The 43,285-nt window shown below is 74.2% G+C and carries 35 protein-coding genes (1 of these 35 only partly in view); 21 read left to right on the top strand and 14 right to left on the bottom strand.

Annotated features, from left to right (window positions below; translation table 11 throughout):
• Nucleotides 1-25: 25 nt before the first annotated feature.
• Entirely contained in the window at nucleotides 26-730 is a 705-nt protein-coding gene (recX, locus tag G339_RS35330) for a recombination regulator RecX (RefSeq protein ID WP_084693414.1), read from the top strand.
• A gap of 388 nt (nucleotides 731-1,118) precedes the next feature.
• Here recX and G339_RS0125915 read toward each other — a convergent pair whose 3' ends face one another.
• The 6 genes from G339_RS0125915 to G339_RS0125890 form a co-directional block, all read right to left on the bottom strand.
• Nucleotides 1,119-3,080: a S9 family peptidase gene (locus G339_RS0125915; protein ID WP_019633980.1), complete on the bottom strand. Its 1,962-nt coding sequence runs from the start codon at nucleotides 3,078-3,080 to the stop codon at nucleotides 1,119-1,121.
• A gap of 88 nt (nucleotides 3,081-3,168) precedes the next feature.
• Complete coding sequence (locus tag G339_RS35325) at nucleotides 3,169-4,287, bottom strand: NAD(P)-binding domain-containing protein (protein ID WP_033324356.1); 1,119 nt, start codon at nucleotides 4,285-4,287, stop codon at nucleotides 3,169-3,171.
• A gap of 120 nt (nucleotides 4,288-4,407) precedes the next feature.
• Nucleotides 4,408-5,400, bottom strand: coding sequence for an amino acid ABC transporter permease (locus G339_RS35320; protein WP_019633978.1), 993 nt, complete (start codon nucleotides 5,398-5,400; stop codon nucleotides 4,408-4,410).
• Nucleotides 5,397-6,095: an amino acid ABC transporter permease gene (locus G339_RS0125900; RefSeq protein ID WP_019633977.1), complete on the bottom strand. Its 699-nt coding sequence runs from the start codon at nucleotides 6,093-6,095 to the stop codon at nucleotides 5,397-5,399. Before G339_RS0125900 ends, G339_RS35320 begins: the two co-directional genes overlap by 4 nt.
• A gap of 83 nt (nucleotides 6,096-6,178) precedes the next feature.
• Nucleotides 6,179-7,048, bottom strand: coding sequence for a glutamate ABC transporter substrate-binding protein (locus G339_RS0125895; RefSeq protein ID WP_019633976.1), 870 nt, complete (start codon nucleotides 7,046-7,048; stop codon nucleotides 6,179-6,181).
• An 81-nt stretch (nucleotides 7,049-7,129) separates the two neighbouring features.
• Nucleotides 7,130-7,939: an amino acid ABC transporter ATP-binding protein gene (locus G339_RS0125890; protein WP_019633975.1), complete on the bottom strand. Its 810-nt coding sequence runs from the start codon at nucleotides 7,937-7,939 to the stop codon at nucleotides 7,130-7,132.
• 151 nt (nucleotides 7,940-8,090) lie between these two features.
• Here G339_RS0125890 and miaB point away from each other — a divergent pair, with 151 nt between their 5' ends.
• Nucleotides 8,091-9,620, top strand: a complete 1,530-nt coding sequence (gene miaB / locus G339_RS0125885) for a tRNA (N6-isopentenyl adenosine(37)-C2)-methylthiotransferase MiaB (protein ID WP_026341779.1) — start codon at nucleotides 8,091-8,093, stop codon at nucleotides 9,618-9,620.
• A 16-nt stretch (nucleotides 9,621-9,636) separates the two neighbouring features.
• Entirely contained in the window at nucleotides 9,637-10,314 is a 678-nt protein-coding gene (locus G339_RS0125880) for a class III extradiol ring-cleavage dioxygenase family protein (protein WP_019633973.1), read from the top strand.
• 7 nt (nucleotides 10,315-10,321) lie between these two features.
• Here the strand turns inward: G339_RS0125880 and G339_RS35315 are convergent, their stop codons facing one another.
• Nucleotides 10,322-10,537, bottom strand: coding sequence for an antitoxin (locus tag G339_RS35315; protein WP_019633972.1), 216 nt, complete (start codon nucleotides 10,535-10,537; stop codon nucleotides 10,322-10,324).
• A 98-nt stretch (nucleotides 10,538-10,635) separates the two neighbouring features.
• Here G339_RS35315 and miaA point away from each other — a divergent pair, with 98 nt between their 5' ends.
• Nucleotides 10,636-11,538 carry a tRNA (adenosine(37)-N6)-dimethylallyltransferase MiaA gene (gene miaA, locus G339_RS0125870; RefSeq protein WP_019633971.1) on the top strand — a complete coding sequence of 301 codons (903 nt, stop codon included), beginning with the start codon at nucleotides 10,636-10,638 and terminating at the stop codon, nucleotides 11,536-11,538.
• Between the two features lie 2 nt (nucleotides 11,539-11,540).
• Complete coding sequence (gene dapF / locus G339_RS0125865) at nucleotides 11,541-12,371, top strand: diaminopimelate epimerase (RefSeq protein ID WP_019633970.1); 831 nt, start codon at nucleotides 11,541-11,543, stop codon at nucleotides 12,369-12,371.
• 221 nt (nucleotides 12,372-12,592) lie between these two features.
• On the opposite strand, the gene G339_RS0125860 is transcribed toward dapF, so the two are convergent.
• Nucleotides 12,593-14,560 (bottom strand): sensor histidine kinase, encoded by a 1,968-nt coding sequence (locus G339_RS0125860; protein ID WP_019633969.1) that lies wholly within the window; start codon nucleotides 14,558-14,560, stop codon nucleotides 12,593-12,595.
• 274 nt (nucleotides 14,561-14,834) lie between these two features.
• On the opposite strand from G339_RS0125860, the gene G339_RS0125855 reads away from it, so the two are divergent.
• Genes G339_RS0125855 through G339_RS0125840 form a run of 4 tightly spaced genes read left to right on the top strand, consistent with a single transcriptional unit; the run spans nucleotide 14,835 to nucleotide 20,552 of the window.
• Nucleotides 14,835-15,836 (top strand): ABC transporter permease, encoded by a 1,002-nt coding sequence (locus G339_RS0125855; protein ID WP_019633968.1) that lies wholly within the window; start codon nucleotides 14,835-14,837, stop codon nucleotides 15,834-15,836.
• Nucleotides 15,833-16,756, top strand: a complete 924-nt coding sequence (locus G339_RS0125850) for an ABC transporter permease (RefSeq protein ID WP_019633967.1) — start codon at nucleotides 15,833-15,835, stop codon at nucleotides 16,754-16,756. Before G339_RS0125855 ends, G339_RS0125850 begins: the two co-directional genes overlap by 4 nt.
• On the top strand, nucleotides 16,753-18,831 hold the full coding sequence (locus tag G339_RS0125845) for a dipeptide ABC transporter ATP-binding protein (RefSeq protein ID WP_033324385.1): 2,079 nt from the start codon (nucleotides 16,753-16,755) through the stop codon (nucleotides 18,829-18,831). The genes G339_RS0125850 and G339_RS0125845 overlap by 4 nt, the downstream gene beginning before the upstream one ends.
• A gap of 20 nt (nucleotides 18,832-18,851) precedes the next feature.
• A complete protein-coding gene (locus tag G339_RS0125840; RefSeq protein ID WP_240489905.1) occupies nucleotides 18,852-20,552 on the top strand; it encodes an ABC transporter family substrate-binding protein in 1,701 nt (566 codons plus the stop codon).
• A 1-nt stretch (nucleotide 20,553) separates the two neighbouring features.
• Here the strand turns inward: G339_RS0125840 and G339_RS0125835 are convergent, their stop codons facing one another.
• The 5 genes from G339_RS0125835 to aceB all read right to left on the bottom strand — a co-directional run bounded on the left by G339_RS0125835 (nucleotide 20,554) and on the right by aceB (nucleotide 27,030).
• Nucleotides 20,554-21,288: a hypothetical protein gene (locus G339_RS0125835; protein ID WP_019633964.1), complete on the bottom strand. Its 735-nt coding sequence runs from the start codon at nucleotides 21,286-21,288 to the stop codon at nucleotides 20,554-20,556.
• Between the two features lie 106 nt (nucleotides 21,289-21,394).
• A complete protein-coding gene (locus tag G339_RS0125830; RefSeq protein WP_019633963.1) occupies nucleotides 21,395-22,702 on the bottom strand; it encodes a (Fe-S)-binding protein in 1,308 nt (435 codons plus the stop codon).
• 2 nt (nucleotides 22,703-22,704) lie between these two features.
• Nucleotides 22,705-23,886 carry an FAD-binding oxidoreductase gene (locus G339_RS0125825; protein ID WP_019633962.1) on the bottom strand — a complete coding sequence of 394 codons (1,182 nt, stop codon included), beginning with the start codon at nucleotides 23,884-23,886 and terminating at the stop codon, nucleotides 22,705-22,707.
• The gene (locus G339_RS0125820) at nucleotides 23,886-25,337 is read right to left on the bottom strand and encodes an FAD-linked oxidase C-terminal domain-containing protein (protein WP_019633961.1); all 1,452 of its coding nucleotides are present in this window, start codon (nucleotides 25,335-25,337) and stop codon (nucleotides 23,886-23,888) included. Before G339_RS0125820 ends, G339_RS0125825 begins: the two co-directional genes overlap by 1 nt.
• An 85-nt stretch (nucleotides 25,338-25,422) precedes the next feature.
• Nucleotides 25,423-27,030 carry a malate synthase A gene (gene aceB / locus G339_RS0125815; protein WP_019633960.1) on the bottom strand — a complete coding sequence of 536 codons (1,608 nt, stop codon included), beginning with the start codon at nucleotides 27,028-27,030 and terminating at the stop codon, nucleotides 25,423-25,425.
• Between the two features lie 223 nt (nucleotides 27,031-27,253).
• On the opposite strand from aceB, the gene hflX reads away from it, so the two are divergent.
• From hflX to G339_RS0125765, 10 genes are all read left to right on the top strand, one after another.
• Nucleotides 27,254-28,690: a GTPase HflX gene (gene hflX / locus G339_RS0125810; protein ID WP_019633959.1), complete on the top strand. Its 1,437-nt coding sequence runs from the start codon at nucleotides 27,254-27,256 to the stop codon at nucleotides 28,688-28,690.
• Nucleotides 28,691-29,120: 430 nt separating this feature from the next.
• Nucleotides 29,121-30,335: an imidazolonepropionase gene (hutI, locus tag G339_RS0125805; protein ID WP_019633958.1), complete on the top strand. Its 1,215-nt coding sequence runs from the start codon at nucleotides 29,121-29,123 to the stop codon at nucleotides 30,333-30,335.
• A 45-nt stretch (nucleotides 30,336-30,380) separates the two neighbouring features.
• Nucleotides 30,381-31,247 carry a DegV family protein gene (locus G339_RS0125800; RefSeq protein ID WP_019633957.1) on the top strand — a complete coding sequence of 289 codons (867 nt, stop codon included), beginning with the start codon at nucleotides 30,381-30,383 and terminating at the stop codon, nucleotides 31,245-31,247.
• A gap of 270 nt (nucleotides 31,248-31,517) precedes the next feature.
• The gene (locus tag G339_RS38180; RefSeq protein ID WP_240489904.1) at nucleotides 31,518-32,138 is read left to right on the top strand and encodes a ComEA family DNA-binding protein; all 621 of its coding nucleotides are present in this window, start codon (nucleotides 31,518-31,520) and stop codon (nucleotides 32,136-32,138) included.
• A gap of 785 nt (nucleotides 32,139-32,923) precedes the next feature.
• A complete protein-coding gene (locus tag G339_RS0125790) occupies nucleotides 32,924-35,032 on the top strand; it encodes a ComEC/Rec2 family competence protein (RefSeq protein WP_240489903.1) in 2,109 nt (702 codons plus the stop codon).
• Between the two features lie 61 nt (nucleotides 35,033-35,093).
• Complete coding sequence (gene holA, locus G339_RS0125785; protein WP_019633954.1) at nucleotides 35,094-36,053, top strand: DNA polymerase III subunit delta; 960 nt, start codon at nucleotides 35,094-35,096, stop codon at nucleotides 36,051-36,053.
• Between the two features lie 268 nt (nucleotides 36,054-36,321).
• Entirely contained in the window at nucleotides 36,322-37,116 is a 795-nt protein-coding gene (locus G339_RS0125780) for an IclR family transcriptional regulator (RefSeq protein WP_026341778.1), read from the top strand.
• Between the two features lie 210 nt (nucleotides 37,117-37,326).
• Nucleotides 37,327-38,454 (top strand): ABC transporter substrate-binding protein, encoded by a 1,128-nt coding sequence (locus tag G339_RS0125775; RefSeq protein ID WP_019633952.1) that lies wholly within the window; start codon nucleotides 37,327-37,329, stop codon nucleotides 38,452-38,454.
• Nucleotides 38,455-38,546: 92 nt separating this feature from the next.
• Nucleotides 38,547-40,214, top strand: coding sequence for an ABC transporter permease (locus tag G339_RS0125770; RefSeq protein WP_240489902.1), 1,668 nt, complete (start codon nucleotides 38,547-38,549; stop codon nucleotides 40,212-40,214).
• Nucleotides 40,211-41,290 carry an ABC transporter ATP-binding protein gene (locus tag G339_RS0125765; RefSeq protein WP_019633950.1) on the top strand — a complete coding sequence of 360 codons (1,080 nt, stop codon included), beginning with the start codon at nucleotides 40,211-40,213 and terminating at the stop codon, nucleotides 41,288-41,290. Before G339_RS0125770 ends, G339_RS0125765 begins: the two co-directional genes overlap by 4 nt.
• 63 nt (nucleotides 41,291-41,353) lie before the next feature.
• Here G339_RS0125765 and G339_RS0125760 read toward each other — a convergent pair whose 3' ends face one another.
• Nucleotides 41,354-41,848 (bottom strand): VOC family protein, encoded by a 495-nt coding sequence (locus tag G339_RS0125760; RefSeq protein ID WP_019633949.1) that lies wholly within the window; start codon nucleotides 41,846-41,848, stop codon nucleotides 41,354-41,356.
• Nucleotides 41,849-41,996: 148 nt separating this feature from the next.
• Here G339_RS0125760 and G339_RS0125755 point away from each other — a divergent pair, with 148 nt between their 5' ends.
• Nucleotides 41,997-42,833, top strand: a complete 837-nt coding sequence (locus G339_RS0125755; protein WP_026341777.1) for a fumarylacetoacetate hydrolase family protein — start codon at nucleotides 41,997-41,999, stop codon at nucleotides 42,831-42,833.
• Nucleotides 42,830-43,285, top strand: partial view of a class II aldolase/adducin family protein gene (locus G339_RS0125750; protein ID WP_019633947.1) — the 5' portion only. The gene runs 231 nt beyond the window's last position; 456 of the gene's 687 nt are visible here — the first part of the coding sequence; it begins with the start codon at nucleotides 42,830-42,832; its stop codon lies off the right edge, out of view. Before G339_RS0125755 ends, G339_RS0125750 begins: the two co-directional genes overlap by 4 nt.

The following is a 43,285-nucleotide window of genomic DNA, read 5'->3' as shown; positions in this document are numbered from 1 at the left end:
GTCGGGCTCGGGCGGGTCGAGTGGCGTGGGGTCGGGTCGGGTCGGGGCCGGTTGGAAGGGGGCGGGTCGGGCCGGTTCGAGCTGGGGTGATTCAAGCCGGTCGGGATCGGGCCGGGGCGGTTCACGCCGGAGCGGCCCAGGGAGCGAGCGACCGGGCCGACGCGAACCGGATGCGGCAGGCGAGGACGGCGAAGCAGGCCGTCAGAGTGCGCGGAGATCGGAGAACACCGACCCGGAAAGCCGCGCGCGGGAAATCTGTCTGCGAATGCTCGCCAGTGCTCCCCGGACCCGAGCCCAGCTCGCCGCCGCGCTGCAACGCAAGGGCGTCGATGAAACGGTGGCCGAACGCGTGCTGGGCCGCTTCACCGACGTCGGACTGATCGACGACGAGGCGTTCGCGCAGGCATGGGTGCGCTCCCGCCACGCGGGGCGCGGCCTCGCGCGCAGAGCACTGGCGGCGGAACTACGCCGACGCGGCGTGGACTCCGAGACAGTGAACGAGGCCGTCGAGGAACTGGCCCCCGAGCAGGAAGAGCAGACCGCCCGAGCCCTGGTGGAACGCAAACTCCGCTCGACCCGGGGCGTGGACTCGGTGAAGCGGACCCGCCGCCTGGTAGGAATGCTGGCCCGCAAGGGCTACTCCTCGGGCATCGCCTATCGCGTGGTCCGCGAAGCTCTGGAAGCCGAAGGCGCAGACCTTCCCCAAGGGCTCGACGCCCCGCCCGACTAACCCCCACCCGCAACCCGCAACCCCGTCAGCACCCGCCCAACCGCCGACCCTCCCGGCGGCCCACCCGCCGACCCGTGGACCCTTCCGGCGGTTCGCCCGCTCAACCGCCGACCCGCAGATCCTTCCAGCGGCGCACCCGCCGACCCGTAGATCCTTCCGGCGGTTCGCCCGCTCAACCGCCGACCCGCAGATCCTCTCAGCGGTTCGCCCGCTCAACCGCCGACCCGCAGATCCTCCTAGCGGCCCGCCCGCTCAACCGCCGACCCGCAGAACCTCTCAGCGGCGCACCCGCCAACCCGTGGACCCCTTGGCGGCGCACCCGCCCACTCCCGTGCTGCGTCCATCAGGGGCGGGGACGCGGTCAGCGGGGGTGAGGGGGCGGGCGGGGTCAGTTCAGGGTGAGGGTGGGGACGCCTCGGGGGGTGAAGTTCAGGGTCTGGCCGTAGAAGGAGAGCTCCGCTTCCAGGCAGGTCGTGACCGTTTCGGAGCGGCGGAAGCCGTGGGCCTCGCCCTCGAAGGTCAGGTGGGCGTGGGGGATCTTCTGGGCGGCGAGGGACTGGGCGAAGCGTTCCGACTGGTCCGGGGGGACGACCGGGTCGTCGGCGCCCTGCAGGAGCAGGACCGGGCAGGCCGTGGCGTCGGCGCGGTTCAGCGGGGAGCGCTCCTCGTAGGCGCGCTCGAAGCCGGGCAGCGGGCCGATCAGGCCGAAGAGGTACTGCGACTCGAAGTCGTGGGTGGCGGCGGCGAGGCTCTTGAGGTCGCTGATGCCGAAGTAGGACGTCGCGGCCTTGAACACGTCGGTGGACGTCACCGCGGCGAGCGTCGTCCAGCCGCCCGCGCTCGCGCCGCGGATCGCGAGGCGCTCGGGGTCGGCGAACCCGGCGTCGGCGAGGGCGCGGGCGGCGGACACGGCGTCCTCGACGTCCACGACGCCCCACTGCCGCCGCAGCCGCTCCCGGTAGCTGCGGCCGTAGCCGGTGGAGCCGCCGTAGTTGACGTCCACGACGCCGATGCCGCGGCTGGTGAAGTAGGCGCGCTCCAGGTCGAGCCGCTGGGACGCGCGGCTCGTCGGGCCGCCGTGGACGAACACCACGTACGGCGGCAGCTCGTCGGCGGGCCCTTCCGCGACGGGGTTCGCGGGCTCGTACACGTAGGCGTGGACGGCGCGGCCGAACGTGCCGTCGAGCCGGTCGGGGCGCGGCGTCGGCAGGTAGGCCGGGTCGGGCAGCTCGTCCAGCTCGCTGCGCAGGACCTCGGCCGCGCCGGTGGCGGTGTCGACGCGGACGACGGCGGTGGCGGTGTCCGGCCCGCCCGCGACGCCGACGACGACGGCGCCGTCCGCGGACAGCGACATCGACCAGTCGCTGTAGGGCAGGTCGAGGTCGACGAGGTCGAGGGTGTCGGGGTCGTAGACGCCGAGCCGCTGGTCGCCCTCGCCGTGCAGGACGGCGAGCCGCCCGTCCCCGAGCTGCGCGTACGGCATCCCGCCGAGCTGCCAGAGCGCGTCGGCGAACTCCTCCTCGGCCGGGTAGAGCGCCTGCGGCGACTCGCCGTACAGCCCGACCTGGTAGATGTTCCAGAATCCCGGCCAGTCCGACACGACGTACAGCGCCTGCTCACCGACCCACAGCGGCGCGAGCGCCGACTCGGTGAGACCGCCCTTGACGGTGCGCGGCGTGACGGCCCGCCCGTCCTCCAGCGCCGCGACGCGCACCTCGGTGCCGTCCCACGGCATCCGCGGGTGGCTCCACTGGACCCACGCCAGGTGCCCGCCGGTCGGGGACGGGGCGGGCGACGCGAAGAAGTGGTCCCCGGTGACGATCTCGCGGATCGCGGCGGGGTTGTCGGCGGCGGACCCGTCGAGCGGGACCGCGACGATCGCCCGCCGGATGCCGTCCGGCGTGTGCCCCTCGCAGACGCACCAGACCTCCGTGGCGTCGGGCGACAGCACGTAGTCGGCGTAGCGCAGCCCGCCGGGCCGGGCGGGCTCGGGCGTCAGCGGGCGCGGCTTGGCGTCGCCGGGGTCCAGGAGGTGGAGCCGCTGGTCCTCGTAGTTCGAGAACAGCAGGGTGTGGCCGGAGCCGGAGGGGATCGGCAGGTAGGACCGCCCGCCGTACTCGTGGACGCGGGTGCGCGCGTTCCACGGGGCGGGGAGCAGCTCGACGGGGTCGCCGCCGGCGTCGAGGAGCATGACCGTCGTCCGGCCGCCCTCGTCCGGGCGGGTCTCCTGCCACCACACGCGGGAACCCGAGACCAGGGGGAAACTGAGGCGCAGCCGGGCGCGGGCGACGTCGGCGGCGGAGATGGGGGAGGGCCAGGAGCCGTAGGGGAGGGTCGCACGAGCGGTCATATGCGAATCGTCCCGCATCGGAAGGTCGGTTGGGGCCATGACGGGGCAGTTGACCTCCAAAAGAAACAAGCCTCTCAGCGGGGAGGTCTCAGACTCCGGTGACGATCGTCGCCCCTGGTGCGGGGGCCCGTGCGGAGACCCGTGCGAGGGCTTCCGCCAGCGTCCGGGCGAGTTCGCGGACGGCGGCGCGCCCCGCCCGGTTCGCCCCGATCGTGCTCGCGGACGGGCCATAACCCAGAAGGTGGACGCGGTGGTCGGCGGCGACGCGCGTGGTGAGGGCCCCGTCGAGCGGGACGCCGCCGCCGGGGCCGCGCAGCCGCAGCGGCGCGAGGTGGTCGAGGGCGGCGCGGAACCCGGTCGCCCACAGGATGACGTCGGCGTCGGCGGTCGTGCCGTCGGCCCAGGCCACGCCGGTCGGGGTGACGCGCTCGAATATCGGCCGCCGCGCCAGGACGCCGCGCGTGATCCCGTCGCGGACCTCGGGCGTGAGCGCGAGGCCCGTCGCGCCGACGACGCTCTCCGGCGGCAGGCCGCGCCGGACGCGGTCCGCGACGCGGGCGACGACGGCGCGCCCCCAGTCCTCGTCGAACGGGACGTCGTTCCACAGCGGCGGGCGGCGGGTGACCCAGACGGTCGAGGCGGCGACGTCGGCGATCTCCAGCAGCGCCTGGACGGCCGACGCGCCGCCGCCGACCACGACGACGCGGCGACCCGCGAACGCGTCCGGCCCCCGGTAGTCGGCGGTGTGGAGCTGGCGGCCGGGGAACGTCTCCCGCCCCGGGTAGTACGGCCAGAAGGGCCGCTCCCAGGTGCCCGTCGCGTTGATCACCCCGCGGGCGCGGTACGTCCCGCCGGACGTGGCCAGCAGCAGGCGGCCGTGCGGGTCGTCGTCCTCGGCGGAGACGGACGAGACGTCCACGGGCCGCCGCACGTCGAGCCCGAACGTCCGCTCGTACCGTCCGAAGTACTCCGCGACGACCTCCGACGCGGGCCGCGCCGCGTCCGGCTCGCCCAGCGGCATCCCCGGCAGGTCGTGGACGTGGTGCGCCTTGCCGAGGGTGAGCGTCGGCCACCGGTGCCGCCACGCGCCGCCCGGCCCGTCCGCGTGGTCGAGCAGCACCGCCGACAGCCCCGCGCGGCGCAGGAAGTACCCCGCCGACAGGCCCGCCTGCCCGGCTCCGATGACGGCCACGTCCACGTCGTTCATGTCCGCACAAACCGGACGGGGCGCCGCCGGATTCCCGGCGGCGCCCCGTGCCTGGCGACTCGTGCCTGGCGACTCGTGCCTGGCGACTCGTGCTTGGCGACCCGTGCGCGCGTACGGGCGTCAGTCGTCGCCCGTGGCCGTCGCGGTCGCGGCCATCCCGGCGGCGGGCGGCGCGCCGCCCGCGCCCATCGTCCGCGCCGAGGTCTTGCGGCTGCGGCGGCTGCGCGCCTCCAGCCACACCGCGAACCGGCTGACCAGCAGGTTGATCGCGATGTAGATCGCGCCGACGACGATCCCCGCCTGGAGGATGTTGTTGTCGTAGTTGGGCGGGATGCCCTTGAACGCCTGGTTGAGCAGTTCGGGGTAGGCGATGATGAACCCGATCGCGGTGTCCTTCAGCAGGACGACGATCTGCGCCACGATCGACGGCATCATGACCGTCACCGCCTGCGGCAGCAGAATCCGCAGCAGCACGCCGCTCTTGCGCAGCCCGATCGAGTACCCGGCCTCCGACTGCCCCTTGGGCACCGAGTTGATCCCCGCGCGGACGATCTCGGCGAACACTGAGCCGTTGTAGAGCACGAGCCCGAACACCACGGCCGCGAACGCGGGCACGGTGATCGTCCCCGCGTCGATCCTCACCCCGAAGATCGAGAAGAAGTAGTCGACGAGGTTGCGCTGCAGCGTCCCGAACGGGGACTCCGCGATCACCGGGCTGATCTTGTTCGGCAGGAAGAACGCCAGGTAGATCATGATCAGCAGCGGCATCGCGCGGAAGAACTCCACGACGATCCCGCACGGCACGCGAATCCACCCGTGCTCCGAGAGCCGCCCGATGCCGAACACCGCGCCGAACACCAGCGCCAGCACCGTCGCGACGGCGGCGGCCCCGAGCGTGTTCTTCAGGCCCGGCAGGATGAAGTTCTCCCAGACCTCCGACTTCAGGAACGGGCTCCACAGCGACCCGGCCCACTGGCCCTTGTGGTCCATCCGGACGACGAACGCCGCGACGATCCCGGCGAACACCAGCGCGGCGACGCCGGTGGCGATCCGGTGCCGCATCCGCGCGCGGGGCCCCGGCAGGTCGAACAGGACGTTGGCCTGGCCGCTCATCGGACCACCGCCGTTCGCTTGGCCAGCCAGCCGAAGAAGTAGCCGGTCGGCAGGACGAGGATGAGGAAGCCGATCGCGACGCCCAGGAACAGGGGGATCGCGCCGCTGGTGAACGACGGCAGGTCCAGCAGGGTCTTCATCTGCGTGACGACCTCGGCGTAGCTCGCGGCGGTCGCGACCGTCGTGTTCTTGATCATCGCGATGAACACGCTGCCGAGCGGCGCGATGACCGCGCGGAACGCCTGCGGCAGGATGATCATGCGCAGCGACTGGGAGAACGTCAGCCCGAGCGACCGCGCGGCCTCGGCCTGGCCGATCGGGACGGTGTTGATGCCCGACCGCAGCGCCTCGCAGACGAACGCGCCCGTGTACGCCGACAGCCCGAGGACGGCCCACCAGTAGTAGGTCGTGCCGCTGTCGTCGGAGAACGTCAGCGCCAGGATGTCGTTGAGCCCGAGCGAGCACATGATCAGCACGAGCGTCAGCGGCGTGTTGCGGACGATGTTCACGTACACCGTCCCGGCGGCCCGCAGGACCGGCACGGGGGCGACGCGGAAACTCGCCAGGATCGTCCCGATGATCAGCGAGAGGACCCCGGCCGCCAACGACAGCCGGATCGTCGCCCAGAAGCCGTCGAGAATGGCGTCGAAATTGTCGAAGAAGGGGCCGAAATCGAACAGGTCGGATAGTTCCATGGCGTTCCAGCGGGTGAAGGCCGGGCCGGCGCCCCGCCCGGGAAAGGCGGGCGGGGCGCGGCGCGGCGGGCCTCAGCGGCAGGTCAGGCGCAGGCCTCGAACTGCGGAACGGTCGTGGTCGGCTTCAGGCCGGTGCCGCCGAAGTACTTGTCCAGCAGGTTCTTGGCCGTGCCGTCCGAGTACATCTTGGTGATGGCGTCGTCCACCGCCTTGCAGGTCTCGGTGTCGCCCTTCTTGATGCCGACGCCGTACTTCTCGTCGGTGAAGGGCTGGTTGATGACCTTGAACGAGCCCTTCTGCTGGCTCGCGAAGCCGGCGAGGATCAGGTCGTCGGTGCTGACCGCGTCCACCGCGCCCGCCTTCAGCTTCGCGGCGCAGTCGGAGTAGCCGGTGGCGTCGACGAGCTTCACGCCCTTGATGTCGAGCTTGCCGTCCGGGCCGCCCTCGGTGACGCGGCGGAAGGAGTTCGAGCCGGCCGCCTTGCAGAGCTTCTTGCCCTTGAGGTCCTGCGGCTTGGTGATGCTGTTGTCGTCCGCGCGGACCATCGTGTCCTGGTGGGCCACGTAGTACGGGCCGCCGAACGTGATCTGCTGCTTGCGCGCGTCGGTGATGGAGTAGGTCGCCACGACGAGGTCGACCTGGCCGCCGCCGAGGAACGACTCGCGGTTCTCCGAGCGCGCCTCCTTGAAGGTGATGCCGCTCTCGGGGACGCCGAGCTGCTTGGCGATGTAGCGGGCGACGTCGACGTCGAACCCCTCGAAGGTCCCGTCCGGCTTCTTCAGGCCCAGCGCGGGCTGGTCGAACTTGATGCCGATCGTGATCTTCTTGGTGTCCTTCGCCTTCTGCGCGACGGACTTGGCCTCGGTCTTCTCCGAGTCGCTGCCGCAGGCGGTGACGGCCAGGGACAGCGCGGTCGCCACGCCGATGAGGGCGCCGAAACGACGGAATCGCATGCTTTCGTTACCTCTGCTTTCTGCCGTGTTCCCCCGTGGGAGCCGGGCGGGGGCTTCGCGCGGCTCGCCGGCGGGCGAGGTTCAATGGGTGATGATCTTGGACAGGAAGTCCTTCGCGCGGTCGCTCTCGGGGTTGGTGAAGAACTCCTCGGGCGTGTTGGACTCCACGATCTGCCCGTCCGCCATGAAGACGACCTTCTGCGCCGCCCGCCGGGCGAACCCCATTTCGTGGGTCACCACGATCATCGTCATGCCGTCCCGGGCGAGGCCGGTCATGACGTCCAGGACCTCGTTGATCATCTCCGGGTCGAGCGCCGAGGTCGGCTCGTCGAACAGCATGACCTTGGGCCGCATCGCCAGCGAGCGGGCGATGGCGGCGCGCTGCTGCTGACCGCCGGACAACTGCGCCGGGTACTTCTGCGCCTGGTTGGCGATGCCGACCCGGTCGAGCAGTTCCAGCGCGTACTTCTCGGCTTCCTCTTTACGTTCCCTGCGGACCTTCACCGGCCCGAGCGTCACGTTCTCGAGGATCGTTTTGTGGGCGAACAGGTTGAACGACTGGAACACCATGCCGACGTCCGCGCGCAGCCGGGCGAGTTCCCTGCCCTCCTGCGGCAGCGGCTTTCCGTCGACCAGGATGGAACCGGAGTCGATCGGCTCCAGCCGGTTGATCGAGCGGCACAGCGTGGATTTCCCGCTGCCGGACGGGCCGATGACGACCACGACCTCGCCGCGCTCGACGGTCAGGTTGACGTCCCGCAGGACGTGCAGTTCCCCGAAATGCTTGTTGACGTCCCTGACCTCGACCAGCGGGCCCCCGGCGGGGACGTCGGAGGGAACGTCGTCCTCGAGCCCGCCGCCCTTGGTGAGCTCGCCTTTGCTGTCCGTCATGTGGGATGACTGTACGGGACGGGGATTGTCGGGCAAGCCACCGCGCGATTCCGATCCGATCACGAATCCGCACGTCGGCGGCGGAGTGCGCCATTGCGGACGGCCGCCCGCGGGCGTCCGGGCCGCCGCGCCGCGTACGCTTGGGTCCGTCATGAGTGCGCCTATCGAGAACGGCCCCCGCACGTACGAGATCCGTACCTACGGGTGCCAGATGAACGTCCACGACTCCGAGCGGCTGTCGGGTCTGCTGGAGGACGCCGGGTACGTCCGCGCCGGCGACGGCGCCGACCCGGACGTGGTGGTGTTCAACACCTGTGCCGTCCGGGAGAACGCCGACAACCGCCTGTACGGCAACCTGGGGCGGCTGCGGCCCGTCAAGGCCGAACGGCCCGGGATGCGGATCGCGGTCGGCGGCTGCCTCGCGCAGAAGGACCGCGACGCGATCGTGCGCCGCGCCCCGTGGGTGGACGTGGTGTTCGGCACGCACAACCTCGGCGCGCTGCCGGCCCTCCTGGAGCGCTCGCGCGTCCGGGACGAGGCGCAGGTGGAGATCGAGGAATCGCTCGTGACGTTCCCGTCCACGCTCCCGACGCGGCGCGAGTCGCCGTACGCGGCGTGGGTGTCGGTCTCGGTGGGCTGCAACAACACCTGCACGTTCTGCATCGTGCCGTCGCTGCGCGGCAAGGAGCGCGACCGGCGGCCGGGCGAGATCCTGGCGGAGGTCGAGGCGCTGGTCGCGGAGGGCGTCTGCGAGATCACGCTGCTCGGGCAGAATGTGAACGCCTACGGCAGCGGGTTCGGCGCGCTCGGCGACGCGCCCGAGGACGTCCGGGCGATGACGGGCGGCGGCCAGTCGGCGTTCGCGGGGCTGCTGCGCGCGTGCGGGCGGATCGAGGGGCTGGAGCGCGTCCGGTTCACCTCCCCGCACCCGAAGGACTTCACCGACGACGTCATCGCCGCGATGGCCGAGACGCCGAACGTCACGCCGTCGCTGCACATGCCGCTGCAGTCCGGGTCGGACGCGGTGCTGCGCGCGATGCGCCGCTCGTACCGGCAGGAGCGCTACCTCGGCATCATCGGCAAGGTGCGGGCGGCGATCCCGGACGCGGCGATCACCACCGACATCATCGTCGGGTTCCCCGGCGAGACCGACGCCGACTTCGAGGAGACGCTGCACGTCGTCCGCGAGGCGCGGTTCGCGAGCGCGTTCACGTTCCAGTACTCCAAGCGGCCCGGCACGCCCGCCGCGACGATGGACGGGCAGGTGCCCAAGGCGGTCGTCCAGGAGCGCTACGAGCGGCTGGTGGCGCTGCAGGAGGAGATCTCCTGGGCGGAGAACAGGAAGCTGCTCGGCCGCACGCTGGAACTGCTGGTCGCGGAGGGCGAGGGCCGCAAGGACGGCGAGACGCAGCGGCTTTCGGGGCGCGCGGCCGACAACCGGCTCGTCCACTTCCGCGCGCCGGACGAGCCCGTCCGGCCCGGCGACATGGTCACCACCGAGATCACCTACGCGGCCCCGCACCACCTGGTCGCGGACGCCCCGGCGACGGTGCGCCGCACGCGCGCGGGCGACGCGTGGGAGGCCCGGCAGGGCGCGGGCGGCGGCGGTGTCGCGCTGGGGATGCCGACGATCGGCCGCCCCGCGCCGGTCGCGGCCGCGGGCTGCTCCGTGCGGCCGTGAGCGCGGCCGTGAACCGGTGCTGACCTCGGCGGCGGTGTGCCCGCACCCGCCGGTGCTCGTCCCGGAGCTGGCCGGGTCCGCCGCGCCCCGGCTGGACGGCGTGCGCGCCGCGTGCCGCGCGGCGCTGGACCGGCTCGACGGGGACGTGCTGCTCGTCGTCGGCGGCGGGGAGCGGACGCGCGAGCACGGCCCAGAAGCGTCCGGCACGCTGCGCCCCTTCGGCCTCGACCGCGTCTACGGACCGGCCGCGACCCCGACGCTGCCGCCGTCGCTGACGGTCGGCCGCTGGCTGCTCGGCCGCGACCCCGACGGCTACCAGGAGATCGCGGCGGACGCCGACCCGGCCGAGTGCGCGGCGGTCGGCGCGAAGCTGGCCGCGTCCGCCGGCCGGGTGTCGCTGCTCGTGCTGGGCGACGCCTCGGCGAGCCGCTGGGAACTGGCGCTCGGGGACGTGGCCGGCCTCGCCGGGCCGTTCGACGCCGCCGCGGCGCGCGCGCTCGGCGCCGCCGACGCGGCGGCCCTGGCCGGGATCGACCCGGCGGCGGCCCGCGCGGTGCGCGCGGGCGGCCGGGCCGCCTGGCAGGTCCTGGCGGGGGCGGCGGGCGCGGACCCGTTCCGCGGCGAGCTGCTGGCCGAGGACGCCCCCTACGACGTCACCTACCTCGTCGCGGCGTGGACCCGCGCGGGGTCCTGACGGGGCGTCAGGCCCGTCCGCCGCGCGTGTCCGTCCCGCCCGCGGAACGCTCCTTCTGGTTGCGGTCCACGTACTCGTCGGCCTTGCTCTGGACCTTGTCGACCTTGTCGGAGTACTTGCCGCCGGTCTTCTGGTCGAACATGTCGCCGGCCTTGCCGACGCCCTGCTTGGCCTTGTCGGTGTTCTTGCCGAGGATGTCCTTGATCTTCTCGGTGAGCGTCACGGCGTCCTCCGATCTCGGGTGCGTGGCGCGGGGGCCGCGCCCGTACGGCCCGCCCCCTCCCCGGACGGGCCACAATTAAGCACGTGGGCTCTGAGAACGTGATCGCGGTCGTCGGCGCGACCGCGGCGGGCAAGTCCGACCTCGCCGTCGAGCTGGCGCTGCGCCTGGGCGGCGAGGCGGTGAACGCCGACTCGATGCAGCTCTACCGGGGCATGGACGTCGGCACCGCCAAGCTGCGCGCCGACGAGATGCGCGGCGTGCCGCACCACCTGCTGGACGTGTGGGACGTCACCGAGACGGCGAGCGTCGCCGAGTACCAGCGGCTCGCGGACGCGGCCCTGGACGGGATTCGCGCGCGCGGCCGCACGCCCGTCCTGGTCGGCGGATCGGGCCTGTACGTCCGCGCGGCGCTGGACCGCCTGGAGTTCCCCGGCACCGACGCGGCCGTCCGCGCCCGGCTGGAGGCGGAGCTGGCCGAGCGCGGCTCCGGCGAGCTGCACGCGCGGCTGCGCGCGGCGGACCCGGTCGCGGCGGACGCGATCCTGCCGAGCAACGGCCGCCGGATCGTGCGGGCGCTGGAGGTCGTGGAGATCACCGGGCGGCCGTTCAGCGCGACGATGCCGACCCGCGAGTACCGGCGCGACGCCGTGCAGATCGGCGTGGCGGTGCCCCGCGACGTCCTGGACGAGCGGATCGCGCTGCGCGTCGAGCGGATGTGGGCGGCGGGCCTGGTCGAGGAGGTCCGGAGGCTGGAGAAGGCGGGCATCCGCCGGGGCCGCACCGCGTCCCGCGCCCTCGGCTACGCGCAGGTGCTGCGGTTCCTCGCGGGCGAGGGCACCGAGGACGAGGCGAGGGCCGAGACGGTCCGGCTGACGCGCCGTTTCGCGCGCCGCCAGGAGTCCTGGTTCCGCCGCGACCCGCGCGTGGTGTGGCTGCCGCACGACGCCCCCGACCTGGTGGAGCGGGCGCTCGCGGCGGGCTCCGCGCCGCCTACGATCTAGGCATGCGCTTCCTCAAGGGCCACGGAACCGAGAACGACTTCGTCATCCTGCCCGACCCCGACGGCGAGCTGGAGCTGACGCCGGAGGCCGTCGCGCGGCTGTGCGACCGGCGCGCCGGGATCGGCGGGGACGGCGTGCTGCGCGTCGTCCGCGCGAAGGCGGCGGGCGCGGACGCGGCCGGGCAGGGCGCGGAGTGGTTCATGGACTACCGCAACCACGACGGCGGCGTCGCGGAGATGTGCGGGAACGGCGTGCGGGTCTTCGCGCGCTACCTGGTCGCGGCGGGCCTCGCGGAGCCGGGGGAGTGGGACGTGGCGACACGGTCGGGGCCGCGCCGGGTCGCGCTCGGCGCGGACGGCGACGTGCGGGTCGCGATGGGCCTGCCGTCCTACCTCGGGACGAGCGCCGCGACGCTGGACGGCCGCGAGCTGCCGGGCGTCAGCGTCTCGGTCGGCAACCCTCACCTGGCGTGCCGGGTGGACGTCCCGGTCGCGGACCTGGACCTGTCGCGCGCCCCGGGCTACGACCCGGCGGTCTACCCGGAGGGCGTGAACGTGGAGTTCTTCCGCCCGGTCGGGGACCACCACGTCGAGATGCGCGTCTACGAGCGCGGCTCGGGCGAGACCCGCTCCTGCGGGACGGGGACGGTGGCGGTGGCCCTGGCGGCGGCGCTGGCCGAGCCGGGCGCCGAGCCGGTCCCGCCGGGCCGCTGGACGGTGGACGTCCCCGGCGGCCGCCTGACGGTCACGCTGGAGGAGGAGACGGCGTACCTGGCGGGCCCGGCCGTCCTGGTCGCCGAGGGCGAGCTCGACCCCGGGGCCCTGACCCGCTGACCGGGAAGCCCTCCCGTCCCACAATCCCGGCAAGGTCGGGACCTCTGTCCCTCTCCGCCGGGACCGGGACCGCGTAATTTCATTCCTGCACACCCTCTGGTGGAAGGCCCCCGGAGTTCGGGATGGGAGCCCCGGATTCCGGCGGAGCCGAGGGCCGGTGGCGACCTTCTTGGCGGGGGGCGGTCACCGGCCCTCCTGCCGAGGGGGGCAGCCGCCGCCGGTCAGGACGAGCGCAGGCCGTTCACCGGGAGCCGGGCGCTGACGAGCGTCCCGCCGCCGGGCCCGGGGCCGATCGTGCAGGAGCCGCCCAGTTCGGCGGCGCGTTCGCGCATCGAGGTCATGCCGACGCCCGAGCGAGGCCGGTCGCGGACGCCGATCCCGTCGTCCCCCACGGTGACGTGCAGGTCCCCGTTCAGGCTGAGCAGCCGCACCACCGCGCGGTCTGCCTTCGCGTGCCGGTACACGTTCGTCAGGGCCTCCTGGACGATCCGGTAGGCGGCGACCTCGGCGGCGGCGGGAAGCCGGTCCAGGTCGCCGTCCACGTGGACGTCCACGCGCGGCCCGTCGCCGGTCGAGACGACGCCGCCGAGGGCGCGGATCGCCCCGGCGAGGCCGAGGTCGTCCAGCGCGGGCGGGCGCAGCCCGTACACCAGGTCGCGGATGTCGCCGATGGTGCGGCCGATCGTGGTGCGGAGCTGTTCGAGGAGCCCTTCGGCGGCGTCGGGGTCGGCGCGCATGGTGATACGGGCGGCGTCGGCGGTCATGGCGAGGCTGGCGAGGGTGGGGCCGAGGCCGTCGTGCAGGTCCCGGCGCAGCCGCCGCCGCTCCTCCTCGCGGGTCCGCAGGATGCGCTCGCGGGAGCGCTGCACGTCGATGGCCAGCCGGGTCGCGTTGGCGAGCTCGGCGAGGTTGCGGGCCAGGACGGCGGCGACGCGCGGATCGGTGCGGCGCGCGACGCCGAGCGTGAGGCGGCCGACCGGCTCGCTGTGCCAGACCAGCGGCACCGACTGGGCGCGCTCGCCGGGCTCCCCGCAGGTCACCGACATCGTCTGGCCGTCGCGGTCCACGACCTCCAGCACGACCCCGGCGGCGTGCAGCGACTCGCGGACGGTCGTGGCGGCGACGGTCAGCGCGGCGCGCGGGTCGGAGATCGGCTGGAGCCGCCGGTTGAGCCGGTCCGCGATCCGGTACGGGTCGCGCTCGCCGTGGATGAGGCGGTCCACGCCGCGCTGGAGCCGCCGCCGGACGGGCTCGAACACCGCTCCGGCCACGATGGCGCCGACGACGCCCGCGACGGGCAGGTGGTCGGCGGCGATGCGGCCGGCGGCGGCGACGAGCGCGAAGTAGACGCCGGTGATGATGGCGGCGAGCGCGGCGTACACGATCGTCCGGCTGACGAGCAGGTCGATGTCGTACAGCCGGTACTTGGTGATCGCGAACGCGATGAAGACGGGGACGGCCGCGACGACGCCGTCCCGGACCGCGTCGTGGATCGGGACCGACTCGCCGAGGAACGTGATCGTCTGCGAGAAGACGCCGGGGTAGATGACCCACACGATCTGCCGCCGCACGTCCGGCGCGGACCGCGCGAACCGCAGCCCGAGCGCGACGAACCCGAGCACGAGGCAGGCGAGGATCGCCGCGCTGATCGGCAGCGGGATGTCCTGGAACGGGTAGGCCGAGACGCCGTTGTGGTACCGCAGGACGTCCGGGTCGATCGTGAGGTGGACGCACACGATGAGCGGGATCGCGCAGGCGAGCGCGAGGACCGGCGCGAACCAGCGCGACACCAGCCGCCCGTCCGGGAAGATCAGCGGCAGGACGAGCGTGAGCGAGTAGTCGTCCACCGCCCACAGCCACAGGCTGAGCCAGTGGAAGAAGCCCGCGCCCGCCGCGCCGCGCTCGGCGAGGAACGGGGCGAGGTTGATCGACAGGACGTAGACCGCGGAGCTGCACCCCGCGCCGAGCATGAGCCAGCCCACGGCGAGCCGCGGGCGGCGGCGCAGCAGCAGCCCGGCGACCGGGGTCCACAGCAGGGCCACGACGATCTCCGGATGCCACCACACGAGCCGCCGCGGGTCGTCGACCCAGCGGCCGAGGACGAGCGCCGCGACGACGACGCCCGCGGCGGCGGCGGCGATGACCGGGGCGGCGCGTGCGGCCCTCGGTCGGTCGGCCACGGTGCCCATGCGTGCTCCCCGAGAGAAAAAGTAAATGAATCGTAAAGCTTCCCCGTCCGTAGCTCGGCGCACCCCGTGCTGTCCACGTGAGGACAAGGCTGTGACCTGCGGGTTCGCTCGCGGCGGTACGACGCGCGCCCGAGAGGTGGGATCATGCCCGGCCGCCCCGGTGTCCGCCGCGCACCCCCGCTGTCCGGCGGTTTTTACGCGTTGCGGCATTCCACCCCACCAATCCGTGACCGGGCGGTAGCATTTCGTTACCGTCCTGTGGCGAAGGGGAGGGATGGGAAGGTTCCTGGTGCGCCGGCTGGCGGGGCACGCGGTGCTCGCGGTGGTGGCGGCGAGCCTCGCCTACCTGCTCGCGGCGGCGTCGCTGCACCCCCGGCCGGACCCGCCCGGACCGGCCGCCGGACCGGCCCCCGCGGCCCCCGCCGACCGGGCCGCGCTGCGGCGGCTGAACCTCGACGACCGCGAGCCGCTGGCCGAGCGGTACCGCGTCTGGGCGGCCGGGATCGTCCGCGGCGACTTCGGCCGCACGCTGCGCGGCGAGCCCGTCGCGGCCGAGCTGTGGCGGCGGCTGTGGGTCAGCGTGCGGCTGCTCGCCGCCGGGAGCGCGCTCGGGTTCGCGGGCGGCGTGCTGCTCGGCGCGTACGCGGCGGCGCGGCGCGGCACGGCCGCCGACCGGCTCGTCACCGCCGGGTCGTTCCTGCTGCTCGCCGTGCCGGTGTTCGTGCTGGCCCCGCTGCTGCAGATCGCCGCCGCCGCCGTGGACCAGGCCACCGGCGTCCAGTTCGTGGAGTGGGTGGGGGAGTCCAGCCCCGGCGCGGCGGGCGGCGCGTTCGGGGCGCTCGGCGCGGTGGGCGACCGGGTCCGGCACCTCGCGCTGCCGACCGTCGTCGTCGCGCTGTCGCAGCTCGCGGTCTACTGCCGGTACCAGCGCGGGATGATGCTCGACGTCATCGGCGCCGACTACGTCCGCACCGCGCGCGCCAAGGGGCTGCGCCGCCGCGACGCGCTGCTGCGGCACGGCGTGCGCACCGCGCTGATCCCGCTGACCACCTACTTCGCGTACACGGTCGGGGTGCTGCTGCTCACCGGGATGTTCACCGAGCAGGTGTTCGGGTGGCACGGGCTCGGCGAGTGGGTGGTGGACGCCATCCTGCGCGGGGACGTCAACGTCGTCGCGGCCGCCAACGTCGTCGCGGCCGTCGCGGTGCTGCTGGCGGGGCTGGCCTCCGACGCGCTGCGCGGCCTGCTCGACCCGCGCGTCCGGGCGCGGGCATGACCCGCCCGCCCGGCAACCGGCGCGCCGTCGCGGGCGCGGTCCTGCTCGCCGCGCTGTTCGCCGTCGCGTTCCTCGGGCCGCTCGCCGCGCCGTGGCGCTGGGACCAGACGGACTTCACCGCGTTCCGCGCGCCGCCGTCCGCCGGGCACTGGTTCGGGACGACGCAGAGCGGCCGCGACCTGTTCGCGCTGACGCTGCGCGGCATGCGCAAGTCGCTGCTGATCGGGCTGCTCGTCGCGGTGCTGTCGACGGGCGTCGCGGCGGCGGTCGGGATGACGGCCGGGGTCCTCGGCGGCTGGGTGGACCGGCTGCTGATGTTCGGCGTGGACCTGCTGCTCGTCCTGCCGTCGTTCCTGGCCGTCGCGGTGCTGTCGCCCGCGCTCGGCGGCGGGACGGGCGTGGTGCTGGTCATCGCCGCGTTCCTGTGGATGATCACCGCGCGGATGGTGCGGGCGATGACGCTGTCCCTCAAGGAGCGCGACTACGTGCGCGCCGCCCGGTTCCTCGGCGTCGGGCCGGTGCGGGTGATCGTCCGGCACATCCTGCCGCACCTGGCGTCGCTGCTGGTCGTGGACGCGGCGCTGAACGTGAGCCTGGCGATCATCACCGAGGCGGGGCTGGCCTACCTCGGGTTCGGCGCGCAGCCGCCCGACGCGTCGCTCGGCACGCTCATCGCGGACGCGCGGGGGGCCGCGCCCGCGTACCCGTGGCTGTTCGCGTCGGCGGCGGGGCCGCTGGTGCTGATCGTGCTGGCGGTGAACCTCCTCGGGGACGGGCTGCGCGACGCCCTCGACCCGTCCGTCCCGCGCTGCGCCGGGCGCGCGCCGCGCCGGGGGCCGCGCGACGGGGTGCCGCAGGCGCTGTGCGCGGTGCGGGCCCCGGCGGCGCGCGCGCCGGGGAAGCGGGAGGACGCGGCGTGAGCGTGCTGGAGATCAGCGGGCTGCACGTCGTCTACCCGCCGGACGTGCCCGTCGTGCGCGGCCTGGACCTCGCGGTCGAGGGCGGCGAGGTCGTCGGCGTCGTCGGGGAGTCCGGGTCGGGCAAGTCCGCGCTGGCGCTCGCCGTCCTCGGGCTGCTCCCGGCGGGCGCGCGGGCGCGCGGGTCGGTGCGGCTGCGCGGCGCGGAGCTGCTCGGCCGGTCCGACGCCGAGCTGGCGCGGGTGCGCGGCCGGGACCTGGCGATGGTGTTCCAGGACCCGCTGTCGGCGCTGACGCCCGTCCACCCGGTGGGCGACCAGATCGCCGAGACGATCCAGATCCACGCGGGCGCGACGCGGCGCGCGGCGCGGGCGCGGGCCGTGGAGCTGCTGGACCTCGTCGGCATCCCCGACGCGGCGCGGCGCGCCCGCGCCCATCCGCACGAGTTCTCCGGCGGCATGCGGCAGCGCGTGATGATCGCGATGGCCATCGCCAACGACCCCGTCGCGATCGTCGCGGACGAGCCGACGACCGCGCTCGACGTGACCGTCCAGGCCCAGATCCTCGACGTGCTGCGGGTCGCGCGGGACGCGACGGGCGCGGCGATCGTCCTGATCACCCACGACCTCGGCGTCGTCGCGGACCTCGCGGACCGCGTCGTGGTGATGTACGCGGGCCGCGAGGTGGAGTCCGGGCCGGTCGGGGACGTGTACCGGCGGCCCCGGATGCCGTACACGATCGGGCTGCTGCGGTCGCTGCCCCGGCTCGACGCGCCCCGCGAGCGCGGCGCGCGGCCCGCGCCGATCGGCGGCGCGCCGCCGCCCGCCGGGGGCCCGCCGACGCCGTGCCCGTTCCGGCCGCGCTGCCCGATCGGCGGCCCCGAGTGCGACCGCGCGGCCCCGGCGGCGGTGCTGGTCGGGGCGGGGCACCGCGCCGCGTGCGTGCGGACGGCCGCGACGCTCGACGCGGGCCGGGTGTTCCCGGCCGTCCCCGCGCCGCCCCCGCCGCGCCGCCCGCCGCGCGCCGAGCGCCCGGCGGTCCTGCGGATCAGCGGCCTGGCCCGGCACTTCCCGCCGCGCGGGGCGTTCGCGCGGCGCGCGGCGGGCGCGGTCCGGGCGGTGGACGGGGTGTCGCTGGAGGTCCGCGCGGGCGAGACGCTGGGCCTGGTCGGGGAGTCCGGCTGCGGCAAGACGACGCTGCTGATGGAGATCCTGCGGCTGGAGCGGCCGCAGCGCGGCCGGATCGCGGTGTTCGGCCGGGACGTCGCGGCGCTGTCGCCGAAGGTCCGCAAGGCGCTGCGCCGGGACCTCCAGGTCGTGTTCCAGGACCCGGCGACGTCGCTGGACCCCCGGATGCGCGTCCGCGACATCCTGACGCAGCCGCTGCGCACGCACCGGGTGGCGCGGGCGGCCGTCCCGCGCCGCGTCGCGGAGCTGCTGGGCCTGGTCGGGCTGGAGCAGGCGCACGCGGACCGCTATCCGGCGGCGCTGTCGGCGGGCCAGCGGCAGCGCGTCGCGATCGCCCGCGCGCTGGCGCTGGAGCCGCGGCTGCTGCTGCTCGACGAGCCCGTCGCGTCGCTGGACGTGTCCGTGCAGGCGCAGATCATGGACCTGCTGGAGGACCTGCGGGCCGGGCTCGGCCTGGCGTACGTGTTCGTCGCGCATGATCTGGCGGTGGTCCGCCGCGTCGCGGACCGCGTCGCCGTCATGTACGCGGGGCGGATCGTGGAGATCGGCGCGGCCGACGCGGTGTACGAGTCCCCGGCGCATCCGTACACGCGGGCGCTGCTGGACGCGGTGCCCGCGCCGGACCCGGCGGGGCGGCGCGGGCGGCGGACGCTGCTGGCCGACCCGCCCGACCCGTCGTCGCCGCCCGCGGGCTGCCCGTTCCGGCCGCGCTGCCCCCGGTACGCGGCGCTGGCCGCGCCCGCGCTGCTGCCCGCCGCGGGCGACGAGCTGGGCGCGCGGGGCGGCGCGGTGGCGCGGGCGCGCTGCGAGCGGGCCGTCCCGGAGCTGGCCGCGCCCGATCCCGCCGTGGACCGCAGCGCCGCGTGCCACCATCCGCCGGGGCCGCCGTGAAGGTCCCGCGCGGGTTGCCCGTGCCACTGCCCGTGCCGCTGCCCGTGCGACTGCCCGTGCCACTGCTCGTCGGCCTGCTCGTGGCGGTTTCGGCGGGCGGGTGCGGGGACGCGGCCGCGCCGCGCCCGTTCGCGGGCGGCGGGCCGCCCGCCTTCGACGTCAACCCGGCGTCGCGCGCGGAGGTCCGCACCGGCGGCACGCTGCGCTGGCCGCTCGCGGAGTTCCCCGCGCAGTGGAACGTCCACCACGCGGACGGCAGCAAGAGCGCGGTCGGCGTCGTCGTCCGCGCGGTGCTGCCGGTGCTGATGCGCGCGGACGCCGACGCGGTCCCGCGTCCCGTCCCCGAGTACCTGCTGTCCGCGCGCGTCACCCGGCTGCGGCCGCGCCAGGTCGTGACGTACCGGCTGAACCCCCGCGCGCGCTGGTCGGACGGCCGCCCGATCGGCGCGGCCGACTTCGCCGCGCAGGCCCGCGCGCTATCGGGCGCGGACCCGCGCTTCCGCGTCGCGACCGTCACCGGGTACCGGCAGATCGCGCGCGTCTCGGCCGGGCCGGACCCGGGCGAGGTCCGCGTCGAGTTCGCGCAGCCGTACGCGGACTGGCGGAGCCTGTTCAGCCCGCTCTATCCGGCGTCGGCGATGGCGACGCCCGCCGCGTTCGACGCCGCGTTCCGGAACCGGATGCCCGTCACCGCCGGACCGTTCCGCGTCGGCCGGATCGACCGGACGCAGAAGACGGTCACGCTCGTCCGCGACCCGGCGTGGTGGGGGCGGCCCGCCGAGCTGGACCGGATCGTGTTCCGCGCGATGGACGGCGGCGCGATGCCCGGCGCGTTCGCCAACGACGAGATCGACCTGATCGACGTCGGGATGGACGCGGCGGCGCTGCGTCGCGTCGCGTCCGTGCCGGGCGCGTCGGTGCGCCGCGCCGGCGGCCCCGACTGGCGGCAGATCACGCTGAACGCGGCCCGGCCCGCGCTGGCGGACGTGCGGGTGCGCCGCGCGGTGACCCTCGCCATCGACCGCCGCGCCCTGGCCCGCTCGGACCTGGCGGGCCTGTGCTGGCCCGCCCGGACGCTCGGCAGCCACTTCCTCGTCAACACCCAGCCCGGCTACCGCGACAACTCCGGCGCGCTCGGCCGCTACGACCCGGCCGCCGCGCGGCGGCTGCTGGACGCGGCCGGATGGCGGCGGCACGGCCGCTACCGGACGCGCGGCGGCCGGACGCTGGCGCTGCGGTTCGTGGTCCCGGCGGGCGTGCCCGGCGCCAAGCCCGAGGGCGAGCTGACCCGCGCGATGCTCCAGCGCGTCGGAATCCGGGTGGACGTGCGGACCGTCCCCGCCGACGACCTGTTCGACCGGTACGTCGCGGCGGGCGACTTCGACCTGGTGCCGTTCACCTGGCTCGGCACCGCCTACCCGCTGTCGGCGCTGCGGTCGGTGTTCGCGCGGCCGGGCGCGGGCGGCCTCCAGCAGAACTACGCGCGGCACGGCACGGCCGAGATCGACGCGGCGATGGACCGGGCGGGCGCGGCCGTCGCGGGCGGCCACCGCGCCCGCGCGCTGCTGGACGCGGCGGACCGCCTGATCTGGCGGGAGGCGACCGTGCTGCCGCTGTACCAGCGGCCGCAGATCGTCGCGGTGCGGCGCGGGCTGGCCAACCTCGGCGCGAACGGGTTCTACGAACCCGCCTACGAGGACATCGGCTTCACCCGGCCGTGAACTACGGGAAGTCGAGCGGGATGCCCTTGCGCTCGCTGGTGTAGCGGGCGTTCCACACGTACAGCCGCAGGTCGCCCGGCTTGACGCCGCTCTTCACGGGCAGGTCGGTGGCGATCCGCACGACGTAGGACGCCCCGGCGGGCATCATCGTGTCGCCGTCGTCCTGGACGGGCGCGGACGCGTCCCCGACGCGCGCGATGACCGCGCTGTGGTTGGGGAGCGTACACATCGAGTCCGGGATGCCGGGCTGCGGCATGCACCGCGCCAGGTACTTGCCGTCCACCTGCGAGCGCGGCAGGAACAGGTCGGCCGGGTAGTCCAGCAGCACCGGGCGGCGCTGGGTGTTGGTGAGGACGTACTCGGCGTAGGCGAACCGGGAGCCGCCCGGGGCGTTCTCGGCGGTCTTCGGCGGCGTCGTGGTGACGCCCGCCTTCGTCGCGCCGAGCGCGTAGCCGTACCCCTCGGGGGTGTTGAACGTCTGCTGGCCGCCGGTCGCCGGGGCCTTGACGGACGGCAGGCCGCCGTCGCCGCCCTTCGGTCCGGTCGCGGACCGGGGCGTGACGGGCGACTCGTCGTCGCCGTCCGGGCGCAGCAGGACGAAGCCGCCGGCGACGGCCGCGATGGCGACGACGCCGGTGACGGCGCCGGCGATTCCGATCTTCCCGGCGTTGCCGCCGCTCTTCTTGCGCCGTCGGTGCGAGCGGTGGCGGTTCGGCGTGTTGGTCGGGGAGGACATCGTGTTCCCAGGGCTCCCTCGGCGAAGCTGGGCAGGGCAGGACACGATACCGGAAGCCGGATCGACAGGCCCTACCCGTCCCTAACCCACAAAAACGCGGGCGGGTCTAGTTATCCGTGGATGAATCGGAACCGACGAGCGCGCCGCGTCCCAGCCCGCGCAGCGACGCGTCCAGCACCTGCGCGGTGTGCGCGACGGCGATGTCCGCGCCCTGCCGCCGCAGCGCGGTCGCGATCTGCATCGAGCAGCCGGGGTTGGCGGCGACGAGCAGTTCCGCGTCCGTCGCGCGCACCGACCCGGCCTTGCGGTCCCCGAGCCGCGCGGCGGCCTCCGGCTGGAACAGGTTGTACGTCCCGGCGGAGCCGCAGCACACGTCCGGGTCCGCGATCTCCCGGACGGCCAGTTCGGGAATGCCCGCGAGCAGGCGGCGCGGCTGGCTGCGGATCTTCTGCGCGTGCGAAAGGTGGCAGGCGTCGTGGTAGGCGACGGTGACGGGCAGCGGGTGCCGCTCGGCGCGCGGTCCCAGCTCGTCCACGAACTCGGCGAAGTCGCGGGTCTTCGCCGACAGCGCCGCCGCGCGCCGCGCCCACGCCGGGTCGTCGGCGAGGACGTCGGCGTAGTCCTTCATGGACGAGCCGCAGCCCGCCGAGTTCACCACGACGACGTCCACGGCCTCGAACGCCGCGATCGTCGCGCGCGCGAACGCGGCCGCCTCCTCCGCGCGTCCCGAGTGCAGCGACAGCGCGCCGCAGCAGCCCTGGTCGCGGGGGATCACGACGTCGCAGCCCTCCAGCGCCAGCACGCGCGCGGTCGCGGCGTTGACGCCGGGGAAGAACTCGCCCTGCACGCAGCCGGTCAGCATCCCGACCGTCGCGCGCCGCGTCCCGCGCGCCGCCACGCGCTCGGGCAGCCGGGGCGCGGGGCCGAGCGGCGGCGCGAGCCGCTCCATCGCGGCAAGGGACGGCGAGATCCGCTCCAGCACGCCGCTGCGGCGCACCAGCGCGGGCAGCCCCGACCGCTGGTAGAGGCGCAGCGGCCCGCGCACGGCCCGCAGCCGCCGCCGGTACGGGAACAGCCTGAACACGGCCTCGCGCAGCAGCTTCTCGCGCAGCGGACGGGGATGCTCCGCCTCGACCTCGGCGCGCGTCATCTCGATCAGCCGGTCGTACTGGACGCCGGACGGGCACGCCGTCACGCACGCCATGCAGCCCAGGCACGCGTCGAAGTGCCCCGCCATCTCGGGGGACAGCGGCGCGCCCTCCTCCCGCTGCGCCATCAGGTGGATGCGGCCGCGCGGCGAGTCCATCTCCTCGCCCCACAGCACGTACGTCGGGCAGGTCGGCAGGCAGAAGCCGCAGTGGACGCAGTCGCCGAGCAGGCTCGGCCGGTCGCGCGGCGGATCGGCGGCGGTCATCGTCAGATTCCTCCCGCGAAACGGCCCGGGGACAGGCGGTGGTCGGGGTCGAACTGGTCCTTCACGCGGCGCATCAGGGCCAGGCCGGGGATCTCGCCCCAGACGTCCACGGCGTCGCGGACGTCCGGCGGGGCGTCGCGGACGACCGCGCTCCCGAGCGCCCGCAGCGCCGCGAGGGCGTCCGCGACCCGGCCGGGGGCCGTTCCGCCGGGCAGGACGACGCGCGCGTGGCCGCTCGCGGACCACGCCAGCGCCGCGTCCGCCGGGAGCGGGACGGCGAGCAGGTCGCGCAGCGAACCGGGCGGAACGGACGCGTGGACCAGCGTGCCGCCCGCCGGGAGTTCGGCCCAGCCGGACGGCGGTCCGGCCGCGACGGTCCCGCCGCCGAGCAGGTCCGCGACGGCCGCCGCGCGGTCGGGCACGCCGTTCGCGACGCCCTCCAGCAGCACGTCCACCCGGTGGCCCGCGGCGGACGAGCACTCGACCGCCGCCGGGTACGCCGGGCTGTGCAGGACGCGCTGGACGGCGTCGTGCGCCTCGCCCGGCCCGGCGAACGTCCGCGACACGAACGCCCGCGCCTCCGGGACCGGGTGCAGCCGGAACGTCGCCGAAACGATCAGCCCGAGCGTCCCGGACGACCCGGCGAACAGCCGCCCGAGGTCGTAGCCCGCGACGTTCTTCACGACCTTGCCGCCCGACCGCGCGACGGCGCCGTCCGCCCGGACGATCGTCAGCCCGATCACCAGATCGCGCGGCGACCCGTACAGCAGCCGCAGCGGCCCGGCCGCGCCGGACGCGACCGCGCCGCCGACCGTCGCGCCGGGCGGCTGCCCGTCCAGCGACAGCCGCTGCCCGTGCTCCGCGAGCGCCGCGCCGAGCACCGCCAGGGGCGTCCCGGCCTCGGCGGTGACGACCAGGTCGCCCGCCGCGTGCTCCACGATCCGGTCCATCCGGCGCGTGTCCACCAGCAGGTCGCAGCGGGTCGGCGGCGCGCCCCAGCGCAGCCGCGTCCCGCCGCCGCGCGGGACGACCGCGAGGCCCAGGTCCGCCGCCGCGCGCAGCAGCGCGGCGGCCTCGCCGGCGTCGGCGGGCGCGGCGGTGAAGCGCGCCGCCCAGGGCGCGTCGTCCGGTTCGGCGGGCCGCACGTCCGCGCACGCCTCCGCGAGGATCTTCAGCGCGTCCATCAGAACAGCTCCGCCTTCCCCTCGGCGACCAGCGGATGCGGGCCCTTCTTCACGCCCGGGACCTCGCCGCACAGCCGGGGCGTCGGGAAGACCTTCCCCGGATTGCACAGGCCCGCCGGGTCGAAGCCGCAGCGGACCATCTGCATCGTGTCCAGGTCCGTGTCGGTGAACATTCGCGGCATGTACCGGGCCTTGTCCACGCCGACGCCGTGCTCACCGGTGATCGACCCGCCGTGCTCCACGCACAGGTCGAGGATCGCGCCGGACACCTCTTCGGCGCGCTCGGCCGCGCCCTCTTCGGCGTCGTCGAACAGGACGAGCGGGTGCAGGTTGCCGTCCCCGGCGTGGAAGACGTTCGCGACCCGCACGCCCGACGCGGCCGACAGCGCGTCGATCCGCGCCAGCACGCGCGGCAGTGCGGTGCGCGGGATGACGCCGTCCTGCACCAGGTAGGCGGGACTGATCCGGCCCACGGCGGCGAACGCGGACTTTCGGCCCGTCCAGATCAGCGCCCGCTCGGCGTCGTCGGCGGCGATCCGCACCTCGAACGCGCCCGCGTCCCGGCACAGCCGCTCCACCTCGGCGAACTGGTGCGCGACCTCGCTCGCCGGGCCGTCCAGCTCCACGATGAGCACGGCCGCCGCGCCCTCGGGGTAGCCGCAGCCGACCGCCGCCTCGGCCGCCTCGATCGACAGGGCGTCCATCATCTCGATCGCCGCCGGGACCACGCCCGCGCCGATGATCGCCGACACCGCCGTCCCGCCCGCCTCGATCGAGGTGAACGCCGCCAGCAGCGTCTGGACGGTCTCGGGCACCCGCGTCAGCCGCACGGTGATCTTGGTGGTGATGCCGAGCGTCCCCTCGGCCCCGACGAACACGCCGAGCAGGTCGTAGCCCGGCCCCTCGCCCAGCTCCACGATCTCGCCGTCCGGCGTCACGACCTCGCAGGACAGCACGTGGTGGGCGGTGAACCCGTACTTCAGGCAGTGCGCGCCGCCGGAGTTCTCCGCGACGTTCCCGCCGACCGAGCAGATCTGCTGGCTGGACGGGTCCGGCGCGAAGTAGTAGCCGTACGGGCGGACGGCCCGCGTCACGTCCAGGTTGATCACGCCCGGCTCGACCACCGCGCGCTGGTTCGGAATGTCGATCTCGAGAATGCGGCGCATCCGGGCCGTCACGATCAGCACGCCGTCGGTGCGGGGCAGCGCGCCGCCCGACAGGCCCGTCCCCGACCCGCGCGCCACGTACGGGACGCCCGCCGCGACGCAGTCCCGCACCACCGCCGCGACGTCCTCGGCGGTCTCCGGGAGCACGACCAGGCCCGGCGACGCCCGGTGGGTCGTCAGCCCGTCGCACTCGTAGGTGCGCAGCCGCACCGGGTCGTCGATGACGGAGTCGCGGCCGAGCAGCGCGGTGAACCGCGCGGCCAGCCGATCCAGCGGAGTTCCCATCCCTCGCCCCTCCCGAGCCGTGCGTCCGGCCGCCCCGGGGAACGCCCCGGGGCGGCCGTGCTGAACACCGGTGAAGCCGACGCGGCTACGGGAAGCTGACGTACGCCGGGGTCGTCAGGAACTCGGAGTACTCGTCCGCCAGCGTGACCTCCTTGAACAGGGTCACGGCCTGGTTGTAGCGCGGCTCGTTGAAGGCGTCGCCCAGCTCGGCGCGGATGTTGGCCAGCTCCTCGTCGAGGATCTGCTCCACCCACTCCTTGGTGATCTTCCGGCCCTCCTTGGTGGAGACGCCGTTGTAGATCCACTGCCACACCTGGGACCGGGAGATCTCGGCGGTGGCCGCGTCCTCCATCAGGTTGTGGATCGCGACCGCGCCGGAGCCGTTCAGCCACGTCGCCAGGTAGCGCAGCGCCACGTCGACGTTGCCGCGCAGGCCCGCCTCGGTGATGTCGCCCGGCGTCGCCTTGATGTTGAGCAGGTCGGCGGCCGAGACCCTGACGTCCTCGCGGAGCCGGTCGCGCTGGTTCGGCCTGTCGCCGAGGACGCCGTCGAACACCTCGCGGCAGACCGGGACCAGGTCGGGGTGCGCGACCCAGGAGCCGTCGAACCCGTCGCCGGACTCGCGGGTCTTGTCGGCGCGGACCTTCTCCAGCGCCACCTTGTTCACGGCCTCGTCCTTGCGGGACGGGATGAACGCCGCCATGCCGCCGATCGCGTGCGCGCCGCGCTTGTGGCACGTGCGGACCAGCAGCTCGGTGTAGGCGCGCATGAACGGCGCCGTCATCGTGATCGCGTTGCGCTCGGGCAGGACGAAGTCGGCGCCGCGGTCGCGGAACTTCTTGATGACCGAGAACAGGTAGTCCCAGCGGCCCGCGTTCAGGCCCGCCGAGTGGTCCCGCAGCTCGTACAGGATCTCTTCCATCTCGAACGCGGCCGGGATCGTCTCGATCAGGACCGTCGCGCGGATCGTGCCGCGCGGGATCTCCAACTCGTCCTGCGCCAGGTTGAAGACGTCGTTCCAGAGGCGCGCCTCCAGGTGCGACTCCATCTTCGGCAGGTAGAAGTACGGGCCCTTGCCCTTGGCGAGCTGGCGGCGCGCGCAGTGGAAGAAGTAGAGCCCGAAGTCGAACAGGGAGCCCGACATCGGCTCGCCGTCCACCAGGACGTGCTTCTCCTCCATGTGCCAGCCGCGCGGGCGGACGACGATCGTCGCCAGCTCCTCGTCGGCCTTGAGCGCGTAGGTCTTGCCGCTCTTGGCGTCGGTGAAGTCGATCGTGCGGTCGAGGGCGTCGCGGAGGCTGAGCTGCCCCTCGATCATGTTGTCCCACAGCGGGGTGTTGGCGTCCTCGAAGTCGGCCAGCCACACCTTCGCGCCCGAGTTGAGCGCGTTGATCGTCATCTTGCGGTCCGTCGGGCCGGTGATCTCGACGCGGCGGTCCTCCAGGCCCGGCGCGGGGTCGTTGACCCGCCACGAGTCGTCCGCGCGGACCTCGGCCGTCTCCGGCAGGAAGTCCAGCGTCCCGCCCGCCGACAGCTTCGCCTGCCGCTCCCGCCGGGCCGCCAGCAGCTCCTTGCGCCGCGCGCCGAACTCGCGCTGCAGCACCGCCAGCAGGTCCAGCGCCTCGGGGGTGAGGATCTCCTCGTACCGCTCGCCCAGAGGGCCGGTGACTTCGAGCCCGTCGCGTGCAGCCATCCGCCTGCCCTTTCGTCTAGTGAAATTCCACTTCTGTTCTGTGGAGAACGCTACTCGGCGGTACCGGGCGCGGTCAAAGCGGTCTCCGTCTCACCGCCGTGCCCGCGGCCCCGACGCGGTAACGCGGGCGGCGACCGGGCCGTTAATCGGATGACCGGCCCAGACCGCGCGTGAGACGATCCCGGGAAGACACGGCCGCCCAGCGGCGTTGCACAGAGGACATATGACTCAACCTTTCGACGAAACCACGCGCCCCGACTCCTTCGACGCCGACCTCGACCCCATGACCGGGGAACTGGACCTGGAGGACCGCCGGGCGCTCCGGCGCGTCGCCGGGCTCTCCACCGAACTCACCGACGTCACCGAGGTCGAGTACCGGGCGCTGCGCCTGGAGCGCGTCGTCCTCGTCGGCGTCTGGACCGAGGGCACCGCCGAGCAGGCCGACAACTCGCTGCGCGAGCTGGCGCTGCTCGCCGAGACCGCCGGCTCGGAGGTCCTGGAGGGCCTCGTGCAGCGCCGCTCCCGGCCCGACCCCGCGTCCTACATCGGCTCCGGCAAGGCGGCCGAGCTGCGGGACGTCGTCATCGCCACCGGCGCCGACACCGTCATCTGCGACGGCGAGCTGGCCCCCAGCCAGCTCCGGCACCTGGAGGACGTCGTCGGCGTCAAGGTCATCGACCGCACCGCCCTGATCCTCGACATCTTCGCCCAGCACGCCAAGAGCCGCGAGGGCAAGGCGCAGGTCGAGCTCGCGCAGCTCGAGTACCTGCTGCCCCGCCTGCGCGGCTGGGGCGGGAACCTGTCCCGCCAGGTCGGCGGACGGGCGGCGGGCGGCGTCGGCATCGGCGGCCGCGGCCCCGGCGAGACCAAGATCGAGCTGGACCGCCGCCGCATCCGCACCCGGATGGCCAAGCTGCGGCGCCAGCTCGACGAGATGGCCAAGTCCCGCGACACCAAGCGCGGCGAGCGGCGGCGCAACGCCGTCCCCGCCGTCGCCATCGCGGGCTACACCAACGCGGGCAAGTCCTCGCTGCTCAACCGGCTCACCGGGGCCGGGGTCCTGGTGGAGGACGCGCTGTTCGCCACCCTCGACCCCACCGTCCGGCGCGCCGAGACCGCCGGGGGGCGCGCCTACACGCTCGCCGACACCGTCGGGTTCGTCCGGCACCTGCCGCACCAGCTCGTCGACGCGTTCCGCTCGACGCTGGAGGAGGTGTCCGACGCCGGGCTCGTCCTGCACGTCGTGGACGGCTCCGACCCCGACCCCGAGGCGCAGCTCGCCGCCGTCCGCACGGTGCTGCGCGAGATCGGGGCCGACCGGGTGCCCGAGCTGGTCGTCATCAACAAGGCCGACGCCGCCGACGACCTCGCCGTCGCCCGGCTGCGGCGGCTCGAACCGCGCAGCGTCGTGGTGTCCGCCCGGACCGGGGCGGGGATCGAGGAGCTGCGGGCCGCGATCGAGGAGAACCTGCCCGGCCTCGAGCACGAGGTGCGGGTGCTCGTCCCCTACGGGCGCGGCGACCTGGTCGCCCGCGTCCACGAGCGCGGCGAGATCATCGCCGAGGAGCACCGGTCCGAGGGGACCGCGCTGCACGCGCGCGTCCCGGAGGACCTGGCGGGCGAACTGCGCCGGTTCGAGGCGGCGGGCGCGCCCCGCTGACCGGCTGACCGGCGCGGACGCGCGCGGAACGGCACGGCCCGGCCCGGTGGACACCGGGCCGGGTCGATTTCCGATCGGTGACATCTTCCCGATTCCGCTTGACCGCGTGATCCCGCTCCGTAGGGTGAGCACCGGGAACTTCCGCGCCGCGCGAGACGTTCGCGGCGCAGAGGTTGTCGGCGGGACCCTCGGTACACTACCGTGACGAAACCGATATCTACGGTCTCGTTGCTCGCGGTGGTCGGCCGGCCACCCGTACCTCCCAGGTGGTTCCGCCGGCACCCAGTCGGCGCTCCGGATCGAGAGCAGGTGGCCTCTCTTATGGCAGGACCCGGAACGAGAGCGGGCGGCGCCCACCACCTCCCGCCGGCAGCACCCCCCGCATCCGCCGCGCCCCTGGGCGCCCCTTCCCGCGTCGGCCGGTGATCCCATGACGGTACGGCTGTTGACGAACATCGGCAGGCTCTGGACGGGCACCGACGTCTGCAGCAACGCCGCCGTCCTCATCCACGACGACCGCATCGTCTGGGCCGGGACCGCGTCGGACCTGCCGCAGAGCGTGCCGGGCGTCATCGACGACATCGTCGACGTCGACCACGTCGAGAACCTCGGCGGCGGCCTGGTCACGCCCGGCCTGATCGACGCGCACTCCCACCCGGTCTACGCGGGCAACCGCTGGGCCGAGCTGGCGATGCGCACCAGCGGCTCGTCGGACTCGGCGATCACCGCGGCGGGCGGCGGCGTGAACTCCACCGTCACCGTGACGCGCGGCACCGACCCGTGGACCCTGTGCAACGGCGTCCGCGAACGCCTCCGGCAGTGGATCTACGCGGGCACCACGACGGTCGAGGCCAAGACCGGCTACCACCTCACCCGCGACGGCGAGCTGGCCGACATCCGGCTGCTGCAGTCGCTGGAGAGCGAGCCGTCGATGCCGCGCATCCACAAGACGTTCCTCGCCGCGCACATCCTGCCGCCCGAGTACTTCGGCCGCCGCCGCGACTACATCGAGGCCGTCCGGCTGTGGGCGGGCGACGCGGCCGCGGCGGGCGCGCAGTCCATCGACGTGTACTGCGACGAGGGCCATTTCAGCGCCGAGGAGGCGCGGGCGCTGCTGCTCACCGGCAAGCGCGCCGGGCTGCGGGCGCGGATGCACGCCTGCGCCCACGAGCGGATCGGCGCGGCGCAGGTCGCCGCCGAGGTCGGCTGCGCGTCCGCCGACCTGCTCACCGAGGCCACCGAGGAGGACGTCAAGGCGCTCGCGCACGCGGGCGTCACCGCGACGGTCTGCCCCGGCAGCGGGCTGAACGCGGCGCGGCCGCCCGCGCCCGTGCGGTCCATGCTCGACCGGGGCGTCACCGTCGCGCTCGGCACCGACCACAACCCCGGGCAGTGCGGCATCACCTCGATGCCGCTGGTCATCGGGCTGGCCGTCGCGATGTACGGGATGACGGTCAACGAGGCGCTGCGGGCCGCGACGCTCGGCGGGGCGGCGGCGCTGCACGCGGGCGACCGGGGCTCGCTCGCGCCGGGCATGCTCGCCGACATCGTGCTGTGGGACGCCGACCACGAGGGCGCGTTCGCGTGGTCGTTCGGGCTGCGGGCGTTGCGGGTGTGGCGCGGCGGAGTTCCCGTCCAGCCGTAATTCACCAGAAATATCCCGAATCGGTCCTTTGTGTACGCTCCCTGCATGGGAAGCGTTGACGGTGCCCCGCGCACCGAGGTCGCCGTCATCACCGACTCCACCGCCTACCTGCCGCCGGGGCTCGCCGAGCGGCACGGGGTGACGGTCGTTCCGCTGCAGATCTCCGTGGGCGGCTCGGTGCGGGACGAGAACGACATCACCACGGCCGAGGCGGCGCAGGCGTTGCGCGAGTGGAAGCCCGTCACGACGTCCCGGCCCGCGCCGGAGCGGTTCGCCGACACGTACCGGGCGGTGGGGGAGCGGGGCGTCACCGCGATCGTCTCGGTGCATCTGTCGGCCGAGATGTCGGGGACGGTGGAGGCGGCCCGGCTCGCGTCCGAGTCCGCGCCCGTTCCCGTCCACGTCGTGGACTCGGGGACGATCGGGCTCGGCCTCGGGTTGTCGGCGCTCACGGCCGCCGCGTTCGCGCTGCGGGGGGCGTCCGCCGAGGAAGCCGCCGCGGCGGCGCTGCGGCGGGCGGACGAGTCGCGGTCGCTGTTCTACGTCGACACGCTGGAGCACCTGCGACGCGGCGGGCGGATCGGGGCGGCGGCGAACCTGCTCGGGTCGGCGCTGATGATGAAGCCGCTGCTCGGAATTCAGGACGGGCGGATCGCGCCGTTGGAGAAGGTGCGCACGTCGGCTCGGGCGCTCGCGCGCCTCGAAGAGCTCGTCGTCGCGGAGGCCGGCGAGCGGCGGGTGGACCTCGGGGTGCAGCATCTGGCGGCGGCCGGGCGGGCGGAGGCGCTGGCGGAGCGGCTGCGGGCGCGGATCCCGGACGTGGAGGACGTGTACGTCGGGGAGGTCGGGCCGGTGATCGGCGCGCATGTGGGGCCGGGGATGCTGGGGGTCGTGGTCGCGCCGCAGCTCTGAGGGTTATCCACAGCCTCCGCCGGATTTCGCGCGGCGTCGGGGCGGGTGCCTAGCGTCGCGGGCATGCGACTCTCCGAACGTCTTCGCTCGTCTCTGCCGTCGTCGCTCGCTTCGGGGGTTCCTGATGCCTCGGGAACCTTGGGTGGGCCGGGTTCTTCGGGTGCGTCCGGTTCTTCGGAGGCCCCGAGTGGACTGCCTCCGTCGGGCCGTCTGCGCGTCGGCCCAGAGCCGCCCGGTCGGCTCTGGTCGCCGGGCGCGCGCGGGGCACGGGTGCTGGTCTCGGCCGGGGTGCTCGCGGTGCTGGTGGCGCTGCTGTTCCTGTGGTTGGCGCGTCCGCGCACGGCCGCCGATCCCACACCGGGCCGGGACGCTCCGGCGGCGGCACTGGTGTCAGGCCCCGGGGCGTCGGCTCCGGTGGGTCCGGCCACGCCGTCCTCGTCCGGCTCGACGGTGCTCGTCCACGTCCTAGGGAAGGTCCGCCATCCGGGCGTCGTGACCCTGCCTGCGGGCGCACGTGTGGCGGACGCCCTCCGCGCGGCGGGCGGCCCTCGCCCCGGTGCGGGCACAGGCCCCCTCAACCTGGCTCGCCCGGTGGTGGACGGTGAACAGATCCCGGTAGGCGTCCCAGGTGCGAGCCCGATCCCGCCTCCGGCCCCGGGCGCCGTTCCGGGCAGCGGACCGGCCGGCGGGACGGACTCCGCCCCGATCGACCTCAACACCGCCACCTCCGACGACCTGCAACGACTCCCCGGCGTCGGCCCGGTCCTGGCCGAACGCATCCTCGCCTACCGCACCCAGCACGGCGGCTTCCGCTCGGTCGACCAGTTGCGCGAGGTCTCCGGGATAGGCGAACGCCGCTTCGCCGACCTGAGACAACGAGTCCGAACATGACCCGCTCACGCGAGGACCCGGCGCCCGACCGCTCACCGCCTGCCCCTGCCTCGCGGGCCGACCCGGGCGGGGTCGGCCGAGCCGCTTCGGACGTGGTCCCGGACGCCCGTCCGCACGCGGGAACCGGGCTGCCCTCCGAGCTGGCGTCGCGCACGGACGTCGGTTCTCGTCCGAGCGCGAGCGCTGGCTCCGACTCGGGAGGCGCCTTGGACAAGCGACCCGACCCGGAGCCGCATCGGAGCCGAGACCCAGCGCATGACCTGGGGGCGGCGCTGCCGGATGGGAGCCGAGACCCAGCGCTCGACCCGGGGGCAGGGCCCGCTGATCTGCGGCTGATCGTGCCTGCGGTGTCGGTATGGGCCACGGCGGCGGTGACGCTGGGCGCTCGGGCGGCCGTGATCTGGGCCGTCGCGGGGATCGCGACCGTCGCGGCACCGCTGTTCCTGTGGCGCGCGCGAGTTGCGACGGCCAGGGCGCGGTCGGGGCCGGACGGAGCGCTGGGGGCTTTGGGTGGTTTGTCGGCTGAGGTGCGGAAGGCGTCGCCTGGCGCTCGCGGTGCGCGGGCCAGGTCGAGCGGGGCGCGGGTGCTGTCGGGCGGCTCGCCGACTGGGGGGCGAGGGGCGCCCGAGACATCGCGCGGCGTGGCGTCTGGCGCTCGGCGCGTGCGGGTGAGGTTGGGCGGGGCGCGGGTGGTGTCGGATGGCTTGTTGGGTGGGGTGCGTGGTGGGAGTGGGGGAGTTGGGCTGGGTGGTGTGAGCGGGTTCGTTGGGGTTGGGGTGGCGTTGGTGTGTGTTGCGGCTTCGGCCGTCGGGGTGGGGCTGCGGGTCGCCGCCGTGGGGAGCGGACCGGTTCGCGAGCTTGCGCGGGAGGGCGGGCGGGGTGTCGTCGAGGCCGTCGTCACCGGTGATCCGGTGGTGAAGCGGCGGCCGGGGCGGCGGATGGTCATCGCGCGGGCGCGGGCCGAGGCCGTGGGGTTCGCGGGGCGGCGGGTGCGAGTCCGGGTGCCCGTGCTGCTGATCGCGTCCGATGATCGGTGGGCTGCGGTCGGGCCCAGCGTGCGGGTGCGGTTCGAGGGGCGGTTCACGCCGCCGCGCGGCGGTGATCTCATCGCGGCCGTGGTCATCGTGCGCGGGCCGCCGGAGATCCGGGCCGGTCCCTCGGCCGCGCAGCGTCTCGCGGGGACCGTCCGGGCGCGGCTGCGGGCGGCGGTCGCGCGGCTGCCGCCCGACCAGCGCGGCGTCCTGCCCGCGATGGTCGTCGGGGACGTCTCCGGGCTCGACCCGCGCCTCGCGGAGGACTTCCGCACGGCCGGGCTGACCCACCTCCTCGTCGTGTCGGGCGCGAACCTGGCGGTCGTCGTCGGCGCGGTGCTCGCGTTATGCCGCGTCGTGGGTCTCGGGGGCCGGGTCGCGACGGTCCTCGCGGCGGGCGCGGTGCCGCTGTTCGTGCTGGTCGCGCGGCCGGACCCGAGCGTCCTGCGGGCGGCGGTGATGGGACTCGTCGGGCTCGCCGCGCTGCTCGGCGGCCGGGAGCGGCGCGGGCTCCCGGCACTCGGCGCGGCGGTCGTGGTGCTCGTCCTGCTCGATCCGGCGCTCGCCCGCTCGTACGGGTTCGCGCTGTCGGTGCTGGCCACGGCGGGGCTGCTCGTCCTCGCGCCGGTCTGGCGGGCGCGGCTGCGGCGGCGGCTGCCCGGCCCGGTCGCGGAGGCGGTGGCGGTCGCCGCCGCCGCGCAGGTCGCGGTCGCGCCCGTGCTGGTGATGCTGTCGGGTCGGCTGGGCGTGCTGTCGGTGGCGGCGAACCTGCTGGTCGCGCCCGTCGTCGCGCCCGCGACGCTGTTCGGATTCGCCGGGGCGCTCACCGCGCCGGTCGCGCTGCCCGTCGCGCGGCTCGTCGTGGTCCCGGCCGGGTGGGCGGTGGGCTGGGTGACGTTCACCGCCCGCGCGTTCGCGAACCTGCCGTTCGCGTCGCTGCCCTGGCCGCGCGGTCCGGCGGGCGCGGCGGGCGTGCTGGCGGTGTGCGGGCTCGGCGCGCTGGTGCTGCGGCACCGGCGGCTCCTCGTCCCGGCGGCGGTCGTCGTGGTCGGCGTGCTGGTCGGGGCGGTCGGCGGCGCGGTCGTCCTGCGGGCCGTCGCGCCGGGCTGGCCGCCGCCCGGCTGGGTCATGGTCGCGTGCGACGTCGGCCAGGGCGACGCGCTCGTGCTCGCGGCCGGACCCGGCCGCGCGGTGGTCGTCGACGCCGGGCCGGACCCGCGGCCGGTGGACGGCTGCCTCGACCGGCTCGGCGTCCGCGACGTGCCGCTGCTGGTCGTGACGCATCCGCACGCCGACCACGTCGACGGGCTGCCCGGCGTGCGGTCCGGCCGGACCGTACGGCTCGTCCTGACGACGCCGCGCGGCCCCGGCCGCACCGCCGCCCTGGCGCGCGGCCTGCCGCTCGCGCTCGCGGCGGCGGGCCAGACCTGGCGCGTCGGCGACTTGGCGCTCACCGTCCTCGCCCCCGGCTCGGCCGAACCCCGGCTGGCCCCGGACGACGACGGCCGGACGATCAACGACGCGAGCGTGGTCCTGGTGGCGCGCCGACCGGGGTTCTCCGCGCTCCTCCCCGGCGACGTCGAGGACGACGCGCAGGCGCCGCTCGCCGCGTCCGTCCCGCCGGTGGACGTGCTGAAGGTCCCGCACCACGGCTCGCGCGGCCAGGACCGCGCGTTCCTCGCCGCGTCCCGCGCGCGCCTCGCGCTGGTCTCGGTGGGCCGCGACAACGACTACGGCCACCCGTCGCCGGTCACGCTGAACACGCTGGCGTCCCTGGGCGTTCGCGCCTACCGCACCGACCGCGAGGGCGACATCGCGATCGTCCGCACGAGGGGAGGGATAACCGAGGTCTCCCGCCACTGACCGGCCGCCGGGACCGCTGGAGCGGGGCGGGGGACGGGGGCGGCCGTGGCATGCTGTCGGGATGGCGCCGGAACCCCTGACTTTGATCGTCGGTGACGAGGAACTGCTCGTCGACCGGGCCGTGGGCGAGATCGTCGCCGCCGCGCGGTCCGGCGACCCCGACACCGAGGTCGTCGACCTCGCGCCCGGGGCGCTGGAGCCGGGGCGGCTCGCCGAGCTGACCTCGCCGTCGCTGTTCGGCGGCGGGAAGGTCATCGTGCTGCGCGCGGCGCAGGATCTCGGCAAGGACCTCACCGCCGAGGTGCTGCGGTACGCCAAGAGCCCGGCCGAGGACGTGCGGCTCGTCGCCGTCCACCACGGCGGGGCCAAGGGCAAGGCCCTGGTGGACGGGCTCGCGAAGGCGGGCGCGCGGAAGATCGCCTGCCCCAGGATCGCCAAGGCGGGGGAGCGGGTCGACTTCATCCGCGCGGAGATCCGCGGCTCCGGCGGCAAGATCTCCGCCGACGCCGCCCGCACGCTGCTGGAGGCGGTCGGCAACGACCTGCGGGAGCTGGCGGGCGCGTGCAGCCAGCTCGTCGCGGACACCGGCGGGAAGGTCGACGACGCGGCCGTCGCCCGCTACTACCGGGGCCGCGCCGAGGTCAGCGGCTTCACCGTCGCGGACCGGGCGATCGACGGGCAGCTCGCGGAGGCGCTGGAACAGCTCCGCTGGGCGCTGTCGACGGGCGTCCCGCCGGTCCTGATCGTGAGCGCGCTCGCGCAGGGCGTCCGCGGTCTCGCCAAGGTCGGCGGCGCCCCGCGCGGAGCGCGCGCCGCCGGGCTGGCCAAGGAACTCGGCATGCCGCCGTGGAAGATCGAGCGCGTCCAGCGCCAGCTCCGCGGCTGGTCCGGCGACGGCGTGGCCCGCGCCCTGACCGCCGTCACCGAGGCCGACGCCGCGGTGAAGGGCGGCGCCGCCGACCCCGCGTACGCGCTGGAGAAGACGGTCTCCACGATCGTCGCCGCCCGCGCGTCCCGCTGACCACCCGCACACGCCACCACCGAACCCACCCGCCCGCTCGTCCGCCGCTCGCCTGCTCGCCCGGCGGATCGACCGTGCGCCCGCTCGATCGCCCGCCCGCCCGCCCGCTCGATCGCCCGCCCGCTCGATCGCCCGCCCGCTTGACTGCGTGCATGGCGGACCGCGCGCATGGTCGGGCGCGGGTGTTGTTCCGGGATTTGCGTGATGCGTGGGTGGCGGGTTTGCTCTGGGGGGTGTTTCGGGAGGGGCGGCGGCCTAGACTTCCTGTATGACAGGACAACGATCCCAACGGTCGAGCGGTTATCGCGAGCGGAACTCCACGGCCGAGCGCGCGCTCGACATCTTGCAGCTCTTCGACGACAACCGGCTCGTCGTCGGCGGTCAGGACGTCGCCGACGCGCTCGGCGTCGCCCGGTCCACGGCGTACCGGTACCTGCAGAGCCTCTCGGCGGCGGGCTTCATCGAGGAGCACCGGCCCGCCGGGTACCGCCTCGGCCCGCGCGTGTTCGAGCTGGCGCGGCTGGCGCGCAAGGGCCTCGGCCTCTCGGAGATCGCCCGGCCGCTGATGCGCGACCTCGTCGAGGAGATCGGCGAGACGGTGCTGCTGACCCGCCGCGCGGGCGGGTCCGTGGTGTGCCTGGAGCGCGAGGAGACCGACCACCCGGTGCGGCTCTCCTACGAGCGCGGGCACGTCCTGCCGATCAACGCGGGCGCGGCGGCGCTGGTGCTGCTGGCGTGGGCGTCCGAGCCGGAGGTGGACGAGATCGTCGCCCAGCACGGCCTCCCGAGGTTCACCGGCGCGACGGTCACCGACGTCAACGTGCTGCGGGAGCGCCTGGAACGCATCCGCGCCGACGACGCGGCCGTCACGCGCGGCGAGCTGGACGCCGACGTCCTGGGCGTGGCCGCGCCGATCCGCGACGCGGACGGCGGCGTCGTGGCCGCGGTGAGCGTCGCGGCGCTGTCGCACCGGGTGCCCGAAACGGAGGTTCCGCAGGTCACCGACGCCGTCCGGCGCACCGCGGCGCGCATCAGCGACCGGCTGGCGGTCCTCGCGTCCTGACCGGAACCAGGATTTTTACCCGGGCCTCCCCACCTGCGACGGAACCCTGTTTTCCCAGGTCAGACCGTGTTCCACGACACGCGAACCCCGTCCTCTTCCCCAGGATTTTGTGAGCTGCGCAACTGACACTCTTGCCCCCATCTGCTCCTGCTTGCATAATTCAGGACCACTGTCCCGTTTTATGGGACGGTGTCCGAGGAGGAGGATCAGATGGGGCTCCGTCTGTTGCAGCACTGGAAGCCGGCCCTGGCGGCCGTCCTTGTCGCCGGGGCCGCGGCGGCCTGCGGGTCGGGCGGCTCCGGCGGCGCCACCGGGGAGCAGGCCGCCGAGGCGGCCAAGACCCGTCTGGCGAACAATCCGGCGCTCGCGGCGCTGGTGGCGGCTGCGAACAAGGAGGGCGCGCTCGACCTCAACTGGGGCCTGGACGGGCGCACCACCATGAAGGACCTGACCGACGCCTTCAAGACGGCGTACGGCCTGAACATCAAGATCACGCTGACGCCGCAGCAGAACATGCCGACGAACGCGTCGAAGCTGACGCAGGAGTACCAGGCGAAGAAGCCCTCCTCGACCGACGCCTTCCTCGCCAACCCGGAGACGGCGTTCGGCGCGGGCCCCAAGGGCGCGAACATCCTGAAGAAGGTCGACTGGGAGAAGGTCGCCCCCTGGACCAAGGGCCTGGCCAACTCCGATGGAACCGCGCTGACCTGGGTCGACCAGCTTCCCGGCTTCACCTACAACACGACGCTCATCAAGGACGGCGAACTGCCCAAGAGCGCCGACGACATCCTGAAGATGACGAAGCCGATCGCCAGCACCCCCTACGCCGCGCAGTTCAACGTGCTCGGTTCCAAGGAGGCGATGGGCATGGACGGCGTCCGCGCCTACCTGAAGAGCTTCAAGCCGAAGGGCTTCATCGGCTGCGGCGAGATGAACCGCATCGCGTCCGGCGAGTTCGCGGGCCTGTGGGTGTCCTGCGGCAAGAACGTGGCGGACATCTTCGCCGCGCAGGGCGCGCCCATCAAGACGACGATCCTCAAGGGCGCGGCGGCCATCTCGACGCGGTACGTCTCCATCCCGAAGAACGCGCCGCACCCGAACGCCGCCGAGCTGTTCACGACGTGGCTGCTCACCCCCGAGGCGCAGAAGATCATGTATAAGGGCGACTTCTGCGACAACGCCCGGCTGCCCGGCAGTGAGACCGCCAAGCAGATCGCCGGGTACGAGGCGCAGGGCGTCAAGTTCATCAAGCTCGACTACGAGTTCGCCTCCGCCAACAAGGACCTGTACGACGGCAGGTTCAAGGGGGAGCTGGTCAAGCTCCTGACGGGCAAATGACGACGACCACACTGCGCGAGGCGCCGCCGGCCACGGAGCCGGCGGCGCCCCGCCGGGCGCGGCGCCGGCCGCCCGCGACGGGCGTTCTCGGGGTGCTGATCGCGATTCCGTCGATCGCGATCGTCGGGCTCCTCGGACTGGTCGTCTACCTGGCGTTCCGCGCCCACGGGACGCCCGGCGGCGCGCTGACGGTGGGCAACTTCACGAGCCTGTTCGGCGACGCCGAGGTGTGGAGCGTCGTCCGCAACACCGTCGTGTACGTCGTCGTGACGGTGGCGGTCGCGCTGTTCTTCGGCACCGCGCTGGCGCTGCTGGTGGAGCGCACCGACTTCGGCTGGGCGCGGACGATCTCGACCGCGATGGTGCTGCGCATCCTCATCCCGGGCTTCTTCACCGCGATGGGCTGGATCTTCCTGTTCCACCCGCGCATCGGCGCGGTCAACCAGTGGCTCGTGGAGTGGTTCCACCTCGGCGGCGCGCCGGTGAACATCACGTCGCTGGTCGGGATGGGGTTCGTCGAGGGCCTGTCGCTGTCGGCGCTGGTCTTCGGCATGGTGTCGGCGAGCCTGTCCGGGCTGGACGGCTCGCTGGAGGAGGCGGCGCGCGCGTCCGGCGCGGGCCCGCTGACGGTGCTGCGCCGCGTCACGCTGCCGCTGGTGCTGCCGGGCATCCTCGGCGCGGGCCTGTTCGCCGGGACGATCGCGGTGTCCGCGCTGGACATCCCGCTGATCATGGGCTTGGCGAACCGGACGTACGTGTTCAGCAGCTACCTGTACGTCGCGACGAACCCGACGTCGGGCACCCCCGAGTACGGCGTCCCGGCCGCGTTCAGCGCGGTGATGATCGTCCTCGGCGTCGGCTTCACGCTGTGGTACCAGCGGGTGCTGCGCGCGGGCCGCAAGTACCAGGTCGTCGCGGGCAAGGGCCACCGCCCGGCGCGGATCAGGCTGGGCCGCTGGCGCTGGCTGGCGTGGCTGTTCGTCCTCGGGTACTTCCTGTGGTCCACGATCCTGCCGATGCTGATGGTCGTGTGGATGTCGCTGCTGCCGTTCGTGCAGAAGCCGTCCGCCGCCGCGTTCAAGATCGTCTCGCTGGACAACTACCAGCAGCTCGACTGGTCGTTCGTGGAGCGCGGCCTGCTCACGACGGTGAAGCTGATGGTGCTCGCGCCGACGGCGGCCGTGCTGATGAGCCTGGCGTTCTCGTTCGTGGTCGTGCGCGCGCGCCACCGCTTCCGGATGCTCTACGACCTGGTCGCGTTCCTGCCGCAGGCGGTGCCGACCACCGTCTTCGCGTTCGGCGCGATGATCGCCGCGCTGTACTGGACGCGCGGCTGGTACGGCCTGTACGGGACGCTCGCGCTGCTCGTCGCCGTCACGGCGCTGACGCAGATCGCGTTCGGCACCCGCATGTTCAACGCCGGACTGCTCCAGATCCACATCGAGCTGGAGGAGGCGGCGGCGATGTCGGGCGCGTCGACGTGGACGGCGATCCGCCGCGTCACGTTCCCGCTGCTGCGCCCGGTCGTCACCTATACCTGGCTGTGGCTGGCGCTGCTGAGCCTGCGGGACCTGACCGTCCCGACCCTGATCGGCGGGCAGGACACGCTGACGCTCTCGGTCGCGTCGTGGACGCTGTTCAACAGCGGCCAGGTCGGCGCGTCCTCGGCGCTGACGCTGCTGATGATCCTGTTCATGACCCCGGTCGTGGTGCTGTTCCTCCTGCTCACCCGCAAGAACGAAGGGAAGGCGATCTCATGACGGGAACGCCGCTGGCGGTGGCGGGGCTCCGCAAGGGGTTCGCCGACCGCGACACCGTGGTGAAGGCGATCGACGACGTCGGCTTCGAGGTCCGCGAGGGCGAGATCTACACGCTGCTCGGCCCGTCCGGCTGCGGGAAGACCTCGACGCTGCGCGCGGTCGCGGGCCTGGAGCGGCCGGACGGCGGCCGGATCGTCATCGACGGCAACGTCGTCACCGACGACGGGCTGTTCGTGCCGCCGAACCACCGCGACATCGGGATGGTCTTCCAGAGCTACGGCATCTGGCCGCACATGACCGTCTTCGACAACGCGGCGTTCCCGCTGCGGGTGAGCCGCCCGAAGGTGTCGAAGAAGGAGATCGCCGCGCGCGTGGAGAGCGCGCTGGCGGCCGTCCACCTCGCGGGGTACGAGGGCCGCAACTCGACGCAGCTCTCCGGCGGCCAGCAGCAGCGGCTCGCACTGGCGCGGGCGCTGGTGCGCCGGCCCAAGCTCCTGCTGCTGGACGAGCCGCTGTCGAACCTGGACGCCAAGCTGCGCCAGGCGATGCGCGCCGAGCTGGCGACGCTCCAGCAGGAGACCGGCATCACGACGCTGTTCGTCACGCACGACCAGGACGAGGCGCTGAGCATGTCCAGCCGCATCGCCGTCATGCAGGCGGGCCGGATCGTGCAGGAGGGCCGCCCCCGCGACATCTACCAGCGGCCGGGGACGCGGTTCGTGGCGGACTTCGTGGGGACGACGAACTTCCTGCCGGGCCGCGGCGCGGCCGGGCGGCGCGTGACGACGGCGGTCGGGGACCTGCTCGTCGAGGGCGCCCCGGACGCGGCGGGCGGCGACGTGCTGCTCGCGGTGCGCCCCGAGGCGCTGCTGCTGCACCTGTCCGAGCCCGCCGGGACGCCGAACGTCGTGCGCGGCGAGGTGGACCGGGTCATGTTCGTCGGCGAGGCCGTGGACTGCCACGTCCGCGTCGGCGACGAGCTGTGGGTGACGCGGCAGGACCCGCGCCTGGAGGCCGCCACGGGCGACGAGGTGTGGGTGGAGCTGCCCGCCGACCGGATCTCCGTCCTGGCCTGACCCCGCACGAGCGCCGCGCCGCCGTCCGACCCAGGGGGTCGGGCGGCGGCGCGGCGTTCGGCGTCACTGCACGGGCTGGTACGCGGGCCCGCCGTCGTCGAGCAGCCGCTCGGCCTCGGCGTAGATCTCCTCGGCCGGGAGCCCGAAGTCGATCGACTTGCGGAACGGCTGCCGCACGTCGCGGTCGATCCGCAGGTAGACCTCGTTGCGGTTGCCCTCGGGGTCGAAGAAGTAGATCCCGAACGCGTTGCCGTGGGTGACCTCCTGCTGCACCTCGACGCCCTCCGCCTCGAACCGGCGGTGGTAGGCGCGGATGTCCTCCAGCGTCTCGACGCGCCAGGAGATCTGGTGCTGCTGCTTGGCGCCGGGCTCGGCGGTGCGCCCGGTCTGCAGGACGAACTCGTGGTGCTCGACGGCCGGGCGGGAGCTGAAGAAGACGATGCCGTGGTCGGCGTCCTCGTCGGTGACCGTCAGGCCGACGACCCGTTCGTAGAAGTCCCGCATCAGGGGGAGGTCGTTGACCCACAGGCCCGTGTGCCCGAGTTCGGCGATGGCCATGACCGCTTCTCCTTGTCTCGAAAAACAGGACAACTATCCTGCCTGGTAAAACAACCTTAGCCGAGGGCCCGAGGTTGGGCCAGAGGTGGCGTGTCGCAAATAACAGGATGTATGCTCCGCAAATCAGGACAGAGACAAGGAGTCGGGGATGCGATTCGTTGCGTATCGGGACGCGGACGGCGCTGCGGCGCTCGGCAGGGTGGACGGCGACCGCGTGCGCCGCCTGGACGGTGTGCGGCGCGTCGACCGCGAGACCTCCGCCGAGGCCCTGCGGGCCGCCGCCGACGCCGCCCGCGACGGCGCGGACGTCCCGCTGGACGGCCTCGACCTGCTGCCCGTCGCGCAGCCGGGGAAGGTCTTCTGCGTGGGCCTCAACTACCGCTCGCACGTGGACGAGACCGGCCGCGACCTGCCGACGTACCCCGTGCTGTTCCCCAAGTTCGCGTCCAGCCTCATCGGCCACGGCGCGCCGATCACGCTGCCGCCCGAGTCCGCCCAGGTGGACTACGAGGCGGAGCTGGCCGTCGTCATCGGCCGCGCGGGCCGCCGGATCGCCCGCGAGGACGCGTTCGACCACGTCCTCGGGTACACGGTCTGCAACGACGTGACGATGCGCGACTTCCAGTACAAGACCCACCAGTGGATGCAGGGCAAGGCGTGGGACGGCTCGACGCCGCTCGGCCCCGTCCTGGTCACCGCCGACGAGCTGGACCCGGGGGACCTCGCGATCTCGCTGCGCCTCAACGGCCGCGAGCTGCAGGCGTCCCGCACCGACCGGCTCATCTTCGACATCCCGGAGCTGATCGCCGTGACCTCGCAGTTCACCCGGCTGGAGCCGGGCGACGTCATCCTCACCGGCACGCCGTCGGGCGTCGGGTTCCGCCGCGACCCGCAGGTCTTCCTCACCGACGGCGACGTCGTCGAGGTCGAGATCGAGGGCATCGGGACGCTGCGCAACCCCGTCCGCGCGGAGACGGTCGCGTGAGCGCCGCCGAACTCGCCGTCCGGGCCACCCGCGCGCTGGCCGCCGCCGGGCAGGCCGACATGGTGTGGGGGCACGCGGCCGTCCGCGACCCCGAGGGGCGCGGCATCTGGATCAAGGCGCCCGGTTGGGGGCTGGAGGAGGTGGACGCCGACCGCGTCCAGCTCGTCTCCTTCGACGCGGAGGTCCTGGTCGGGACCGGCGCGCCGCACAAGGAGTGCCACATCCACCTGGAGATCATGCGGCGGCGGCCCGACGTCCACTGCACCGTCCACACCCACGCGCAGGCCGCGGTGGCGTTCGCGTCCCTGGACACGCCGCTGCTGCCCGTCTCCCACGAGGCCACGCTGTTCGGCGGCGCGGACGTCCCGCGCTTCACGCTGACCGGCGGCCTGGTGGAGAACCCCGACCTCGGCCGCGCGCTCGCCGACACGCTCGGCGACGCGCCCGCCGCG

Origin of the sequence: Actinomadura atramentaria DSM 43919 (assembly GCF_000381885.1) — a bacterium.
GTDB classification, from domain to species: domain Bacteria; phylum Actinomycetota; class Actinomycetes; order Streptosporangiales; family Streptosporangiaceae; genus Spirillospora; species Spirillospora atramentaria.
This window is presented reverse-complemented; position numbering and strand designations above follow the sequence as displayed.

Excerpts from the sequence above, each read along its gene's own strand:
- G339_RS0125915 (WP_019633980.1), bottom strand. The coding sequence starts at position 3,080 with ATGACCGCTCGTGCGACCCTCCCCTACGGCTCCTGGCCCTCCCCCATC.
- G339_RS35325 (WP_033324356.1), bottom strand. The coding sequence starts at position 4,287 with ATGAACGACGTGGACGTGGCCGTCATCGGAGCCGGGCAGGCGGGCCTG.
- G339_RS35320 (WP_019633978.1), bottom strand. The coding sequence starts at position 5,400 with ATGAGCGGCCAGGCCAACGTCCTGTTCGACCTGCCGGGGCCCCGCGCG.
- G339_RS0125900 (WP_019633977.1), bottom strand. The coding sequence starts at position 6,095 with ATGGAACTATCCGACCTGTTCGATTTCGGCCCCTTCTTCGACAATTTC.
- G339_RS0125895 (WP_019633976.1), bottom strand. The coding sequence starts at position 7,048 with ATGCGATTCCGTCGTTTCGGCGCCCTCATCGGCGTGGCGACCGCGCTG.
- G339_RS0125890 (WP_019633975.1), bottom strand. The coding sequence starts at position 7,939 with ATGACGGACAGCAAAGGCGAGCTCACCAAGGGCGGCGGGCTCGAGGAC.
- miaB (WP_026341779.1), top strand. The coding sequence starts at position 8,091 with ATGAGTGCGCCTATCGAGAACGGCCCCCGCACGTACGAGATCCGTACC.
- dapF (WP_019633970.1), top strand. The coding sequence starts at position 11,541 with ATGCGCTTCCTCAAGGGCCACGGAACCGAGAACGACTTCGTCATCCTG.
- G339_RS0125860 (WP_019633969.1), bottom strand. The coding sequence starts at position 14,560 with ATGGGCACCGTGGCCGACCGACCGAGGGCCGCACGCGCCGCCCCGGTC.
- G339_RS0125855 (WP_019633968.1), top strand. The coding sequence starts at position 14,835 with ATGGGAAGGTTCCTGGTGCGCCGGCTGGCGGGGCACGCGGTGCTCGCG.
- G339_RS0125850 (WP_019633967.1), top strand. The coding sequence starts at position 15,833 with ATGACCCGCCCGCCCGGCAACCGGCGCGCCGTCGCGGGCGCGGTCCTG.
- G339_RS0125835 (WP_019633964.1), bottom strand. The coding sequence starts at position 21,288 with ATGTCCTCCCCGACCAACACGCCGAACCGCCACCGCTCGCACCGACGG.
- G339_RS0125830 (WP_019633963.1), bottom strand. The coding sequence starts at position 22,702 with ATGACCGCCGCCGATCCGCCGCGCGACCGGCCGAGCCTGCTCGGCGAC.
- G339_RS0125825 (WP_019633962.1), bottom strand. The coding sequence starts at position 23,886 with ATGGACGCGCTGAAGATCCTCGCGGAGGCGTGCGCGGACGTGCGGCCC.
- G339_RS0125820 (WP_019633961.1), bottom strand. The coding sequence starts at position 25,337 with ATGGGAACTCCGCTGGATCGGCTGGCCGCGCGGTTCACCGCGCTGCTC.
- aceB (WP_019633960.1), bottom strand. The coding sequence starts at position 27,030 with ATGGCTGCACGCGACGGGCTCGAAGTCACCGGCCCTCTGGGCGAGCGG.
- hflX (WP_019633959.1), top strand. The coding sequence starts at position 27,254 with ATGACTCAACCTTTCGACGAAACCACGCGCCCCGACTCCTTCGACGCC.
- hutI (WP_019633958.1), top strand. The coding sequence starts at position 29,121 with ATGACGGTACGGCTGTTGACGAACATCGGCAGGCTCTGGACGGGCACC.
- G339_RS0125800 (WP_019633957.1), top strand. The coding sequence starts at position 30,381 with ATGGGAAGCGTTGACGGTGCCCCGCGCACCGAGGTCGCCGTCATCACC.
- holA (WP_019633954.1), top strand. The coding sequence starts at position 35,094 with ATGGCGCCGGAACCCCTGACTTTGATCGTCGGTGACGAGGAACTGCTC.
- G339_RS0125780 (WP_026341778.1), top strand. The coding sequence starts at position 36,322 with ATGACAGGACAACGATCCCAACGGTCGAGCGGTTATCGCGAGCGGAAC.
- G339_RS0125775 (WP_019633952.1), top strand. The coding sequence starts at position 37,327 with ATGGGGCTCCGTCTGTTGCAGCACTGGAAGCCGGCCCTGGCGGCCGTC.
- G339_RS0125765 (WP_019633950.1), top strand. The coding sequence starts at position 40,211 with ATGACGGGAACGCCGCTGGCGGTGGCGGGGCTCCGCAAGGGGTTCGCC.
- G339_RS0125760 (WP_019633949.1), bottom strand. The coding sequence starts at position 41,848 with ATGGCCATCGCCGAACTCGGGCACACGGGCCTGTGGGTCAACGACCTC.
- G339_RS0125755 (WP_026341777.1), top strand. The coding sequence starts at position 41,997 with ATGCGATTCGTTGCGTATCGGGACGCGGACGGCGCTGCGGCGCTCGGC.